Genomic DNA, 57,671 nt, shown 5'->3' with positions numbered 1-57,671 from the left:
GACGCAGCTACCAACGTCGTCACGGGAAATTCTATTTCCGCAGCTACGATGAAATGGACTCCACCGTAATACGCGATGATGCGTCCTTCACGCACCGTGGTGACTGGGATTGGGGACAAAGTGAACTGCGTGCCTATTGGGAGCGCAGCGAACCGACCAGCGGAGAGGACAAGCTGGTTCAGAACAATTATACCCTTGAAGGCAATATCTCGGCTCCCTGGGGGCGACACTTCTTTACACTGGGCGGTGAAGCACGCTGGGTTGATCTTGAAGCACCTGGCGAATTCGAGAGCGGTGGAGCCAGCACCCACCAGCAGGCCCTTTACCTGCAGGACGATATTCTGATCACCGAAGAGCTCTCTCTCCTGCTGGGCGCGCGCCTGGATAACAACAAGTACTTCGGCACACATCTGACACCCCGTGGATATCTGGTATACAGGCCCACGAGTGAGTTGACTCTGAAGGGCGGTGTAAGCACCGGTTTCAAAGCCCCCACGCTCCGGCAACTCAGCACGGACTCGGTGGTCACGAGCTGTCGAGGCGCCTGCACGATAGTAGGCAACCCGGACCTGGAACCCGAAACAAGCACGAACTACGAGCTGTCCATAGCCTATGACAAACGGGATTGGGGCACGTCACTGACAGTCTTTCAGAACGACGTCGATGACCTGATTGATATTCCGCGGCAAGGTGACGGCGGCACTTACGAGCCTATAAACATAGACAAGGCCCGCATCCGGGGCATCGAGATGACTGCCAACCACGTTGTCTCCGACTTCGGCCGCGTCACCGCCAACTATACCTTTCTTGATGCGCGCAACCGGGACACCGACAAGCTGTTGGCCAATCGTTCTCGGCACAGCATCAACGGGCGTTTCGACTGGTTCATCGATGATCGGACCACGGCCTTCCTGAGCGGCGAATACATCGGCGAGCAGCGGACCTATGGGCGAAGCGGCAAAGGCGATGACATCGAGGGTTATGCTCTCTTCGATATCGGCATAAATCACCGCTTTACCGACAGCTTCGAACTGCGGGGCGGCGTTACCAATATCTTCGACAAGCGAACCGACGACCCTGACGATGACTACAGCTTTGCAGAGCGCGGGCGCACGGTCTATCTGGGGGCCAACCTGAGCTTCTGAGCGCTTTCGTATCCCTGGGATCTGCCCCGCCTGTGCTCTGCTGCAGCGGGGCTTATCCTTTGGCAAGTCTTTTCCTTGTCTGCACGCTGGGCTAGCCTGCGCCCATGATGACTATGGAAGACTACCGACAGCGCCTGATCCAGGAGCGCGAGGCGCTGCGTCAGCAGGCCGAAAGCACCAGTGCTGACCGGCGCCCCGTGGAGCTGGACCAGCAATCCGTGGGCCGGCTGTCCCGAATGGACGCCATGCAGGTCCAAGCCATGGCCAAGGCCTCGGAACAGCGCCGCCAGACCCGCCTGCGCAAGATCGACGCCGCGCTCAAGCGCATCGAGGAAGACGAATTCGGCTATTGCGTCGCCTGCGGCGAGGAAATCGCCCCCAAACGACTGGAGCTGGATCCCACGGCACCGCGCTGTATCGACTGCGCGGAGGCGTGAAAGCGCCCAATTGGGTACAGCAACTCAGAGCCCCAGATAGGCCTTCTTGATCATGGGGTCACCCTCCAGATCCTTGGAGGGGCCATCCAGGACCTGCTTGCCGTTCTCCAGCACATAGGCGCGATCGCTGACGGTGAGCACCTGCTTCACGTTCTGCTCGACCAGCAGGATCGGCAGGCCCGTTTCGGACACGCGCCGGATCGAGGCCATCACCTCCTTCACCAGGATCGGCGAGAGGCCCAGACTTGGCTCGTCCATGATCAGCATCTTGGGGCGCAGCATCAGCGCACGGGCAATCGCCACCATCTGTTGCTGGCCGCCGGACAGTTCACCCGCCGGCGAACGGGCATACTTGACCAGATCCGGAAACAGCGCGTGCACTTCCGACAGACTCTCGTCACGCCGGGCGCGCGCCTCCGGCAGATAGGCGCCCAGCATCAGGTTTTCCTGCACCGACATGTTGGGAAAGAGCTGGCGTCCCATGGGCACGTGCGCCAAGCCACGCTCGGCCATCTGGTGCGGCTTGGCGCCAGAGACCTCTTCTCCGTCGAACAGGATCTGCCCGCTCCAGGGCCGGATCATGCCCGATATGGCGCGCAGGACCGTGGACTTTCCACTGCCATTGCCGCCCACGAGACCGACCAGCTCGCCCTCGGCAACCTGAAGGGAGAAATCGAAGACGACCTTCAGGCTGCCATAACCAAGATCCACATGCTCGACACTCAGGATGGGCTTCGACATCAATCCGTTCCCAGATAGGCTTCAATGACCTGAGGGTTGCTGGTGACCTCCTGCGGCGTGCCCTCGGCAATCTTCTGACCGCTGGCCAGCACGATGACATGGTCGGACAACTCGATAATGGCCTCCATGATGTGCTCCACCATCAGGATGCCCAGTCCCTCCTGGCTGAGGGTTCTGACAAGGCCGATCATCTCGCGCAGGGCGGGCGGGTTGAGGCCGGCCATGACCTCGTCCAGGAACAGAACCCTGGGCTGGATCGCCAGGGCCTTGGCCAGTTCCAGCCGGCGCCGGCGTGCCAGGTTCAGATCGCCGGCCGGCTGATCGTAGCGATCGTCCAGCTCGACACGTTGCAGCATCGCCATGGCCAGCTTCTCGGCATCCTTGCGCCGCGGCTTGTTCAGGAAGGCGGAAACCAGCACGTTCTCCAGGACGGTCAGCTCCTCGAAAGGACGCTCGGTCTGGAATGTCCGCCCCATCCCTGCCTGGGCCCGCTTGTAGGGCGGCTCTGAAGACACATCGCGATCGAAGAAGGTGACCGTACCGCTGTCCGCCGGAACAAAGCCGGTCACGGCATTGAACAGCGTGGTCTTGCCGGCCCCGTTCGGACCGATCAGGCCCAGGATTTCCTTCGGCTGCAGCGACAGGGAGACATTGTCCACCGCCACCACGCCGCCGAAACGGACCGTGATCCCCTCAGCCTTGAGCGCGTCTGGCATAGAGCCTCCTTGTCAGGCGCCGATTGAACTCGCCGATGATGCCGCTGGGCAGGAACAGGATGACCAGCAGGATCAGGACGCCATAGATCAGCAGGTTGGCCTCGGCAAAGCTGGTGCGGAAGATCTCGCCGGCCGAAACCAGAAGCACGGCGCCGACCAGCGGGCCCCAGATGGTCCCGCGCCCGCCGATGATCCCGGTCAGTGCGATCTGTACCGACAGCAGCAGATAGAACAGGATGTGCGGCTCCAGGAACGACAGCATCATGCCATAGATTCCGCCGCCCACAGCCGTAAGGGACGCGGAGAGCATGAAGGCCTTCAGCTTGGTGCGTGTCGGATCGATGCCGGCCGCCATGGCCGAATTCTCGTCCTCGCGCACCGCGCGCAACTGATAGCCGAAGCGGCTGCGCGATATGCCGATGATGGTGGCCATCACGCCGACGGCGAAGGCCAGTGCCAGGTAGTACTGGGTCTCCCGCGCGAAGAGATCGATCCCGAAGGGCGTAGGCAGCCAATCGATGAAGACGCCCGTGGCGCCCCCCGTCAGCCAATCCTCGTTGATGGCGACCAGACGCAGCATCTCGGCAATGGCAATCGTCGAAAGGGTGAAGTAAGGACCGTGCAGCTTGAAGGTCAGACTGCCCCAGGCCAGGGCCAGCACACTGGCAACGGCAATAGCCATCAGGATGGTCCACCAGGGCGCCATGGCATACTCCGTCGCGCCAATGGCGACGAAATAGGCGCCAATCCCGACAAAGCAGGCATGTCCCAGGCTGACCTGTCCGGCCCAGCCACCCAGGATATCCCAGGCCGTTGCCCAACCGGCAAACAGCAGGATCGTGACACCAACGGTCAGCGCGCTGGGCAGGATCCACGGATAGATGAGCCCGGCAATCAGCAGGACCAGCAAACCTATGAGATGACGTGTCATACGCGTTTCACCGAGCGTCCGAAAAGACCCTCCGGCTTGAACAGCAGGATGATCAGGAAAAAGAGCAGGCCATAGGCGTCACGATAGGCCGAGGCGATGTAGGCCGCACCCAGGACCTCGACCATGCCCAGGACCAGGCCACCAGCTACTGCCGCACCGACCCGGCCCAGTCCACCGAGGACGATCACGACAAAGGCCTTCAGGGTCAGGATGGGACCTGTGGCGGTGGGCGTGGCAAACAGCAAGGGGATCAGGGCCACGCCGGCCGTCATGGCCAGCATCATGCCCAGGCCGAAGACCGCCCCCTGGATGCGTCGCGTGTTGATGCCAACGAGTTCCGCGCCCAGGCGGTTCTCGGCCGTAGCCCGGATGGAACGGCCGAACTCCGTATGGTGAAGCAGGAGATAAAGCCCCCCGATCACCAGCGCGGTCACGGCACCGGCCAGCAGCAGGATGACCGATATCTTAACCTCGCCAAGGGACAGGGCCATGGAGGCATAGTCAACATGGACCGACTTGGATTCCCCGCCGAAGATCAGCAGCAGGCCGTTGCCGATGATCAAAGAGATTCCCAGTGTCGCCAACAGGGAGGTCTCGTGGGGCTTGTCCACGATCGGCGCCAGAACCACCCGTTCCAGCAGCACGCCCAGCAGGAAGCCGGCCGGCAGGGCCACCAGCAACGAGAAATAGGGGTCCCAGCCGAGGATCATGTTGAAGACGAAGGCCGTGTACATGCCCATCACGACGAAATCGCCATGGGCGAAGTTGATCGTGCGCATGACACCGAAGATCAGCGTCAGGCCCACGCCGATCATGGCATAGACACCGCCGATCAGCAGACCGTTGGATAGGTTCTGGAGCAGGGAAACCAGTTCAGCCATACGCTGTTATTCCAGGAAGGAAGGCGCGCGGCGGACAGGCGATGTTCATCGCACCGTCCGCCGGCAGACCTCAATAAGTCACGGTCACTCTTCCTGTGCGGAAGAGCGCACGATTAGCGATCTTCCCAGCTGGGATTGGGGTAGATCGGGTCTTCAGCGGCCAGATCCGCCGGGAAGACCGTGACGTGCTCGCCATCCTGGATCTGCAGCATCAGGCTGCGGATCGGGTTCTGGTTCTTGAAACCGTCGAAGTCCTCGAAGGTCACCGTGGTCACCGGCGTTTCCAGATCGGTTTCATCCAGGGCCTGGCGCACGGCATCACGTTCCATCGACTCCGCCCGGCGCAGGGCGTCCGCCGCAACCATCAGGGCCAGGTAGCCTTCCGCCTCATAGAAGGAGGGCTCCGAACCCGCGGCTTCACGAAGCCGATTGGTCAGGTCCTCGATGCCCGGATACTGGACGTCCTTGCTCCAGCTGACCACCGTGGCAACGTAGTCTGCGGAATCGCCGACCTGCTCCACGAAGTTCGGCAGGGCCGCCGCCGTATCGATAGCCAGAACCTTGCTATCAAGGCCGACCTCACGCATCTGGCGGGTGATGGCGACGCCATCCTCGGCATAGGCGACAACGTAGAGGATGTCGGGTTCTTCGGCGCGGAAGTTGTTCAGGATTGGACGGAAGTCGCTGGTGCCCTGGTCATAAGCTTCATCACCGATGATTTCGTATCCACGCTCTTCCGCAAGCTCCTTGCCTGTTTCCGCCAGGGAAACCGGCCAGGCGGCATTGCCGTAAAGCATGGCGACTGTCTGCAGCTCATCTTCGCCATGCTCTTCGCGCAAATAGTCGAAGTAGTCGAAATAGGTGCCGGCCACGATCGAGGAGTTGTGCTTGGCACGGAACACCCAGTCCGAACCTGGCTTGGTGATCGAATTGTCCGCACTGCCAAGGACGATCAGCGGCATTTCCTGACGTGTCATCAACTGGGCCATTGGGCCCGTGATCGAGGACGCATAGGACCCGATGATAAGGGGTAGTCCTTCGTTCTCGAGATCCTCAACGGCGGCCAGTGCACTCTGGGCTTCGGAGCGGTCGTCCTGGATCACCAGTTCGAGTTCCTCGCCATTGATGCCGCCATTGGCATTGATTTCCTCAAGCGCCACCTCCATTCCGGTCAGATAACGCTCGCCAAAAGTGGCGAAGTTACCGGACAGGCTGTTGACGACACCGACCTCGACCTGTGCCGCTGCGGGCAGCGTGAACCCCATGAGTGGCGCAGCAATCGCTGCGGTCAATATCCTTTTCATTGGACTGTCTCCCAGTTTGAATTTCTTGTTTCCGTGTAAGCGCCTTTGGACAGGCAGCGCTTCTTTATTCGTTAAACTAGACTGCGCTTGAAAAAAGACAATCAGAGGGGCATGAGACTGTCAAGCTTCTGCGCACTCTATGAAAGGTACCGTCATGACCAACTTGCCTGCCGACCCCATCGCGCCTATTGGCCTGGATGGCTTTGCGACAGCCTTCCGCAAGGGCGAGATGACTTCCGAGGCGGTGACTCGTGCCTATCTGGAACGCATCGCCAAGCTCGATCCGCAACTTGGATCCTATCAGTACATTGCCGCCGAACAGGCCCTGAAAACAGCCCAGGCCATGGACCAGCTGCGCGAAGCCGGTGTCGATCTGGGGCCGCTCATGGGTGTCCCGGTGGCAGTCAAGGACCTACTGGTGATCGACGGGATGCCAACAACAGGTGGATCGAAGCTGGAACTCCAGGACCTGATGGGCAACGAGGAAGGCCCGTTCGTGCGCGCCTTGAAGAAGGCGGGTTGCGTAATTCTGGGCAAGGTCAAGATGGTGGAATTCGCCCTGGGAATCACAGGTGTCTCGGAAAGTCGCGGCACTCCCTGGAACCCCTGGGACCTGGACAACCATCGCCTGCCGGGCGGCTCCAGCTCGGGTTCGGGCGTGGCAGCAGCCGCCGGGCTCTGCGCCTTTTCCATCGGTTCCGACACGGGGGGCTCCGTCCGGGTGCCGGCAGCACTGAACGGTCTGTTCGGGTTGAAAACCACCTTCGGCCTCTGGTCCAATGAAGGCAGCGTGGCCCTGGCCCCGCACCTGGACACGCTGGGCCTGCTGACCCGCACGGCTCGTGATTCGGCCATTGCCTTTGCCGCCCTCAACCAGGCCATGGGCATGGACGAAGCCGATCCGCGCTGTCACCTGGCCCAGCCGGCGCGCTTGCCCTCCCTGCTGTTCGGGCGGCCGGAAAACTATTTCTTCGACGATCTGGCCCCGGATGTGGCCGGCGCCATGGATACTGCCCTGGACCAGTTGTCCCGCGCCGGCGTGGCCTTGCAAGACATGACGCTGCCCGAGGCGCCGGAGCGCGAAGATTACTTCCCCGTCTCTCTGCCGGTCAGCCTGCTGGCCAGTCTGGGGCGCGAAAGATTCCAGGAGGGCAAGCACCTGATCGATCCCGTCATTGCCGGGCGGATCGAAAGCGCGCTCGAGGTCAAAGCCATCGATCATGTTGCCCTGGAGAATCGGCGCGAGGACAGCATTGTCAGTGCTCATGCCCGCTTCGACGGGCTGGACGGCTGGATCAGCCCCACAACAGCCTCGACGGCTCTGCCGGTTGAGGATCTGTCAGACCCCAAGACAGGACTGGCATTCGCACTTTCCATGACGCGCAACACCCAGCCGGGCAACTACCTGGAACTATGCGCCTCCACCATCCCGCTTCCGCGCCAGGACGGTGGCCTGCCCATCGGCTTCCAGGTCATGTGTCCTGCGGACAGCGAGGCGGATCTTCTGTCCATTTCCCTTGCACTTGAAGAGGCCTTTGGCCCAGCCACGCGGCCGGACATGGGGGAAGCGCAGGACTGAAGCGAAAAGCAGCGCCCTTGAAGGTCTTCAAGGGCGCTGCTCCTGAACGGCATGGGTTCAGGCCAGCTCGTTCTTGTAGAACTTGCCTTCCTTGATCACCGCCTTCAGGCGCTTGTCCGGATCGGTCAGGACATTGATGTCTTCAAGCGGGTTACCGTCGAGGACCAGAAGGTCGCCGCGGGCCCCTTCGCGCACGACCCCGAACTCGCCTTCGCGCTGCAACGCTTCGGCGGCCGTGCAGGTGGCCGAACGGATCAGGTCGGCGGCCGGCATGATGCCCTTGCGCAGGTCGAACTCGCCCAACTGGTAGCGATGCATCTGCCCGAGCAAGTCGGTACCAAAAACCGTCTTGACCCCGGCCTTGTAAGCCATTTCGAGAGCCGAAAGGCCGTACTCGACCACTTCGAAGACCTTGGCCTGGAGTTCCGCCGGCATCCCGGCTTCCTTGCCTTCCTTCGCAATGGCGTTATAGGTCGACAGAGTCGGTGTCAGATAACCGCCATGCTTCTTGAACAGCTCGCAGCTTTCCTCATCCATCAGGTTACCGTGTTCGATAGTGCGGACGCCGCGGCTCAATAGCCGGTTGATGGCGCGCGCCGTATAGGCATGGGCCATCACGTAGATGTTGGCGGCAGTTGCCTCTTCCACGATAGCATCGATTTCCTCGAGCGAGAACTGCGTGCTGTCGATCCGGTCCGTCGGCGAGGACACCCCGCCCGACGCCATGATCTTGATGTGCGTGGCACCCTTTCGGATCTCGTCACGCGCGGCGCGGCGCACTTCGGGCACGCCGTCGCAGATACGGCCCAGCCCGGCACAGCAGAAACACTCGTCCAGGGCATTCTCCCCGCGACCCCGCACATCCCCGTGACCGCCGGTCTGGGACAGAGCCTGGCCGCAGAAGAGAACACGCGGACCGATGATCGCATCGTCGTCCACTGCATCGGCCAGTCCATAATCCGCGCCACCGCCATCGCGTACGGTGGTGAAACCGCGCATCAGCATGCCGTGCAGAATATCGTTGGAGTGACCGGCCACATAGAAAGGCGAGAGTTTCTTCAGCAGCGCGAAGTCCGGCGTAATGGCCGTCACGTGAACATGGGCATCGCAAAGTCCCGGCATCAGGGTGCGCCCCTTCAGGTCCAACGTGTCGGCAGAGCTGTCCTTCAGGGGGCTTTCCGAAACCTCCGCAATATGGCCGTCCCGAAGCAGGACATGGCGCTCGCCAAGCAGCTTACCGGCCTCGGTATCCAGAACGTTGGCGTTCGCCAGAATCGTCGCTGTCATTGTCTAACTCTCTCCCAAATCAGCTTGCTTCGAATTTCAGTTTCAAATAACCGGGCAGCAGCAACGAGGTATATGGAGTAGCATCTTCCAGATCCGCCTCGCTGTAACGCCCTTCCCCTTCTTGCAACAGACTGAGAACACCCAGCACCTCCCCGTTCCAGACAAGAGGCCGGTTCAGGATGCAGCCGAGACCCAGGCTGGCAATGAGTTCATGGTCGGGAAAAGCCCAGCGAATATCCTCGACGCTCCGCCCAAGATAAGCTTCCCCCTTGTGCAGGACACGCGCCCCCCACTCTGTGGGGCCCATCATCTTGCGCCCCTGCAGGGGGAAGGCATCGGGGCGGCTACTGTAGAGACGTTCCACCTCGCCGCTTTCCGGATGAAAGGCCAGAAGGGTGAAAAGCTTGTGCCCGAAACGCTCCTGCAACACCCGGTCTGCTGTCTCGAAAAGTACCCCCGGTTGGCCCGGTTTCGATGCGGCAAGCGCAAGCTGGTTCAACAAATCACTCATCCAAACAATACCTCCGGCAGCCAGAGCGCAATTTCAGGGAAGATCGTGACAATGGCCACGGACAGGCACATCAGGAGGAAAAAGGGGAAAGCCGCCTTGGCCACCTTGCCGATGGATTCACCTGTCAGCCCCTGGATCACGAACAGATTGAACCCCACGGGCGGTGTAACCTGTGCCAGTTCTGTCATAAGCACCAGGTAGACACCGAACCAGACGGGATCGAAACCTGCCATTGTTGCCAGTGGCAGGGTGACCGGAAGGCTCATCACGATGATCGAAATCCCGTCCAGGAAGAGGCCCAGCATGATGTAGAAAAGGGAAAGGATCAGGATCAATGCGACCGGTGACAGGTTCATACCGGCAATAGCCTCAGCCAAATTCCGCGGGATCCCCAGATAGCCCATCGCGGTGGACAGGAAAGCAGCTGCTATCAGGATACTACAAACCATGCACGAGGTTCTGAGCGCGCCTTTCAGGGAGTCGATGAAGACATTCAAGGTCATCTGACGCATGACCAGAGTGACGAACACCGCCCCGGCCACACCAACGGCGGCAGCTTCCGAAGGCGTTGCGATCCCGGAATAGATCGAGCCAAGGACAATGACCACCAGGAAAAAAACGGGCAGGAGATTGACAATGCCCCACAACCTGTCGCCCAGACTGTACCGCTCGGCGCCGCGGGGCGCCTTTGCCGGATCAATTCCCGCACGGACCATGATGTACGATGAATAGATTGCAGCCACCAGGAGACCGGGCAGTATTCCCGCTGCAAAAAGTCTGGAAATCGAGACTTCGGCCAATATCCCGTAAATGATCATGACGATCGAAGGGGGGATCAGCAAACCCAGGCTGCCTGCCCCGGCAAGAGACCCGATCGTCAGGCTGGTATCATAGCCTCTTTGCTTCAGTTCGGTGGTGGTAATCTTGCCGACCGTGGCCGTGGTCGCCGAGCTGGAACCGCTGACAGCGGCAAACAGCGTGCACCCCATAATGTTGGTGTGCAACAGGCGTCCGGGAATGAAATCCACCAGGGGGGAGAGACCACGAAACAGGCGATCAGAAAGGTCGGTTCGGAAGATGATCTCTCCCATCCAGATGAACATCGGGATCGCCGCCAACTCCCAGGCCGAGGAGTAGCTGTATATGATATTGGTGGCAATGATGCCGATCCTGTCCAGGGGCATCCCCTGCAACAGGACCAGCCCACCGATGCTGACCATGAACAGGCCTGAGAAGACCCAGAATCCCAGCCCGAGAAAAACAAAAATCAGCAGCAGAATGACGAGGCCTGCGATCAGAGCTTCCATTCCAATTACTCCTTATCGCCCTTGCCGGAAACTGCCTCTACCGTCTGCTCATTCTGATAGGTTTGAGCCAAGGGAACGGCCTGCTCAGCAGGTCCCAAAATCATGCGCAGCAAGTAGGCCAGCATCTGGAGCCAGAACAGCAAGAGCCCCAACAAAACCATGCCTTCAGGGATCCAGATGGGCACTTCCGCAACCGAACTGCTGACGGTACCCCGCTCCCAGTTTCGCTCGAAACGGATCCAGAAGAACCAGGCAAAATAGGTTAGCAAGACGAGAGTTAGCGACGATGCCAGAATCTCGAGACTTCGGCGAACCCAGCCACTCACACGCCCCAGCAGAATATTCACGCGAATGAGGGCACCGTGTTCAAGCGCATAACCGAGCGAGAAGAAGGTTACGGCCGCAACGCCATAACCCACGAACTCGTCCAGAACATAGGTCGAGGTGGAGAAGAAGGCCCGCAGGAGAATCTCAAGCAGAATATGCAGCACCATGCCGACAAGTAGGAGTGCTGCAATTGCAGCAGCCCCGCGTGAAAGGCCGAAGATAGCGGTCTGCAGGAAGCGCATCACCGGGCTCCTCTTTCCTTAGGCAAAAAAGGGGCGGCCTTCGTTCACGAAAGGCCGCCCTCAAGACATGAAACGGCGTTATCCGTCGATACGTGCCTGGTACGCTTCGAGAATTTCTTCTCCGCGCTCACCCATCCCGGAACGCCACTCCTCGATGGCCGGCTGGGCCGCCTCGTTCAGACCATTCAGGTAGTCGTCGGAGACATTCTCGATTACCGTCATGCCGTTGTCGCGCATCTTGGCATAGTTCTCCTGCTGCCGGCGCGGCAACACCCACCAGCCATAGGCTTCACCAGCGGCCGCAGCTTTCTCTACCATTTCCTTCTGCTCGTCACTGAGAGAATCGTAGGTATCGCGATTCATGTGCAGCACCTGCAGCGGACTGGCATAGTTGACCTCGGTGAAATGCGACTGCTGCTCCCAGAGGCTGGCCGAGGCACCGCCGTCGGCTGATGTCAGGACGCCATCAATACCACCGGTGCTCAGCTGTGGGACCACATCAGCCCAGCTCAACTGAATGGGTTCCGCGCCAGCCTCACGAAGCGTAACCGTACCGCTGGAATCATAAGTGCGGATGCGGCTCCCCTCGAGAGCTTCCATGGAGTCCAGGGCCTTGTTGCCCCAAAGACCACTTGGTGGCCAGGGTGTGGCAAAGAGAAAGACCTGATTGTTCTCTTCGAGCACTTCCTCGTAATAAGGTTTCGCCGCCTGGTAGAGGTCCCAGACCTGTTCCGGAGTCGAAGCAAGGAAGGGCAGCGAGGACAGGAGGAACAGCTCATCGATACCGGCCCAGGGGCCCATGAAGCTGCTGGCAAGCGGAAGAGCACCATCGCCCACGGCATCGAACTGGTCCACGGACTTGTAGCCCAGGGACGCGCCATGATGCAGGTTGATCTCGATATCGCCGCCTGACAGTCGCCCAAGCGTATCGGCAAAGATTTCGGCAGACTGACCGTGCACCGAACTTGGCGGGTATTCGTTTGCCAGGTCCAAGGACATGCTCTGAGCGGCGGCCTGCTGGGCCCCCAGTGTCACGGCCCCTGCTGCCAGCATGGAGGTAAGTGTCTTGTTGATCATTCGATGAAGCTCCCTTTCGGATCTCAGCTTTGAGTTTTGCGTATTTTTTTGATTATTTTTCTCCTGACCTCGGTAAATTCGCAATCAAAAATCCGGATCAGGTTTCTGTCTTGCTCGCGTGGGCATAGTGTCGGCGGATATACTCCGCAGTGAACTTGCCACTGGTCAGGTCCGTGTGAACCTGCTCCGGCGCACGTTCCGACGGGTTTCCATAGCCACCGCTTCCAGGGGTTTCAACGACCAGGACGTCTGCTTGCGTGACCTTGATGCCCGAGGGTTTGACATCCAGTAGCCTGGTCTCTCCGGCGTCACTGACGTGCTCGAAGCGTCCGCTCATCCCTGGCTGTCCCCCAAAGACGCCCCAGGGCTGATGCGTGAAGCGCTCGCCGGCGCCGTTGAAAATACACTCATGGCCAACCGGCCGAATCACCCGGCGCAGCCCCAGTCCGCCGCGATAGCGGCCAGCGCCGCCGGAATCCTCGACGAAACCATAGCTTTCCACGCGCAGGGGATATTCCGTCTCGATGGCTTCGATCGGCAGATTAGAGGTGTTCGTTATGTGAACCTGAACGCCGTCCTTGCCATCGCGGTCAGCCCGACCACCAAAACCCCCGCCAAGAGTCTCAAAATAGAGGTAATGCTGGTTCGTGCGTGGATCGATCCCGGCGAAGACCGCCGTGGTGTTGGCACCGTTGGCCGCCCCGACGACCCGCTCTGGCAGAGCTTCGGCCAGGGCCCCGATGATGACATCGATCACCCGTTGCGAGGTATTGGCCCTGGCAGCCACCGGTGCCGGGAAGGTGCAATGCACCAGAGTCCCCTCCTTCGTCAGGATATCACAGCAGTCCAGGACGCCCTGATTGTTCGGGATTTCAGGGTCCAGCAACGCCTTCAGGGCATAGACCACGGCCGCCTGGCTGGCATTTCGCGGCAGGTTTATGTTTCCCGGCACCTGAGGCGCCGTCTCGCGGAAGTCAAAGCTCAACGCGCCATCCTTTGCCGTGATGGTCAGGCGAATGGGGATGTCCGTGGTCCCGACGCCATCGTCGTCCATGACATCCTCGAAGGAATAGACCCCATCGGGAATATCCTTGAGCGCCTCGCGCATGCGGAATTCCGTGCGACTGACGATCTCGTCGAAGGCCGCGTTGAGCGTTTCGCAAGTGTAGCGTCCCGCAATTTCCTTCATGCGCCGTACACCCAGACGACAGGCTGCGATCTGGGCATAGTAATCGCCGCGCCGTTCCTCGGGGATTCGCACATTCAGCAGCATCAGGTCGAAGAGGTCCCGCTGCAGCTCGCCCTTTCGGAACAACCGGATCAGGGGAATGCGCAGGCCTTCCTGGTATATCTCCGACATGCCGCCGGCCATCGAGCCCGGCGCCATGCCGCCGACGTCTGCGTGATGGGCGATGTTGCAGATGAAACCCAACAACTCACCCTCGACAAAAACCGGCTCAGCCAGGTTGATGTCAGGAAGGTGGGTGCCGCCGGCCACGTGAGGATCGTTGGCAACGAAGACGTCCCCCTCCTCTATCTCGGACAGGTCGTACTTGCGTAACAGCGTCTGCATGAGACCTGTCATGGAGGCAATGTGGATCGGAAGGGACTGATCCGCCTGGACGATCAGGCGCCCCGCCCGGTCACAGAAAGCCGTCGAGTGATCGTGCCGTTCCTTGATGTTTGTGGAATAGGCACTCCGCATCAGGGCCGCGAACATTTCATCGGCCACGGAACGCAGGGCATTGGAGATGATCTCGAGCGTGATCGGGTCCAATTCACGCCGAACGGCATCCGAAGCAAGGCTGAGTGTGGTCATTTGGCAAGCTCCAGAATCAAGCTGAGGCTGTCATCAACACGCGCCACGTCACCTGGATAGACAAGCGATGTGGCGTCGAACTGGTCGATCACGGCCGGTCCTTCGATACGGCAACCGGGTGCCAGGTCCGTACGTCGATAGACAGGCGTTTCCACGGGTTCTTCCGACTCGAACCAGACAGGTCGGCGCTCTACGGGTTCGGGTGAACTTGAAGCACCTTCCGGCACGGGCGGGACCGGCAGGGACGGCAACTCTCCGCGCGCAGTCATGCGCAGGTTCACGGCCTCCACGGGGTCATCAGGATTATAGAAGCCGTAATTTGCCTCGTGGGCACGGAAAAACGCAGAATGCAACTGCTCCGCATCCGGCAGCTTCGGATTGCTTTCGTCAATATCAACAGGGACGCGCAATTCGAAGTTCTGCCCGATATAGCGCATGTCCAGGCTAAGCTGTATGCGCCTTTGAGCCGGGGCAATCTGTTCATGCTCGAACCAGCCCTGCGCGTCCTTCACCAGATCATCAAGGATACCCTGAAGGGCGTTCAGGCTTTCCCGCGACAGCGGTGCACGATGGCTGCGCACAAAGTCCTCTTTCAGGTCGGCAACCACCAGCCCCTGTGCACAAAGGATCCCCGGGGAAAGCGGCACGATGACCTCGCTCACTCCCAACGCCTTAGCCACGGCATTGGCATGCAGAGGCCCAGCACCGCCGAATGGCATCAGGGTACAGTCGCGCGGGTCATGGCCACGCTCCACCGAGATAGCGCGGATCGCACGAACCATATTGGCCGTGACGATACCCAGGATACCCTGCGCGGTCTTCTCCACGCTGAAGCCCATCTGGTCCGCCAGTGGCTGGATGACCTTGCGTGACGACTCGACATCGAGAGTCATGGCACCATCCAGCAGCCCGCGTACGGACAGGCGTCCAAGGACGGCGTTCGCATCGGTGACGGTGGGCTCGGTGCCCCCTCGACTGTAACAGGCAGGCCCCGGAACTGCGCCGGCGCTAAGCGGTCCCACCTTGACCAGGCCGTCGCGGTCGAACCAGGCGATCGAGCCTCCTCCCGCACCGACTGTATTGATATCGACCATCGGAAGACGGACGGGAAAACCCGCCACATCACGTTCGAAGGAAAGTCCGGCTTCATAGTTGCGGATCAGGGCGACGTCCGCGCTCGTTCCACCCATGTCCAGGGTGATGATATCCGGGCGTTCGGCAAGCTCGGCTACATGAATGGCCCCCATGGCACCGGCTGCAGGGCCCGAAAGCGCGGTGCGGATGGGGAATGAGCGCGCCCGTTCGATGGACATGAGGCCGCCACTGGACTGGTTGATACCGACGTGCGCCTCGGGAGAGAGGCGTGCCAACTCATGCTCGAGATGGCTCATGTAGGCGTTGAGCACAGGCTGCAGGTAGGTGTTCAACAAAGTCGTTGAGAAACGCTCGAACTCCCGGAACTCTGGCTGCACCTCACTGGAAAGAGAAACGGCAACATCCGGCAGGCGTTCCCGGAGAATCTCCCCGATGCGCTGTTCGTGTTCGGCATTGGCGTAAGCAAACAGCAAGCAGACCGAACAGGCCTGGGCTCCGATTTCCCGAAGCTGCTCGACCAGTGCATCAATCTCGGATTCATCCAGCGGCGTGATGACCTCGCCGTCTGCACCAATACGCTCGGTTATCTCGAAGCGGTGTTCACGATTTGCCAGAGGCGGCGGATAATCAGCCTTCAGGTCATACATCTTCGGGCGCACCTGACGCCCGATTTCCAGGAGATCGCGAAAGCCCCGTGTCGTGACCACAGCCACGGTACCGCCCTTGCGCTGGATCAGCGCATTGGTCGCAACCGTCGTCCCATGGGCAAGCCGCGTGACAGCCTCCAGCGGAACAGCGCCGCTTTCGCCAAGATGTTCGAGCCCCGCAATTATTGCGTTGGCCGGATTATCCGGTGTCGAGGGCGTCTTGTGCACCCGGATTGTCTTGCTGGATCGCTCGAAGGCATAGAAATCCGTGAAGGTTCCACCAACATCAACACCGACCACCCAGTTCGAGGAAGAGTCGTCCATCTCCATGGGGGTTTCCCCTTGCATTGTTGCTTTCTCGTTGTGGCGATGGAGCATATACTTCAGGTATACATGACGTCAAGAAGGCCTGTCTCTGGACGGAATGGCCCGATTCCCGGATATTCGGGCGCTGTGAAGCTTGGGAGGTAAGATCATTGAGTACGAAGGAGAAGAACGCAGCAGCCGAAGAGAAGAATGGCGGAAATGCTTTGGGCGGCGCCGAAAGGGCCTATTCGGAAATTCGTCGGCGTATCCTGAGCCTGGAATTCCCGCCAAGCATGGAGCTGGAGGAAGGCCATCTGGTTGCGCTGCTGCATCTTTCCAGAACGCCTGTCCGCGAAGCCCTGATTCGCTTGGCTTCAGAGGGTCTGGTGACGATACAGCGTGGACGCGGTGCACGCGTGGCACCCCTGGACCTGGCCAATCTGCGCAGTTTTTTCGAGGCCCTGGATCTTGTTCAACGCGCCGTGACCAAACTGGCCGCGATTCGCCATCAACCCGAGGATCTGGAGTTGATCGAAGAGGAACTGAGGACCTTCGAAGTCCATGCAGCCGATGAGGCCAGTCTCGACCTGACAGAGGCCAATCACCGCTTTCACCTGGCAATTGCGGCGGCCGCCCGTAACCCCTTCCTAGAGCATGCCTATAATCGGGTAATGTGCGAAGGCTTGCGGATCATCCGAGTCTGTTTCAGCGAACATTACACCGAAATTCCACCTCTCAAACCTCATCTGGAACGGACAGTCGAGGATCACCGCCAGATTTTCGAGGCCATTCGCAACCGCGATTCTGAGGAAGCCGAAAAATTGGCCGGAGAACACAACACCTTGTTTCGCAATCGCGTCTCCCAGACTCTGGCCGCGCTTTCACCCTCGACACGCAACATCCAAGCCGTCGAGATACCTGACGGTTCGATCTAGGAACCGGTGTAGCCTGAACGGCAGGAGATGCGGAGAAACACAGGCTGAAGCAAAGGGGTTGCGTTTCAACCGACTGTCTTCAGCAAGCTGTTTTGCCAAGGCGGCCTATACTTGGCCGACATCACAGAAAGGGGCTTCCCAATGATCTCCAATTCCCTGATCGAACTCGACCGGGACCATCTGGTTCATCCCGTGATTTCCTGGCGCGGGCACGAAGAAACCGGAGCCACGGTTCTGCAGAAAGCCCAGGGCGTCTATGTCACCGACAGTGAAGGCCATGAATCTCTGGACGCCTTTGCCGGGCTCTGGTGCGTCAACGTCGGCTATGGCCATGAGAGCATTGTCGAGGTGGCCGCCGAACAGATGCGCCGGCTGCCCTACGCCACGGGCTATTTCCACTTTTCCAGCGAACCCGCAATCCGCCTGGCGACACGACTGGCTGAACTGGCACCGGGCGACCTGAATCATGCCTTCTTCACCCTGGGCGGGTCCGATGCCGTCGATTCTGCCGTCAAGCTTGTACGCGCCTACTACAATTTCACCGGCCAGCCGGAGAAGAAGCACTTCATCTCGCTCAAGCGCGGCTATCACGGCTCCTCCTCCGTGGGCTCTGGACTGACAGCCCTGCCCGTCTTCCATGAAGGCTTCGACCTGCCCCTGCCCTGGCAGCACTACATCTCTTCCCCCTATCCCTATCGGCATCCCGAAGGCAGTGACTCGGACACCGTCATCCGTGACAGTGTCGCCGAACTGGAGGCCAAGGTGGAAGAACTGGGCCCCGAGAGCGTTGCCGCCTTCATCGCCGAGCCGATCCAGGGCTCGGGCGGTGTCATCGTGCCGCCCCAGGGCTGGCTGAAGGCCATGCGCGAGGCCTGCCGGCGCCTTGATATCCTGTTCATCGCCGACGAGGTGATCACCGGTTTTGGGCGCACCGGCCCCATGTTCGCCTGCGAGGGCGAAGAGGTCACCCCGGACATCATGACGCTGGCCAAGGGCCTGACAGCGGGTTATTCGCCCATGGGCGCAGTCCTGCTTTCGGACCCCTTCTACCGTGCCATCGCGGACAACGCGAAAGCGGGTGCTCCGGTGGGTCACGGCTTCACCTATTCAGGTCATCCCGTCAGCGCGGCGGTGGGACTCGAAGTCCTGCGGCTCTACACTGAAGGCGGCATTCTCGCCAACGGACAAAAGAGCGCCGCACGCTTCGCCCAGAGGCTCGGGGAACTGGCGGACCATCCGCTGGTCGGCGATGTCCGCTCCCGCGGGCTGCTGGCCGGAATAGAACTGGTCACGAACAAGAGCGAGAAGACGAAACCCTCGCCGGAATTGGGCCTCAGCAAATTCCTGGCAAAACACGGCTACGCCAACGGCGTGATCTTCCGAGCCTTTGCCGACGACATCATCGGGCTGGCGCCGCCGCTATCGATCTCGCTTGACGAAGTGGACCTGATGGCCGACCGCCTGACCAAGACCCTCAACGACATCCTGGATATACCGGAGGTAAGAGATGCGATTGACTGATTTCAAAGTACTCACGTTCGACTGCTATGGCACCCTGATCGACTGGGAAAGCGCCATGATCACCGGCACCAAGCCCTTGATCGACAGGCTGGACAAGAAGCCAAGCCATAACGAAGTCCTCGAGGCCCACGCTTTTCACGAATCCCATGCGCAGAAGCAGACACCGGCGAAGAAGTATCCGGAACTGCTGGCCGTGGTCTACAAGCGCCTGGCCGAGGAATGGGGCCTGAAAGTTTCCTGGGACGAGTGCATGGCCTATGGGAATTCGTGTCCTGACTGGCCGGCTTTCGAGGACAGCGCCGGCGCCCTGCAGTACCTCAAGCGCCACTACAAGCTCGTCATCCTGTCCAACGTGGACAACACCTCCTTCGAAGGTGCGCGCCGCAAGCTGCAGGTTGATTTCGACGCCATCTTCACCGCCGAGGACATGGGCTCCTACAAGCCCAACCAGCGCAACTTCGACTACATGCTGGAACAGCTGGGCCGGCACGGCATCGAGAAGAAGGACATCCTGCATACGGCCGAAAGCATGTTCCACGACCATGTGCCCGCCGACAACAACGACCTGACCTCCTGCTGGATCTACCGCCGGCATGACAAGGAAGGATTCGGCGCGACCATGAACCCGGGAAAGATGCCCAGCTGCGCATTTACCTTCAACAGCATGGCTGACCTGGTAAAGGCTCACCAGGAAGAGCTTCGGGGCTGAAGTCTCGCACGCTCCAAAGCCATGAGCCGAACCGGAAAACTCGACCGCATCGACCTGAAGATCCTCGTACAGCTTCAGGAGAACGGGCGCATGACCAATGCCGCGCTCGCCGATGCGGTCGGGCTATCCCAGAGCCCCTGCCTGCAGCGCGTCAAACGGCTGGAGGCGGCCGGCTATATCTCCGGTTACGGTGCCCGCATCGCCCTGCAGCGCTTGGCCGACTGCATCACGGTCTTCACGGAGGTGACCCTGCGCGATCATCGGCGCGAGGACTTTGTGCGCTTCGAGGCCGGTATCCGGCAGACCCCCGAACTCATGGAATGCCATCTGGTCAGTGGCGGTTATGACTACCTTCTGAAGTTCGTATCCCGCAGTGTATCGGACTACCAGCAGCTGATGGAAAACCTGCTGGACCGCAGAATCGGGATCGAGAAGTACTTCAGCTACATCGTCATCAAGTCCCCGATCACCTGCCAAGCCTTGCCGCTCGAACATCTTATCGAGGAAGAAAACAGCTGACGCCTGGCCGGCTCATTGTACACGGCGGGAAACCAGGTCGGACAGATCCGGGCCCACATGAAGCTGCTCGGGCCAGCAGAACAGCATGACGGCCAGGACATTGCGGTGCTCGCCTGCGGCCAGATCCCCTGTTTCGCCCGTCTCGGACGGAATCATGGCGGCCTCGGGGTCATAGACTTCCCGGAGCGCCTGCCGGATACGCTCCACCGCCGCATGCTTCTCTTCTCCGGCCAACAGGAAACTCAAGGCAACTTCAGTATAGATGTCCTCCTTGGTCCTTCGCAGGATGACCTCCAGATTCTCTTCGAAATACGCGAGTATCCAGTCGAATTCCTGACGCTGGACAGGCTGCTGGTAGTAACGGCTGGCGGCGATGACGAAGTGTGTCATGCCATAGATCTTGTTGCGGTATTCGGCCCGTGAGAGAGCACCGTCGCGCGCGGGCGGATAAAGGTCCCGGAAGGCGGCGAGCACTGGCCCACGCAGATCCGATACGCCGAGTTCATGCAGGTAATAGAGCTGATTGGCCACCTGGGGGGCATATACGCGAAGCACTTCAGGGTCGCTCAGGAAGGCGCGGAAATCCACTGAAGCCAGATAGGACAGCGCACGCTGGTAATCGGGCAGGAAAGCCTCGTGCAGCAAACCATGGTACTTCGCCTGTACCAGCCGGAACGCCAGGTTCTTGGCATAGGCGATCTCACCCCATGTGCCCAGCATCTCCTTGCGGGCCCGCTGCTTCTCGGTGCGGGAAGCATAGTCCTCCACCACTTTCCGGCTTTGCATCAAGGCATAACCTGGCAGCTTCAACCCGGCGATATCGACACGCAGCCTGCCCAGTAGACGCCGGGCGTAACGCAGATTCCCGTGAAGATAGTCCTTGTTACCGGTTATCCGGTAGAGGCGCTGCGCGTAATGCCTCTGCTTGCTGATGGAGAAGCCCTCAAGATGGGCATCGTAGCGGGTGCGGATTTCCTGGCCCATTTTGTCGCAGTTGGCGGGCGACCCAGCACCTGCGTAGGAAGCGAAGAGCAACAGGGAAAATGCCAGAATCGCAGTCAGAATACGCAAAGCCTGACCAGACCCGCCACTCGGTCGAATCTGCATTGGCCACTCCCGGTGATGGAAACGACGTGCCTACAGCACTCAACTCCAGGATATCTCCGAGGAGCTTCCCTACGCTTGTGAGAAGGTTGAGGCACAGACGCGTCTGGAAGCGCCGTGCCAAGTGTATATCACGTGGCCTTGCGACGGCTCCAGTGGAGCACAAAGACGGTCAAAGCCGGCAGGAAGGTCAGGGCGACGACAGCTGCCCCCATGATGCCGAACAACACAATGGCCCCCACACCGCGATAGAGCTCACTTCCGGACCCAGGTGCAAAGACCAGGGGAGCAAGTCCAAAGATCGTGGTGATGCTGGACATGGCGATAGGCCGCAGGCGTGAAGCTACGGCCTCGGAGACGGCCTCCTGAGGGTCGCTTCCCGCCTTGCGCATGTTTACCATGGCGCGATGAACAAGCAGAATCGGATTGTTTACCACCGTACCCATCAGGATCAGGAAGCCCAGCATGGAGATCATGTCGAAGGGCTGGCTGATCTCCGGCAGCCCGATCCGAGGCAGCAGGCCGCCCACCAGATTCATCAGAGCCAATCCCACGATTCCGCCAGCAACCCCGAGCGGGATTGTCGTCATGATCAGCAGCGGATAGCCCCAGTGGGTAAAGATCGCCACCAGCAGAAGGTAGACGATAACGATGGCCACGGCATAATTCTCGAGCAGGGCATCCTGCGTTGCCTCAAGCTGATCTGCTGCACCGGATATATCCAGGGTGATGCTGCCCGGAATTTCTCCGGCCGCGCGTAACTGCCCCACAACCTCCTGCTCCACACGTGCGACACCTGCTTCCAGAGGAACGGAACGCGGCGGAATGATGTTCAGTGTAACTGTCCGGTTGCCATTGACCCGGCGTATTGAACTCGTATCCACCGTCTCTTCGATCCGGGCGATCGAGGACAGTGGCACCGTCGTGCCCTGCGGTGTAAAAAGCGGCAGCTGGCCAAGACGGTCGGGCGTCGCATCCTGCCCGACCTGACTGTAGAGATATATGTCAATCTTGTCGTCCTGGCTGAAGAACTCGCCGACAAAAGCCCCGTCGTTCAGAGCGGCTACGCTGAAGCCCAATTGCTCGGCATTAAACCCCAATTCGGAGGCACGATCCCAATCCGGATGGACCAGGATCAGGGGCTGAGAGAGCGAGAGGGTGGCGGGGGTGGTCTGAATGCGTGGGTTGTCGAAAACCTGTTCGGCCTGCCGATAGGCAGCTTCGGCAACCTGATAGATTTCCTGCAACTCCGGACCCGAGATGTCCAGGTTGACACTGCGCGTCCCACCCTCGTTGCTGGTGATGATGGAACCTCTGGAGACAAACGAGCGCATGCCGGGATACTCTCCGTAGATTCGGGAGAGCTCGTCCATGAGCGCTTCGATCTGACCGGGATCCTTCGTGGTGGCGATGATGCGAACAGATTGGGGTTGGGCAGAGATGCTGAACTGCCCCAGTGCCGGTATCGGCGCGCGGCCGGCCTCATAGTCTCCCGGCGAAGCCTCCTGATAGGGACGCAGCCTGTCTTCCAGTTCGCGTGCGATCTCTGTCATGGTCGAGAGATTATAGCCCGGCGGTGCGTTCATGCTCGCGAAGGTCTTGGCCTCCTCGCCCTCGGGCAGATATTCGGCCGGAGGCGTCAGTTCCAGGATGATAAAGCCACTCACCCCCAACGTCACAGCAATGCAGACGAGGCGTCGCAGGGGCCGGGCGATGATCCAATTGACGGCATGCAGCACGGTGCTCTGCCGTGTTCCGGCCGTTTCCTCCCTGCCAGCGTTGGCCCTCTGTCCCGCGGCACGGCCCTTCTGCCCCGCAGCACTGCCAACAGTCAGGATTCGTGCTCCCAGTGTCGGAATGACGGTGATCGCCACCAGCATGGAGGTCAGGATCGAGGCCGAGATGGCAATCGCCACATCGGAATAGAGCTGGCCCGCTTCCTCGGTGATGAAGACGATCGGCGTGAACACCAGAACCGTGGTCAGGGTCGAGGCCACGATGGCAGGCCAGACCTCCCGGACGCCTTGAACGGCAGCTTGGAAGCGATCCATGCCGCGCCGGCGCGCCATGTCGATGCTCTCCAGGACCACGATACTGTTGTCCAGGGTCATACCGATGGCGAAGGCCACACCGGCAAGAGAGATGACGTTGATGGTTCGACCGGCAAGCAGGAGCCCCAGGAAGGCGGCAATGGTACAGATGGGAATTCCGACCACACCCACGAATGTCGTGCGGAAGGACCGCAGGAAGGCATACATCACCAGCGTGGCTAGGCAGGCGCCGAGGATCAGGTTGAGCCATACATTTGTCACCGAGTCTTCGACATAGCGAACGTCGTCATTCGTCAGCGACAGCCGCATGCCGGCGGGTTCCAGAACACCCTCGTTGATCGCCTCGAGTTCCTCCATCACCGCGCGCTTGATCTCGATGACGTTGGACCCGGCTTCCCGCCGTATGGAGAGGCCCAGGACGGCCTCGCCGTCAACCAGATTGATTTCTCCCGGCTCGAAATGACCGAGACGGACTTGCGCCACATCGGAGAGGCGAAGGATGGAATCCCCACGCCGATCTAGAATCGTGGATTCCAGTGCCTCGATATCGGCATAACGACCTACCGTCCGCAGCAGATACCTGCGCTTTCCGCTTTCCAGCTCTCCACCAGAGACGTCTCGGTTTCGCTCGGTAATCGCATCGCGCAGGTCGACCAGGCTCAGATCCCGGCCGGCCAGGCGGTCGGGCTCGACCAGGATCTGGATCTGTCGTTCCCCGCCCCTGAATTCGGCTTGCGAAACACCCTGAACCCGCTCCAGGCGACTGCGCACATTATCGTCTATGAAATCGCCCATCATGTTCATATCGATGCCGCGTGGATTACCGGGTAGGGGCGCCACGCGGAAGTACATGAAGGCGTTGTCGGAGAAAGAAGTGGCAAAGACGCGGGGCTGGTCTACGTTCTGCGGATAAGAGGGCACCTGGCTCAGCGCATTGTTCACGCGAATCAATGTTTCCGTGATATCAACATCATAGGGGAATTCCAGCTCAACCTCGGCACGCCCGCTGGAAACTGTGGACACCATCCGCTCGAGGCCGGGTATCGAGCTCAGATACTCCTCCTGTTCAACCACGATGTCCTTTTCGACATCCTGCGGTGTCGCGCCCGGCCAGTTCGTACGGACGGTAATCGTGCGCACCTCCAGATCCGGGATCATCTGGACCGGGATACGCAAGGCCGCAACCACTCCGATCACGCAGAGGATCAACAGGATGACCGCCATCAGCGTCCCCCGCCGCACGATACCTTCGAGCATGCCTCAGACCTCCGAGGGCGCGCAGCCGGCTATCGTCTGCAAGGGGGTCTTCACGAAGCGTCCTCTTCCAGGCGCACGGCCTGTCCCGGACGCAGACCTTCATTGCCTTCGACGACGACTCGCTCTCCAGCCTCCAGGCCTTCGCGAATCTGCAGCTGTCCGTCAAAAGCCAGGCCTGTTTCCACCAAGCGTTCGGAAGCACGTAATGCGCCGTCCCGGTTTTCAACGGTCCAGACCACCGTGCGACCGTCTGGGTATCGTATCAGTGCATCTCTAGGTATGACCGGGTCCCGCTCGCCAGTTGCCAGGTGCAGCGTCACGCGGGCCGACATGCCCGGGGTCAGGTCTATCTGATCGTCCTCCAGAACCACGCGGGCTGTGAATGTCCGGGCACTGGGATCGCCAACCGGAACAACCCGATCCAGGCGTGCTTCAAAAACCTCGCCAGGAAAGGCCTCAAGCTCTACCGAGACACCCGTGTCCCCTTCAAGGCGTGGGAAATCATCCTGTGGTACAGGCACATCGATGCGCAGTTCATCCATGGCCACCAGTTCGACTACAGCAGACCCAGGAGCGACCCAGGCTCCGACTTCGGTCTTGCGCTGGGCAATAACGCCCGAAAAAGGGGCGGTGATCTCATGACGCTCAAGCCGTAATGCCTGTTCTTCCTGTTCGGCCTGCAGCCTTTCCAGAACGGCCCTATCGGTTTCGACCTCCGTCTCACGCGTACGCAGTTCCGTCTCGGAAACTGCCCGCTGTCCAACCAGACGCTGGGCAACGCTCAGGCGACGTTCAGCATCCTCCAGCCCGGCCTGTGCTTCCCGAGTTGCACCCTTGGCCTGACGCAAGGCCAGCTTGGCGAATTCGCTATCCAGTTCGATCAGTTTATCCCCCTTTGCAACATGATCACCGCTTTCGACCTGAGTACTGGACACCTTGCCTGCAATCTCGCTGGAGACGGGAGACACGCGTGCAGAGGTAACCGTGCCCGTCAGGGGAACCTGTTCAATAATGTCGGCCCGTTCCGAAGTCTCGACGACCACAACGGCTCGTTCTTCCTGAGCCAGGGCAGCAGTTCCGGCCGCCAGCACAAGACCAGCGGCGAGAAAATAACGAAGCCGTGAAAACATGCGTACTAAACCGCCCACTCGATTATCGTTCAGGACTACATCCGATCCAGGAACTGTCCGACCATTGGGCATTTCCCTTGAAATCCCATCTCCTGGCCGGCGCGGATTGCCTATGGGCACCCGCTTTTCTCTAAATAAACTAAACGTCGCGATATGACGTTCAAGTGGCAGGACCCAGGATATCGCCCGACAGAAGACCATTGAGAGGGCCTGTCACTTCGCAATGAAGTGACAGCTTTCGCGTATTACAGCCCCGGCACAGCTGTGCGCTTTTCCAGGTATTGCAGTACCTGGGCGACAGTCCCGGTCAGGACTATGTAGACGAGGGCCAGCAACAGGAAGACCTCGAAGAACATGAAGGTCTCGTATCCCACCTTCTCGGCCCGCGCCGTGATCTCGGACACGCCGATGGCATAGGCGATGGATGTGTATTTCAGTTCCAGAATGGCCTCGTTAGACCACTGGGGGATCACCCGGCGCAGGGCCTGGGGCAATACGATCCAGCGCAAGCCCTGCAGGGACGTCATGCCCATGGCGCGCGCGGCCTGCATCTGCCCTCTGGGAATGGAGCGGATGGCGCCGCGAAAATACTCTGCCTGATAGGCCGAGGTATTGAGTCCGATGGCAATCACGGCCGCCGTGAAGGGGTCGAACACAATCCCGATCTCGGGCAGGCCCAGATAGATGAACAGCATCTGCACCAGCATCGGTGTGCCGCGGAACAGCTCAACGTACACGGTGGCGGCCGCATAGACGAGGGTGTTTCCGTAGAGACGCGCCCAAGCCAGCACGAGCCCGAAAACCGCCCCCATCGATATGGCCAGGATCCAGAGCCCCAGGGTGATTGGCAGCCCTTCCAGTATGTAGGGCAAGTGCTCGACGGCGAAGGCATAGAACTCGCTCATGCGGCCTCCCCGCCCTCGCCGATCCGACTCAGGAACTGGCGCGTACGCTCGTGCTGGGGCGCATCAAACAGCTGTGCAGGCGGCCCCTGCTCCAGGATATGGCCGCCGTCCATGAAGATGATCTCGTCCGCCGCCTGGCGGGCAAAACCGACCTCGTGACTGACCAGCAGCATCGTCATACCCTCATTGGCCAGGTTCTTCATGACGGCCACCACCTCTCCGGTCAGCTCCGGATCCAGGGCGCTCGTCGGCTCGTCGAACAGGATGATCTTCGGCTCCATGGCCAGGGCGCGGGCGATGGAAACACGCTGCTGCTGCCCGCCCGAGAGTTCGGCCGGATAGGCATGGGCGCGCTCTGACAGGCCTACCCGTTCCAGCTCGCGCATGGCCAGCTCGTGGGCCGCCCCTTTGCTCATGCCCCGGATCTTGCGCGGGCCGATGGCCACATTGTCGACGGCACGCAAATGGGTGAAGAGATTGAAGTCCTGGAAGACGAAAGCCAGCTTCTCGCGCATCCTGTTGAGGTTGCGCGAGGTGATCTCCGTGCCCTCGACCAGGACCCGGCCTTCATCCGGGGGTGTCAGGTAGTTGATGCAGCGCAGCAGGGTGGACTTGCCCGTCCCCGAGGGCCCCATGATGACCTTCGACTGCCCTGTTTCCATCTCGAGCGACACGCCCTTCAGCACCTCGGCATCGTCGTAGCGCTTGTGAATGTTCTCGACCTTGAGAAGCATCTCAGGCGTCCCCTCTTTGCTCGAACCCCGGCACGGCCAGCCTCTTCTCCAGCTTGTAGAGGCCCCAGTTTCCCAGCCGGTTGAAAATGAAGTAGAGAGCCGCGACCACCGCAAAGACGATCAGGATATTCCCTTGGGTGCTGGAGATGATGTACTTCGCCTGGCGGGTCAGCTCGACCACGCCGATCACATAGGCCAGCGAGGTTGCTTTCATCTCGCTTGAGAACTCGTTGGTCCAGGGCCCGATGGACAGGCGCAGGGCCTGCGGCAGGACAATATCCCTGACCGCCTTCATCTTGGACATGCCCATGGCGCGCGCCGCCTGCATCTGGCCCGGCGGGACCGAGAGAATGCAGCCTCGGAAGATCTGGGACTGGTAGGCCGCTGAACGCAGGCCCAGTGCCAACACGGCCGCCGTGAAGGATCCTATCTCCACGAAGTCTGTGACCCCGTAATAGAACAGCAGCAACAGCACGATGGCGGGAATGCCGCGGAAAATTCTTTCGAACAGGATGCCCAGCCAGCGCAGCGTCCAGTGGCCATAGACCTCGAGTAATGCGAGGGACAGGCCCAGCACGAGACCCAATGCCAGCAGGCAGACCAACAGCTGCAGAGCCACCCAGAGACCGTGCAGCAGATAGGGCATCTGGCTTATGATGATTTCGACGATCATGCCCGGATCCGGATAAACTCACATATGGGAATGCGGCGGAGCCTAAGGCTCCGCCGCAAGGGTCTCAGTCGGAATAGCCGGGAATCGGCTCCTCGTAGGCATCCACGTAGTCCGGCATGCTCGTCGGAATGCTCCGGATGGTCGACTGCGGGGAGTACTCCTTCACGATCTCGGACCACTGACCGGATTCATAGATATTCATGATACCGGCGTTGAGCTTGCTCAGGATCTCGTTGGGATCCCCCTTCTCCACCGCCAAGGCCTGCGGCTGGTTCTGCTGGATGGTCCCGACGATCTTCACCGGCCGGTCCTTGGCAATGAAGTCCTCGGCCGTGTCGGTGGAGGTCACCACGGCGTCCAGACGTCCCGCGCCCATATCCTCGACGGCCGTCACGTAATCTTCGTAGCTGCGCAGGGTGATGCCCACGTCATCGTTGGCCGCCAGGTTGTCCTCGAGCCACTGAAATTGCGTGGCACCGCCCTGGGCTCCAACCGTAGCCCCACAGCAAAGCGCTGTGACCACGTTCAGCTCCGAGTCCTCGGCCACGAGCACTTCGTCATCGTTCTCCCACCAGGGAATCGAGAAATCGAGAACTTCGTTGCGCTCTTCCGTGATGTTGAGGCCCGTCACCAGCAGGTCAATTCGTCCCTTTGCCAGTGCTGGAATCAGCGAGGGCCATGGCAGGTCCTTGAACTCGACCTCCATGTCCTGGTCCTCGGCGATGGCACGCATGGCATCGATCGCGATGCCCTTGTACTCGCCATCTTCCACATAGGCCCAGGGCGGAAAGGATGCCTCGACCCCGGCCACAAGTGCTTCCGCGGCCGCTGTATTCAGCCCCAGTGCGCCAACCACGGCAAAGGCCGTTCCGCCAACCAGTCCATGCAATGTTTTTCTCATACAAGCCTCCTGTTGTTTTTATCAATTCGCCTCACCCTCGTGTTTGTTCTTTGATTGGGGCGCGATATGGCACGCCTAAAGCAGAGGGGAGAATCAGGAATGCTGTCAAATATTTCACAGCCGATGTGACCTGATCCTTGGGGAGCATAACAGGAATATTCTGTAATAGAAGCCAACGATGACAGAAACATCTTAACGGTTCCTGTCGTGCCCGATAGCTGTCCATGCCATTTGTTTTACTGTGCCAAACGGCTGACAAGTTCCAGGGAAACGAATAAGACTCAGTCTGCGGACATGTTGTATCTGCCGCAATATTACGCTGTTGAGAAACGAGGGTGGCCAGGATGACGGATGCAGACAATGGAGCCCCGGATCAGCGGCAGCTTGAAAATCTGATTGCCTCAATCGACGGGGCAGTCTGGGAAGCCGCCCCCGACAGCCTTCAGTACAGCTTCGTAAGTCCCAAGGTCGAGGACATACTGGGCTACCCCTGCGAACAGTGGACCCGAGAACCGGATTTCTGGGTGCGCCACCTGCATCCCGATGATGCCGAACAGGTGCCCGAATACTGCAAGGAGCAGGTTCGCAAGGGACAGAATCACCATCTGGAATATCGCATGATCGCCGCCGACGGGCGGACCGTGTGGCTCCACGACCTGGTTTCCTTCTATGAATCCCGGGACGGGACACGCCTTCATGGTCTGATGATCGACGTCACGGCCCAGCATGAAATGCGCGAACACCTGCAAGCCGAACGGCGCACGGGCGAATCCATACTCAACTCCATCGCCGATGCAGTTCTGGTCCTCGATGCGCGGGGCTGCATCCAGAGACAGAATCCGGCGGCCCAAACCCTGCTCGGCTGGCAGGACAGTGACGTTCTGGGCCAGAATTCTCACGATCTGTTCCACCACAGTTATGCCGATGGCTCGGTCTACCCAAAAGAGGAGTGCCCGATCCACCGAACCCTTCAGGATGGCGTGACACGACGCAGCGAGGGCGAGACCTTCTTTCGGAAAGGAGCCTCACATGTAACGGTCGATTTCACCGTCGCTCCACTCATCAACGAACGTGACAGCATTACGGGAGCGGTGGTCTCCTTCCGCGATGTCACCCGGAAGGACAGGTTTCGCAAGACGACCCAGCTCGAGAAAGATATCCTGCAGTTGGTCTCTGCGGGTACGGATCTGAATACGGTCATGGAGGTGATGCTCCTACGTGCCGAATCCCTCCTTCCCGGAACACTGGCTTCCATCGTCTTTCTCGACAGTGATGGACAGCATGTGCGGCCTGGAGCAGCTCCCAGCCTGCCCGACAGCTATATCCAGGCCCTGGACGGCGTGATGATCGGGCCTGCTGTCGGCTCCTGCGGCACAGCCATGTATCAGGGCGAGCGCGTGATCGTGACGGACATAGAGAACGATCCGCTGTGGCTCGACTTTCGCCCCCTGGCTCTAGCCAACGGGCTCAGAGCCTGCTGGTCGACACCAATCAAGAGTGCCAATGGAGAAATCCTGGCCTCCTTTTCCCTTTACTATCGTGAACCGCGTGCACCGAACACCGCCGACCTGGACCTGATCGACCGCCTGTCCAATCTGACCTCCATCATGATCGAACGGACGCGCGCCATGGAAGCGCTGCGCCGAAACGAGGAACGCTTCCGCGAGCTTGCAGAAAATATCAACGAGGTCTTCTGGATCCGCAGTCCCTCCGGGGATCAGATGCACTACGTCAGCCCGGCATTCGAGCGAATTTGGGGCCGCTCGCGTGAGGAAATCTATCACAACCCCTATGCCTGGTTGGAGGCGATTCACGAGGAGGACCGTGAACAGGTCGAGCACGCCCTGTCCGCCCAGCAAGCAACAGGTTTCAATGCCGAATACCGCATCCTGCGTCCGGATGGCAGCCAACGCTGGATATCCGACCAGGGAACGTCGATCCGTGACGAAGATGGGCAGATCCTCAAGTTTCTGGGAACGGCACAGGATATCACCCGGCGCAAGGAAGCGGAGTTGGCCCTTCGTGAGAGCGAGCAACGCTTCCAGGCCATTTCCTCCGCAACATCCGACGTCCTTTGGGACTGGGACCTGCGAACCGACAGGCTCTGGTGGAGCCCGGACGTGACGATGCTGCTTGGCTGCGCTCCTCAGGATGTCGAAACACCAGAACTTTGGAGACCATGGCTGCATCCTGACGACAGGGCCAGAGTCTGGCACGACCTGCAGCAGGCGATAAGCGACAGGCAGGAATTTTGGGAAAGTGAATACCGTGTGCTGCGACAGGACGGGAAGATCCTGCACATGGAAGACCACGCCTGCCTGATCCTGGACGCAGAGGGCATGCCTGTGCGTCTTGTGGGCGGCATGTCCGACGTCACGGAACGCAAGCACCATCAGGTGCAGCTGCGCGAACGCATCAAGGAATTACGCTGCCTTTACCGTGTGCTGGAGATCACGTCCAATCCACTTCATTCCATACAGGACGTTTGCGACCAGATCGTGCGCATGCTGCCGGAAAGTCTGTTCCATACCGACATCTGCATCGCCCGGATAGAACTGGAAGATGCGCAATACCTGTCCCCCGGCTGGGGCCAACCGACTCATTCGATACAGGGATCGATAGGATCCAGTGACCATGTGATGGGCTTCGTCGAAGTTGGGTACAGCGAGCATCGCGTAACCGGCATAAACCAGGATGAGGTCTTCTTCAGCGAAGAACGAGAGATGGTCCAGGCTGTGGCTTCTCACATCGGACGCATGCTTGAGAACAGACGCCTTACAGAGCGTCTGTCGCAATCCGAACGGCTGAAGGCCATCGGTGCGTTGACGGGAGGGATCGCCCATGACTTCAACAACCTCCTGACCGTGATTCTCGGAAACACGGAGACGATGACCGCATCCTTGCCGAAAGACCACGAACTGCATTCGCTTGCCGAAATGACACAGACGGCAGCAGAGCGCAGCGCCGATTTGACCCAACACCTCCTGGCCTTTGCCCGGCAACAGCCTCTGGCTCCGGAACCAACGGATGTGGCCAACCTGATCCATGATATGGGCAGCTTGCTGCGCCGCACACTGGGCGAGCATATACAGATTGATGTCCAGCTAAGCGATGGTGTCTGGAAAGCCCTTGTTGACCCGGTTCAGCTTGAAAGCGCTGTGCTCAACCTCTGCATCAACGCCCGTGATGCCATGCCAGAACGAGGAAATCTGACAATCGAGGTCCAGAACGTTCATCTGGACCAGGGTTATGGTGATGGAGACGAAAGGATTGCCCCTGGCCCCTACGTGATGCTGGCCATATCCGATACCGGAAGCGGCATGCCGCCGGACGTTGCTTCCCGTGCCTTCGACCCATTCTTTACGACCAAGGAAACCGGCAAGGGCAGCGGTCTTGGCCTCAGCATGGTCTATGGCTTTGCACGTCAATCGCAGGGACAGGTTGTCATCTATTCCGAAGAAGGTCAGGGCACCACTGTGAAGCTCTACCTGCCCCGTGGATTCGGAGGCCCCGAGGATGAAAAGGCTACAGCCGGTACCGAAGAGACAACCGGTGGCCCCGAACGCATACTGGTGGTCGAGGATGACGATCTCGTTCGCGGCCATGTCACCAGTCAACTGGAAAGCCTTGGCTATCGGGTGGTCAGTGCGGAAAATGGAGCAAAGGCACTGGAGGTTTTGGAGCGTGAGGTGGATCTGGACCTTCTGTTCACAGATGTGATTATGCCCGGGGGTATGAACGGAGGGGAGTTGGCAGAGAAGGCCCGGCAGCTCCACCCTAAGCTGCCCGTGCTCTTCACCTCCGGCTACACCGACAGCGCCATTGTCCATCATGGGCAGGTCGATCCGGGCATACACCTGCTGACCAAGCCATACCGCCGTCAGGCATTGGCCGAAAAGCTCCGCGAGGTCCTTGCTGAAAGCGCTTCTTCCGAGGCCTGACGACAAGTGTCGCTTACCCCTGCTTCTCACTCATCAAGTGGTGGGGCTTCAATCTCTATCCCAAAAGGTTTCACAGCACCCGGATGGATATAATATAGTGACCCGGAATTGGAATGCCGGTCCTCTCTCAAACCGGGAAGCAAGGGCACGGCAAATAAGGAGGCTTCCATGTACAAATCCGTCATTATCCCAGTCGATCTGTCCCACAGCGAAAGGATCCAGCCCATGGTCGCTGCAGCACGTGTGCTTGCGGCCGAAGATGCAGAGATCCTCCTGCTCAACGTAATCGAGGACATTCCGGCCTATGTCCGTTCCCAGGTGCCGCAAAGCATCCGTGACGAGCGCGATGACGAAGTCCGCAATCAGTTGAAGAAGATTGCCCGGGATAATGGCCTTTCCGAGAACATCATGGTCAGAACCGGGCACGCGCCCAGCGAAATTCTGGCCGCTGCAAAGCAAAAGAAAAGCGACCTGATCGTCATCGCCTCTCACAAGCCAGGCTTCGGCGATTTCCTCCTCGGCTCCACGGCCGCCCGCGTCGTCAGGCATTCCGCCTGCACCGTCCACGTCGTGCGCGAAACGGGGTGACTTCCTCGAAGTGCTCCCCCTAGGGCCGGTTATTCACTCGTTCCCGTAAATTCCTCCCACGCCCCGCAAAGGTCCTCCAGCGCGGCCTCGTAAAGCGTCTCGCCGGCCTCGGCATTCGCCAGAGTGGGATCCGAGCCGATGCGGCCGTCGGGAAAGCGCGAACGGAAGTCCCGGGCATCGCCGATGGGCCCCTTGGGCGCGATCTTCGGCGAGAGCGGACGCGATTTCATGTGGGGGCCATGGGCATAGTGCGTCAGCGAAACCTCGCTGCAGGTCACGTGCGAGCCCTCGGCCTCTCCGAACAGCTCGGCACTGCGCGCACGCACCGAAGGCAGCATCCACCAGCTGTGCAACTGGAATTGGAGGGAGGCGCGGTTGCTCTGAGCGCCATAGGAGACATCGGCATGAATCTCCGAGAAGGCGGCCTGCAGGGTGGCAATGTTGCCGCCATGGCCGTTCACGAAGAAGAAGCGCTCGAAGCCCTGGCTGGCCAGAGAGGTGACCACGTCACGAACCACGGCGATCAGTGTGCTTGGGCGCAGTGAAATGCTGCCCGGAAAGCCCAGATGGTGCTGCGCCATGCCAATGGACAGCGTCGGCGCGATCAGGGCACCGGTGCGTGCGGCGACACCGCGGGACAGCACTTCCGGACAGAGTGCGTCGGTGCCCAGCAGGCCTGTGGGCCCGTGCTGCTCGGTAGAGCCGATGGGGATCAGGATACTGCTCGAGGTCTGCAGGTACTCCTCGATATCCGGCCAGGTCAGCAACTGCAGGCGCCTGCGCTCGCCCGCTTCCCAGGTCTGCTCGTCCTGCGCCATGATTCTATCCTCCTCCAGACTGATGTACTGACCCGTATCCTACACGCTCAGGCCTCCTGGCACAGCCGCTCGACCAGCCGGCCAAGCAACTGCTCCATCTCTGCCAATTGCGTCAGCGCGGCAAACTCGTTTGCCTTGTGCGCCTGATCGATGTGGCCAGGTCCGCATATCACCGTGGGGATTCCGGCATGCTGCTGGAATTTGCCGCCTTCCGTGCCATAGGCCACGCGGCGCGTGCTGTTGGTCGCAGCCAGGCCTTTCATGAAGGTCACGGCTTCATCCTCCTCGTCCATGTCCAGGCCGGGAAAGGAAAACAGCTGGTTCCAGGTAATGGAGGCATCCGGCGCCTTCTTATGCATGACGGCTTCCAGCTCGCGGCCATAAGCCTTGAACTCTTCCAGCTTCGCGAAGGGATCGTCGATGGGCAGATGGCGGAACTCGAAGACGAAGGAGCAGTGGTCCGGAACGATATTCAACGCTTGCCCGCCCTGCAGCTGGCCGACATGGATCGTCGTGTGCTCCACGTCATAGCGAGCATCGAAGGGCCCGTCGCGCTCCACCGCATCGGCCATGTCGGCGATACGCGACACAAGGCGCGCGGCCGTCTGCACGGCATTGGCCGCACGTGGCGCCAGGCTGGAATGCGCGACACTGCCCTTCACCACGCATTCCACGGCCAGCTTGCCCTTGTGGCCGGTCACCACGTCCATGCCCGTGGGCTCGCCGACCAGGCAGAGGCCGGGCCTGTTCTCCAGCGTGGCGATGTATTCGATCAGCCCGTCGACGCCCCGGCAGCCCACTTCCTCGTCATAAGAGAAGCAGAGATCGATGGGTCGGGCGAGCTGCGCCTCCTGCATGCGTGGCACCAGCGCCAAACAGCAGGCAAGGAACCCCTTCATGTCGGCCGTGCCGCGCCCCACCAGGGTCCCGTCACTTTCTTCCATAACGAAGGGATCGCTGCCCCAGTCCTGGCCGTCGACCGGCACAACGTCGGTGTGTCCGCTGAGCGCCACACCACCCGGCCGGTCCGGGCCAATGCGCGCCCAGAGATTGGCCTTGTTGCCCTCCGCGTTCGGCAATACGCGGCAGGCGATGCCGTGAGCGGTGAGATGCTCCTTCACATGCTCGATCAGGGCCAGGTTGGAGTCCCGGCTGACGGTGGGAAAGCCGACCAGCCGGCGCAGCCATTCGACGACATCCGAGGAGGGGCGGTCCGCGCCCTGGTCCGGGACAGCGCCCGATAAACTCTGGTCGGATGGCGTTTGCATAGTGGGAATCATGACTGTTCTGGCCTTGATGAGGTGTTGAGGTGACAGGCGGAGAAATGTCCCGGCGCGATCTCCTCCAGGGCCGGCTGTTCCACACGGCAGCGGTCGAAGGCGTGGGGACAGCGCGGATGGAAATGACATCCCGGCGGCGGGTCCATGGGAGACGGGATCTCCCCCTTGATGGGGTGGAAGCGGCGCTTACCGGCTTCCAGTCGCGGCACGTCCTCCAGCAAGGCCTGGGTGTAGGGATGGTTGGGTCCGGAAAACAGCTCTGCAGTGGGAGCCTGCTCCACCACCCGGCCGAGGTACATGATGACCACCCGGTCCGAGAGATGCTCGACCACGCCCAGGTCGTGGCTGATGAACAGATAGGTCAGGCCGAAGTCCTGCTGCAGTTCCATGAAGAGGTTGAGCACCTGGGCCTGGATCGAAACGTCCAGGGCGGCCACGGACTCGTCGCAGACCAGCATTTCCGGCTTCACGGCAAGCGCGCGCGCGATCCCGATGCGCTGGCGCTGTCCGCCGGAGAACTGGTGTGGATAGCGGGCCCGATAGTCCGGATCCAGGCCCACGCGCTGCATCATCTGCGCGACGTAGTCCTTCTGTTCGGCGCGTGGCACCAGCTTGTGCGCACCCACCGCCTCGCCGATGATCTGCCCGGCCTTCAGGCGCGGATTGAGCGAGGCCATGGGGTCCTGGAAAATCATCTGGATGGTCAGCGCCAGGTGGGCCGCATCACGCCTCTGCAATTGCTCCACAGGAACGCCCTTGTAAAGGAAGCGGCCCTCCGACGGCTTGTGCAGACCCGCCACTATGCGGCCCAGCGTGGATTTTCCGCAGCCGCTCTCGCCGACCAGGCCGACGACCTCCCCTTTGTGGACAGTCAGGTTGACCCGGTCCACTGCATGTACGGTTTGCTCCTGAATCCTTGCCCCGAAACCGCGTGCCACGCGTTCCGCCACATCCAGCTTGCGCGTGAAGCGTTTCGAAACCGTCTCGAGCGTGATCAGGGGCTCGGCTGCAGTCATGACCAGATACTTTCATCCTTGCCAACGGGAAAATGACACCGCCAGGAACGGGGCCCCTCCCAGCTGTCCTCGGGTTCGCTGCGGCAGAGGTCCTGTGCCTTGGGGCAGCGCGGGTGAAACGGACAGCCTTCCGGCAGATGGGTCATGGAAGGCGTCATACCGGGTATCTGGCGCAGCCGCTGGTGGCGCTGATTGCGCGAGGGCACCGAGGCGATCAGCCCCGACGTATAGGGGTGCCGCGGCGCGCTGATTATCGCATCCGAGGGCCCCTGCTCCACGATCCGGCCGGCATACATCACGGCGATGCGATCGGCCAGGCCGGCGACCACGGACAGATCGTGCGTGATCAGGATCATGGCCACACCCTTCTGCTCCACCAGGCGCTGGACCTCCGCCAGGATCTGCGCCTGGATGGTCACGTCCAGCGCCGTAGTCGGCTCGTCTGCGATGATCAGCTCTGGATCGTTCAGCAGGGCAATGGCAATAGCCACGCGCTGGCGCATGCCGCCGGAAAGCTGGTGCGGATAGTTCCGCAGGCGGGCTTCCGGAGCCGAAATGCCGACCATCTTCAGGGACTCGCGGCAGCGCTGCAGCGCTGCTTCGCGCGAAATGTCCTGGTGGGCCTGCAGAGTTTCCACCATCTGGGTGTCGATGCGCAGGACCGGGTTCAGGGTCATCATGGGGTCCTGAAAGATCATCGATATGCGCCGGCCGCGATAGCGGCGCAGCTGCTCGCCCGCCAGGCCCACCAGCTCCTGCCCGTCGAAGCGGATGGAGCCGCCCACCACGCGTCCCGGATGATCGACCAGGCCCATGATCGAGAACCCGGTCACGGACTTGCCGGACCCGCTTTCACCGACCAGGCCCAGGATCTCACCGGCCTGGACAGAGAAATTGACCCCGTCCACGGCCTTCACCGGGTGGGAGTGGGTCTCGAAGTGTGTCTGGAGGTTCTCGACCTGGAGGATGGGTTCACTCATCGCGGCGCATCCTCGGGTTCAGGACCTCGCGCAGGCGGTCTCCTACCAGGTTGATGGCCACGATGGTGACCAGCAAGGCAATGCCCGGGAACACGCTGATCCAGTAACGCCCTGACAACAGATAATCGAAGCCGTTGGAGATCAGCAGTCCCAACGAGGGCTCGGTCTGCGGCATGCCCAGCCCCAGGAAGCTGAGCGTGGCCTCCAGCGCGATGGCATTGGCCACCTGTACCGTACCGACCACGATCATCGGTGGGATGCAGTTGGGCAGCATATGGCGCAGAACAATGCGCCAACGGCTGAGCGCCAGGCAGCGCGCCGCCTCTATGTACTCCTTGCTGCGCTCCACCAGGCCGGCCGAACGGGCTGTGCGCGCGTAGTAGGCCCACTGGGCGATGACCAGGGCCAGGATCACCTTGTCCGGTCCGCGGCCCAGTATCGCCAGCAGCAGCAGGGCCACCAGGATGGCCGGGAAGCTGAGCTGCAGGTCGACGATACGCATGATCAGGGCATCGATCCGTCCGCCGGCGTAGGCGGCCGTCAGCCCGACCACCAACCCGATCACAAGCGCCAGCGCACCGCTGAAGACACCCACGGAGATGCTTATGCGCAGGCCGTAGATGATGGCCGAGAACATGTCACGGCCCTGCCCGTCAGTGCCCAGCCAGTAGACCTGCTCGATCTCGCCCTCGGCCTGCTGGGCGCGAATCTCCAGCTCGAAATCACCTTCATATCCCTCCGGCAACTGCACTTCGAAGGCCGTGATCTCCTGCGGCGTCACCAGCCAGAAATTCCGGAAGTCATGCTTCTCGCCGACCGAGAGTTCGGCGCCGCGCGGCAGTCCTTCCACCCTCAGTTCTGGCTCCAGGGTCTCGAGGTTCTCCGGCGGCTGCAGATCCAGGGTGACGGCCACGCGCGCAGGCGTCACCCACTCCCAGGATGCCTCGGCGCTTTCGAAGGGCACAGAGCCGCTCAGGTCCAGGGTTTCCGTGCCGGACTCCGCTTCGCTGGAGATCGGCACCGGCAACGATTGTCGCTCCGGATCGGCGCGTCCGGCGGCACCGGGCGCCAGGCGGCTATGCTCCACCCGAATCTCATTCAGGTCATAGGGGTTCTGTGGCGCAATCCAGGGCGCGAAAAGCGCAGCGAAAATGATAAGCGCCAGGACAACCGCCCCGGCCACGGCCACGCGACTGGCCATGAATTCCCGCAACGTGCGCCGGAACGGCGTGTCTTTGGCGGGTGCCGATTCTTCCGCCGTACCGGCAGAACCGGCCTGTGTCTGGTTGTCCTGTATGGTCATGCGCCCAGGTCCTGCAGTCGGACCCGCGGGTCGAAAACGGAATAGAGAACATCGACAATCAAATTAATCGTGATGAAAGTCAGCACGATGACAATCAGGTAGGAGACGATAACTGGCCGATCGAGCACGAAGATGGAATCGATGATCAGCTTGCCGATTCCCGGCCAGGCGAAGACCGTCTCGGTGACCACTGCGAAGGCGATCAGCGTTCCAAACTCCAGTCCGATGATGGTGATGACCGGAATCATGATGACCTTCAGGATATGCACACCGACGATCCGCCCTTCACGCAGGCCCTTGGCGCGGGCGAACTTCACGAAATCCAACTGGATGGCCTCCAGTACGCTGGCCCGGGTCAGACGGATGATCAGCGCCGTCTTGAAAAGCGCCAGGTTGACCGAGGGCAGGATCAGGTGCGACCAGCCGTCCAGGGAAAACAGCGTGGACTGCATGCCCAGGAATTCGCCCGGCTCTCCGCGCCCGCCCGATGGCAACCAGCCCAGCAGGACGGCGAACAGCAGGATCAGCATCAGTCCCTGCCAGAAGTTGGGCAGGCTGAAGCCGAAGATCGAGCCCACCATGATCGAATGCCCGGCGATGCTTTGCGGCTTGAGACCGGCCCAGAGGCCCAGCGGAATGCCGATCAGGATGGACAGGGACAGCGCAAAGAGGGCGAGTTCAAGCGTCGCCGGCAGCCGGCTCAGTACCAACGAGAAGGCAGGCACGTTGAACACGAAAGAACGGCCCACGTCGCCCTGCAGCAGATTGCCGACGAAGGAAATGTATTGCTGGTAAAGTGGCTGATCGAGCCCGAGCCGCGCGATGGCCGCGGTGCGCTCGGCCTGGGTGGCGTCCGGGGCGATCAGTATATCCACCGGATTGCCGATGGCATAGACGGCCACGAACACGATCACCGTCATGGCCACCAGAACGAAGAAGCTCTGAAGCAGGCGACGGATTATGAAGACCGTCATGCCGGGGCTCTCCTCAGGACGGCCGCCCCGGCATCACCCTGCCCCGAAGGGCAAGGCAATTCCGGAACTGTCCGTTACAGGCTTCAGTCAGTGGAACGCACCGAAGTGGCGAGCGTGTACTCGTCGGTCCGCGGTACGTACTCCAGACCGTCGCGCGTGCCCCAGGTGTTGACCTGGAAGTGCACCGGGATCAGGCCGACGTCCTCCATGGCGATTTCCGTGGCCTCTGCCAGCAGGTCCTGGCGCTTGTCGTTATCCACCGTGACAAGAGCTTCCTTGAGCAGGCTGTCCATCTCTTCGTTGGAATAACGCCCGCGGTTGGTGGCCCCAAAGCCGGCCTCCGGCTCATAGGTTGCCAGAAGCGCGCGCAACGGCGAGGAGGCCTCGCCGGAACCGGCGCCCCAGCCGACAAGCATCACCGAGAATTCCAGGTCCGAGGCACGGCCGAAATAGACGGAAACCGGAATGGTCTCGACTTCGGTCTCGATGCCGATGCGGCTCCACATCTGAGCTGCGGCCTGCAGCACCTGCTCGTCGTTGATGTAGCGACCGGCCGGCCCGTGAACCGTCATCTTGAAGCCATCCTCATAGCCGGCCTCGGCCAGCAGTTCCTGGGCACGTTCGGGATCATACTCCGGAACATCGATGTTCTCGGAGACACCGAAGAAACCCTCGGGCAGCAACTGGCCGGCAGGAATGGCGATGCCTTCCATGACATCCTCGACGATCGACTCACGGTCGATGGCAATGGACAGGGCCTTGCGCACGCGCGCATCCCGCAGGGGATTCTCGATCTCGCTGCCATCCTTGGCCGTGATCTGTGGCGTGGCTTCGCGGTCGCTGTCCAGATGGATATAAATCACGCGGTTGGAAATGCCCTGCCAGATCGAGACGTCCTCATTCTCTTCCAATGAGGCCACATCGTTTGTGGGCACCCCTTCGATGACGTCGATGTCGCCTGACAGAAGGCCGGCCACACGCGCCGAGGCACTTGTGATGGGGCGGAAAGTGACGGAGTCCCACTCTGGTGCGTCACCCCAATAGTCTTCGTATGCCTCCATCTCGACCTCTTCACCGGGCGTATAGCTGGCGAACTTGAAGGGGCCCGTTCCGACGGCCGCCTCACCGCTGTTGAAATCCTCGGTGGCGGCGCCTTCCGCATGTTTCTTGCTGATAATGGCGACCGTGGAAAGGTTGTTGGCCATCAAGGGCACGGGGTTCTCGGTATGGAAACGCACCGTGTGATCGTCGACGATCTCGACCTCGGCAATGTCATCGATGTAGAGGCCGAAGCTCGAGGGGCTGTTGGGAACGTCCGGTGCCCGCTCGATGGTGAAGGCCACATCCTCCGCCGTGAAGGGAGAGCCATCGTGGAAAGTCACATCCTCGCGCAGTTTGAACTCCCAAACCAGCGGATCGTCCGTGACGCCCCACTCCGTCGCCAGTCCCGGTTCCAGGGACTGGTTTTCGTCCTGCTTGATCAGCGGCTCGAAGATATGCCGTGTCAGGGCGTTGTTCGGTGTCAGGTTATGGTAATGGGGGTCGATGGAAGTGGGTTCCGAGGCCAGGGCGATCGTCAGGTCCTCAGCCGCTGCCGGGGCAGCCGCAAAGGACACGACAAAGGCCGAAGCCATAAGCAGACGGGATCTCATGTCCTATCCTCCTGTTCAGATGAACCGATTTGTAATTCTTGTTCGTTTCTTATCTTATCGTTGTACGATAATTATTTATCACTTATAAGTATGAAACCGCTCTGAACAAGAATCAACCATGACGTTTCCGTAACGGAAGCGAAAACAACGGACCACAGGATCGGCAGCGCCCATGTCCACCGATACTGCTCAAGCAGACACCCAAAGCGCTTACACTCCAGCTGACCAGAGCGAGCCCGCGACGGCGCGCAACCCACTGTTTGTCACGGCTCTTTACCGCGGATTGAATGTGCTCGAGGCCTTTTCCAACGGATGGGAAGCCATGGGGCTCAGCGACATTGCCTCTGCCACGGGGTTGGCTGTGCCCACAGTCCAGCGCTCTGTCCATACGCTGACCGAAATGGGGTACCTGGCCAAGGATGCACAGACCCGACGTTACCGCCTGACACCCAAGGCCCTGGACGCCACCTATCGCTACCTTCAGTCCAGCCCGCTCTATGAGGCCGCGATACCCGTCGTGGTGGCCCTGCGCGATGAATGGCAGGAAACGGTCAACGTCTCCATACTCGACGGATCCGAGGCCATGCTGCTGATCCGCATGCCAGGAGCACGCCGGATCAATCCGACCTCCATGATTGGCCGCCGCATGCCGGCCCATGCCACCTCCACCGGCCTGGCCATGCTGGCCATGCTGCCGGCGGACGAGCAGTACCGTCGCCTCCACGACATGCCCCTGAAGGCCATGACCGCCCGGACCGTCACAGACCCCGCCGCCCTCGAGAAGCGTCTGCACGTCATCCGGCAGGACGGTTATGCGCTGGTCAACGAGGAAGCTGCTGACGGCGAGATCTCCGTCGCCGCACCGATCCTGGATCACGACGGCCACCTGGTTGCGGCCATTAGCATGACCACCGCGGTCAGTTACTGGTCGGAAGAAGAGGCGCGCAAACAGATCGGACCGGCCATCAAGCACGCCGCGCGTGCCATCACGGATACCTTGCGCGGCTGGCGCTCCAAATAACCACAGGCCTCGCCGTGCTTCAGGCGACGCCAGCCGCCTGTGATTCGCTTTCTTCGAAGACCGCCATGTGATCACTGAGCGCCCGGCGATAGGCCGGACGGGCCTCGCAGCGGGCCCGATAGGCCGCCAGCCGCGGCTGTTCCTCGACCAGCGCAGTGCCGCGCAGGATTTGCAGTACGCAGACCGTCATCAGGTCACCAAGCGTGAAGCGGTTTTCCAGGTAATCCTGTTCGCCCAACCAGGCGGCCAACTGGTCCAATCGCTTCCGAACGGCCTTTTCCGCTTCCGGCCGGCGCTGGCGCGCCCAATCCTCATCGGCATGGAACAGATCGAGCTCGGCCAACGGCTGGATTGCCGGCTCCAGGGTATTGATCGCGGCGAAGAGCCAAGTAATGGCGCGGGTACGTTCGGCCGGATCCGTTGGCAGCAGGGTCTCGCTGCGCGCCCCGATGTGCAGGACGATCGCGCCGGATTCGAACAGGTTGACGGACTCGTCCTCATAGGCAGGGACCTGAGCGAAGGGCTGGCGGACCAGGTGTTCGGGACTGTCCCGCTGCTCAAGATCGATCAAACGCGTGCGATAGGGCAGTCCGGCCTCCTCCAGCGCCCAGCGCACCCGCATGTCGCGCACCAGCCCCTGCGCAAAGGGGGGTACCCAGCTGTAAGTCGTAAGCGTGATCATGGCCGGTCTCCTGTATGAGCCTGTTCCAGGCCGGAAATGTCCAGTTTTTTCATCTGCAGCATCGCGCCGCTCACCTGCTCGACCTGCTCCGCATCCCCCTCCCGCATCAGACGCGGCAGCACCCTCGGCACCACCTGCCAGGAAACACCGAAGCGGTCCTTCAACCAGCCACAGCGCTGGGCGTCGGGATCTCCGCCTGCACCCAATTGTTCCCAGTAACGATCGACCTCCGGCTGGCTGTCGCAGAGAACCTGCAGAGAGAGGGCTTCGGTGAAGGTGAAGGCGTGATCCAACGCCGAGTCCATGACCCGGAATTCCTGCCCGGCCAGCGTGAAAACGGCCTGCTTCAGCGTACCTGCTGCGTCCGGCCCCTCCCCGTCTTCATAGCGCCAGATGTCGTCAATGCCGGAGTTTGGAAAGAGCGTGGTGTAGTGGTTCATGGCCTTCTCGGCCCGACCGCACTGCACGCCCGTGAACAGCAGGCTAAACGCGATCGTCTGCTCGCGCGGCGCACCGTTGACCTGCCAGGTCAGGCCGAAACGATCCGCCACCCAGCCATAGCCTTCGCTGAAGGGATAGGCCTGGAAGGGCATCAGGACCTCGCCGCCGTCCGCCAGCCGATCGAACAGGGCCCGAGCCTGTTCCACGTCCTCACAGCTGACGAACAACGAGAGGGCCGGTGTGAAGCGAAACATCGGCCCGCCGTTCAGCCCGGTGAAGCTCCGGCCGGCCAGCCGAAAGCCCACGGTCATGACCGAGCCTTCCGTACGCCCGGCGATCTCGGCCACCGTACGGTTATAGCGGGTCGTCTCCTCGATGGCGGAGTCAGGAAACAGCGAGGTATAGAACGCTGCCGCCGCTTCGGCCTGGTCGTCGAACCAGAGACAGGGCACGATCATCTGCTGTTGTGTCATGGGCTGCTCCTTTTCCTGTCCTCGTTCACAGCGGGCTCTGCGCCGGGTCCATCCAGAAGGCTTCCCAGATATGTCCGTCAGGATCCTCGAAGGTGCGGCCGTACATGAAGCCGTGCTCTTCGGGCGCGCGGGGCTCCGGCGCGCCGACCGCCAGCGCCTTGTCCATCAGGGCATCCACCGCCGCCCGGCTGTCCAGCTGCAGAGCCAGCAGGACCTCGGTCGAACTGCGCGCATCGGCGATGTCCTTCTTCGTGAAGCGCTTCAGGCTGGTCGGCAGGTGCAGCATGGCGCGGATCTGCTCCGAGAGGATCAGGCAGGCCACCTCGTCATTGCTGAAGGACTCGTTGAAGCGATAGCCCAGCGCCTCGAAGAAGCGGCGGCTGCGCCCCAGGTCGGCGACCGGCAGGTTGAGATAGACGGCGCCGGGAACGGCGCCTGCGCCCTCCTGGGAAAAGGCCTTTGTGTCGACGTCAGTCATGGCGTTTCCTCTCTTGCACATATGTGTCCCGGATCACAGGTCGACGATCGGGGTGAAGCCGCCGAAGATCATGCGCTTGCCATCGAAGGGCATGGGATTGGCGTCCATCTGCAGGCGCGAGTCCTCCATGACCTTGGGCATCGCCTCGTCGCGCACGGCCTGCGAGGGCCAGATAATCCAGCCAAAGACCACCGTCTCGTCTTCCTTGCGTTTCACGGCCATGGGGAACGAGGTGACTTCACCATCCGGAACGTCATCGCCCCAGCACTCCATGACCTTCAGCGCGCCATATTCCTTGAAGACATGCCCGGCGGTCTCGGCATGCTCGCGAAAGGTCTCGCGGTTGGCCGTGGGCACAGCCAGGACGAACCCGTCGATATAGCTCATTTGCTTTTCCTTTTCGTTTGGTTATGGCCGTGCCATTTGATGTGGACGTGCCGTGGAAGACAGAGGCGCCATGCCGCTGTCACTGCGCGACCTCCTGCGCATTCGCCCAGCTCAGGTCGGGTTTCTCGCCTTTCAGGAACGGCAGGACGGTCCTCACCATCGCGGGCGCGCCGAAGAGTTCGTACTGGGTCAAGTCGGGCAGGATGGCCAGGCGGTTTTCCGGCATGTGCTCACGCTCCCAGCCGGCATCGCGCTGGCCGCCGCCCAGACGCTTGTAGAATTCGACCATGTGCTCCAGGCGGATCATGTCGCCGTCGCCATAGACCAGCATCACCGGCGGCTCCAGCGCCTCGACATCCAGCGTGAAGGAATTCGGCTGGCTCAGCAGATCGCCCACTGCATTCAGCAGGTCGGGGAAGGCCGTCACGTCCGGCGCCACATTGGCATAGGCCTGGTACATGGGCGTGCCCTTCATGGCCTCGGCCTGTCCGGCGCCGATTTCCTCCATCTGCGCCTGGATGCCGTCGTGGAAGCCGGCGCGCTCGAAAGGTGCGGAAAGAATGACAAGCCGCCGCACGCGCTCGGGCTGCTGCACCGCCATCTGCCCGGCCACGCCGCCCCCCAGGGAATAACCCAGGACATCGACGCTCTCGTGGCCCAGTTCCTCGACAAGAACGGCCATGTCGCGGCCCATCTCCTCGAGGTCCATGGCCCGTCCTTCGACCAATTCGGTGCGGCCGTGCCCATAAAGGTCGACCCCGATCACCTGACGGCTTTCCGTCAGGGCCGGGAGGATCGGTGTGAACATCTCGAAGGTGCCCAGCCCGCCGTGCAGCAAAAGCAGGGGCTCGCCCTGGCCATGAATCTCGTAATAGTAGTCGACACCGTTGACGGCGAGGTCCCCGGAGCGCTCGGCCTCCGGCGAGTCGGCCAACACCGCTTCTGGACCTAAGGACAGCACAAGGACCACAGCCAGACCGGCAAGCAGCTTATGTCCCCACATACAAGCAGCCTCTCTGTTTTGTTTGATAAGAGTTGATATCAACCTATTTAAAGGCTGTCAAATGGCAATTAATGCCCCCATTGGTGGTAGGCCATTTGGTTGGAGGTAAAGTGGGGCGCCTGCTCTCGAAGCGTGGGCGAACAGTGCCCGCACGGAATGTCTACCGAGCCTTACTCGAAGACCCAGTTCTCATGCTCGATGCGGATGATGCGCGGTTCACCCGCCTCGTAGCGCAGGCGCACGACGGCCCTGCGCGGCTGGCCGAAGTTGTGGAAGTCCGCATTGACAGTGATGAGGCCGCGGAACATCGGGCGTTCCTCGTCGAGCGCGATGTGGAGGTTCGTGATGTCGCTATCCTGGGCGTCGAACAGCGGATCGGCTTGCAGGCCCTCGTTGGCGATCCGCTCCGCAAGCGGTGCCGTGAAGAACGCGTCGGCGCGCGCGGGATGCAGCGGGCTGGTCATGCTGCCCAACATGGACTGCAGGTGATCGCGATAGAGCCTGCGGACCAGACTTTCGGCCTCCTGCGCCGGATCAGAGCCCTGTTCTACTGCCTCTTCGTCGATGACGGCAGAATCCTCGGCAAGGTAGCGCTGGGCCACCCAGCCGCGAGTGCTGTAATCTTCAGTCTCCATCAGACACCAGCGCGGCGGCAGAGCGGCGCGCTCGGCCTCGCTCATTTCAAAGTACAGCGCCCGCGGCACCAGGGGCACGCAGGTCACCTGCTGCAGGCCACGCGCATCATGGGCGAACTCGCCGATCACGTCATAGTCCGTACCCGGCCCCATGCGCACATTGAGCGTATCGCCAGGCGCGACATCCACGACACGCCAGGCGTCCGGCCCGCTGGCCTCCGCCAGTGCCTCTTTTCCGGTGACCAGAAGCAGGCCACAGGCCAGAGCCAAGACAGCCAGAAAGCACCTTTGATCCTTTAGCCTTGCCGTCATGCTCGATCCCCTCAGCCGCTGAATTGATGGATGTTGCGAGGCTAGCATGAGGGAATCCAAAGCGTCCCCCTGCGAATGAAGAGTATGCCGACCCTGAAATTGCCCCGTGACGGATATCGCTGACCTTGTTCGTCCATTGACCTTTCCCGATACTCGGCAAGCCGGTCATTTTCGAGGAACGTCCCTTCCACGATGCGCCCAATCAGAACCGATTTCCTGCTGCTCTTCCTGCTGGCCGGCCTGGCGGCGCTGGTCTTCGTGCCCTTGAAGGCTGCGGTCTATCTGCCCGGCGGCCTGCCGGACATGGTCGGAAGCATCCTCCCGACGGCGCTCTACTGGCACGGGCACGAGATGCTGCTGGGCTATTCCCAGGCCATTCTGGGCGGATACCTGATGACCCGCGCGGGTCCCGCACGGATCCGGCTGTTTACCGGCCTCTGGCTGCTCGCCCGTCTCTCTGTCTTTACCCCGGACATGGCGGGTCTGCTGCTCTCGGCCACGGCCAACATCGCGCTCATGGTCCTGCTGTTCATCGAGGCCGGGATGCCTTTCCTGCGCGCGGTCAAGCGCGTGCGCTCCGCTGTTCCGGGTGTTGTCCTGGCTCTCCTGCTCGTGGCGGAAGCCGCCTTCCAGGCCGGGCGCCTGTTGTCCCTGCCCCAGCTCAGCGAAACGGCTCTGGGTGCCGTCGCCTGGCTGATCATCCTTATGCTGTTTCTGATGGGCGGGCGTATCACGGCGGCGGCCACATCCGGCCTTTTGCAGCAGAAACGGCTTCCGCGCCCCGCGGCCCAGGGACGGCTGGAATCCCTGGGCCTGGGCGCATTGGCCCTGGCTGCCCTTCTTGACCTGGCCCCGGCACCCTCCTGGCTGGCAGCACTGCCGGCATTTGCAGCGGCAGGCATCATCCTGCTGCGCCTGGTATACTGGCGTGTGTGGCAGGCCCGGGATCGCCTGGATGTTTCTGCGCTGCATCTCGGCTATGGACTGCTGGCCGCGGGGCTGGTTGCCAAGGCGCTGGATGGCCTGGTCACCGGTGGCGGAAATTTGACTGGCCTGCACGTTGCCATGATCGGTGGCCTGGGCGTCCTGTCCGTCACCATCATGACCCGCACAACGCTGCAGAGGCTGCGCCGGCCAATCGCCCTGCCCGCCATAACCAAGCTGGCCCTTTTGCTGCTTGCCGCAGCTGCCGTCACACGGGGGCTTGCCCTCTACACCCTGCCGACGGCGCTGATCTCCCTGTCCGCCCTCTTCTGGTGCGTGGCCTACGCCTTGTTCGTCTGGGCTGTGCTGAGTATTTGGCAACAGCATCGACGAGGGCATAAACCAGCCTGACCAGGTCAGGAACATAGAGTATTGCACAGCTAGATTGCACTCTGCCGCCCCGGTCATTCATGCTACCAACGCTTTCCAAACGAACCGAGAGACAACGCGAGCAAGTCTGTATGGAACCTGTCAGAATCGTGGTGGCCAGCAGCGGTTTCCGCTCCGCCCTGGACTATTTTCGAACGGTCCTTCCCAAGGTGGGCGTCGAGGCCGAGGTGGAGGCCGTGGATCCGGCCCTGCTACAGCAGGGGACAACCCGGGCCGATGTCATCATTCCGGCCATGGCGCATTTTGACGGCGCGCTCATGGATTGCATTTCCGGCCTGCGCCTGATCCATCAATGGGGCGCCGGGCTGGAGGGTGTGGACATTCCGGCGGCAAGTCAGCGCGGCATCGCCGTGGCCAATGTGCCCACCGCTGGCTCCGGCAATGCGGAGTCGGTGGCGGAGTGGTGCGTCATGGCCGCCATTGCCATCAGTCGCTGCCTGCCCCTCTTGCAGGAGGGCATTCGCGAATGCACCACCTGGGGCGGCCCCTCCGGCCATGCCCTTATGGGCAAGACGGCCGGCCTCGTGGGTCTGGGCGGCATCGGCCAGGCGCTGGCCGCCCGGCTGCAGCCCTTCGGTTTGCGGCGCATCGCCGTCAAGCGCCAGCCCGATCCGGCGCTGGCCGACCGCCTGGGGCTGGACTGGCTGGGAGGGCTGGAGGACCTGCCCTACTTGCTGGAACAGAGCGACTTCCTCTTCCTCTGCCTGCCGCTCAGCGAAGAGACACGCCACCTGATCAACGCCGAAGCTCTGGCGCGCCTGCCTGACGGCGCCTGTATCATCAACGCGGGCCGGGGCGGCCTGCTCGACCACGATGCCCTCTTGCGGGAACTGGACACCGGCCGCCTGGGCGGCGCCGGTCTGGATGTCTACGAACAGGAACCCCTGTCCCCGGACTCGCCGCTCCTGGGTCGCAGCGACATCCTCGCCACCCCTCACGTGGCCGGCGTCACCGACCTCTCCTACGAGGGAATCTCTCGCAACGTGGCCGAGAACATCCGCCGCCTGTTGGCGGGGGAGGCACTCAGGAACTGCGTGAATCAGAATGTCTGAAGTGAGAAAACTGGAACCCAGCTTGCTCCATCTTTGTTACAGAGCTCTCACGTGATCTGCCTGCCACCACTACATACCTCCTCTCCTGAGATGATCCATCAGGACAGAGAGGAGACACCCGATGCCAGCCAAATCGAAAGCTCAGCAACAGGCCGCCGGCGCGGCCCTTGCAGCTAAGCGTGGCGAGATCAGCAAGGACGAACTCGTTGGCGCTTCACGAGACATGTTCGAGAGCATGAGCGAAGAAGAGCTCGAGGAATTTGCCTCGACCAGCCGCAAGGGCAAGCCGGAGCACAAGGAATGAGTTTTGAAATCACAAGAGCCAAAAGGGACGTTTTCCCTATCGCGACAGGGCATCCATCATGATCTCATAATCCGTGTCGCTGACGAACAGCTGCTCCATACCCCGGGGACGCGGCCACATCAGGGGCAGGAGATAGGACAGATGCTCGCCATTGCCTTCCTTGAAGGACTTGTTCCAACCCGACAGTCCGTCTTCCGAGATGCGGAAACCTTCGATCGTGGCGTCACGCGATGAAGGCGGCCCGACGATCACATCGCTGTTGCCCGCCCGGTGGGTAAGCCCGAGATGATGTCCCAACTCGTGCACCAACGATGCAGCCATATGTGTAATTGGCACAAGCGAATGCTGAATAAGAGCCGAACCAAGTCCACTCTCCGGATCGCCATCCCTATAGGAACCAAGGTTATAGCCGGCATAGTCCACGAGCTCGGAATCATAGATGAGGGTCACGATATCCTGTGGGGCGATTCCTGAGGACGGACTGTTCCGTACTTCCTTGGAGGCACTCTTGAACATGTCCTTACCTTCGCCCTGCGGGGAGATGTCCAGATCGATCGGGCGGATGGAGATTTCGCGTAACGGCATCAGCTGAGTGGCAAAAATCTCCGCTTCCCTGGCGATCTGGGGCATCATTGCCCGCACTTCCTCCGGCACCCCCTCCGACCACGCGCCCGCCTTCAGAAAGGCATAGTGCATGACCAGCGGGTCGGGATCGACACTCCAGTTCTCCAGTTGTCGTTCTGCGAGAACCTCCGGAGCCGCGATCGATGCAGGCCAAGGGTCATGGGGCGTCAGCCGGACTTCTAGATCGGTCGTTGCCCCCTGCCGCTCAGGTCTCCAACCAAAGACATTGATCGTGTGGCGCGCCTGGCGCCGGATTTCGTCCTTCACGAGGTCCCGCTCAAGCGTATCCGAGCGCACGACACGCACGACACTGCCATCGACGGCGCCGCCCTGTTGCGGCTGGACCTCCCACTGGCCCTCGGAAAGCACATTGATATCCAGTTCCGCCGGATAGCTTTCGGGCTGCCAGCCGGCATCTATGTGGTCATGCGGCTGCCAGTCGACATAGATCCGCTGCACGGTGGGCTTGCCCATCACCAGGGGGGCATCGCGAATGGTCTGAAAGGCATGGACCCGCACGGGGTCGTCGACCGGCTCGCCATGATTCTCGAGGTCGACCAGGGTCGAGAACCGCCACCAATGCGTTTCCTCCTGCAAGGTCGTGCCGCTGGTGCTTTCCACCCCCTCTTCACCGCCCTGGATGCGCGCTTCGTAGATGACCCCGGACTCAAGATCGGCATCCGGTATGAAGCGGTACAGTCTTTCGCTGGCCTGGTTTATCTGGCCGTCCACCTCGAGCAGGTCGCCCTTGGCATCACGCGTTGCCAGAAGGAAATTCTCCTTCAGGCTGAAGGGATCCACCGGTTCGTTGAACTCCATTTCGATCCGCGGCGAACCCAGGTGGACATTCTCACGTCGATGCGAAGGACTGTTTTCCACGCGCTTGAGCGGCTCCGGCGCTTCGCATGCCTGCGGATCGTTTTCCCAGGAGTCACGGTCACAGACCCAGCCCCGCACCTCGCCGACACGGCCCGTCAGGTCCGTCGAACGATATCCCTTGTCCCGATGGCTTCGGGATTCCTCGACACGCGCGGCAAACTCGATTCTGTAGCTATCAAGCCCCTGCTGTTGAACATGCAGCTTTCTCAGGATGGGCAGTTCCGTCTCGTAGTACTCATCGGGATAGTCGATGCAACCGGTGCGCCCCGGCTCGAACATGTGGCACAGCCAGGTCACTTCGAACAAACCCTTAACCGCATCGAGCTCGGTGCCAAAGGCCAGTCCGTCGCTGTCGGACGGGAAGGCAGCACTCAGCGTGAAGACATGCGCGCCCTCCGTTTCAAGACGGGCGTTGTACATGCGAAAGCCTCTTGCGCCGCTGTACTTCTCCCGATCGATCTGCGGGGAGGCACCGCGGCCTTCGGTGAAATTGGTGACCTGCAGGGTCCCGGTGCCCGTCATGCTGTCGGTCCAATTCCCCGTGACCTCCATGCCCCAGACCACGTCAACGAAGGCGTAGGGCGTCTGGCCCAGCATCGATTCGAGAACGGCCTCGGGCAGTGTCCCGGTCAGGTCCATTTCCATCGTCTCGAACATCTGGTTGACCGGCCCACCCGAGGGATCGGGCACCGGAATCGGCTTGTAGTCCTCGACGGCCTCGAATTCCTCTTCGGGGATCTCAAGTGTCTGCTGTGCCTGCGCCATACCGCCGAACGCCAGCATCAGTATGGCCAGAACAACGGCTACAAAGGGGCGCACCCTCGTCACGCCCCGCGTCACCCGCCAGATCCTGAACCGGGATTGTCAGCCGTCTCCTCGCCAAGTTCGGTCTCGAAACGGCCCGCGACCAGGATACAGACGTCAGGATCGATGTCGCCCTGCATCAGGGCCGTAATCGGACACAAGCTGGCCTCGAAGGCACCTTCGGCTGCCCCGCCGCCGTCCTCGATCTCCAGACGGTCGAACTCGACGACAGCATCGGTTCCGACATCGTGCGAGGACGCATAGAACCCCGTCTGCTCTCCAAAATTCTTGTGATAGGAAATCTCGGCGCTGTTGGGCCCGGCCACGATCTGGTCAACATCCTCGGCAGAGAACGGGTCCAGCTCGATGGTCAGGCCGCCCTGTCGCAGGATGCTCTCCGCTTCCGGGTCAACGCCCATGATCCGCAGGGCGATCTTCTCTTCATCATCGCCGCCGAACATCTTCGCCATGGGATTGCTGTCGGCGTCGTCATCCAGCATCTCTTCCATCATCTCCATGCGCTTTTTCATCTGCGCACGCTGCTGCTCGCTCATCCCCTGAAGAGCATTTTCCATGACGTTCGCTGTCGAATAGGGCCGCCAGGCCGCCGATGACATGTCCTTGCCCTCGACCTCTCCGGAGATTGTCACCCAGCTGCGTTCGGCGCTCCCGACCGTGCCGTCTAACGAGCCAAGCACCGTCATTGTCCGGGAATCCTGGGCTACAGCGTCAGACCCGACGGGAATGGTGGCAAGGATACCTGAGAACAGGATCGTCGCCCCGAGGATCGATGCGGTGCGAATGGCATTCATGAAGGCTTTTCCTTTTGAAGTGCGCCTGATCATCCGGATCAGGGGCATGGGAGTTGCGTGGCCGCCGCAGAGTTGGCGTCAGGGAAGCATCCAGCCGTCATGCTGGATCCGCATGATCCGTATCGGCACGACTCATGAGATCTTCACCTCCGCATAATGATGATTGGGCTATTTTCTCGCCGGCTACACGCCGGCCTCATGTCTGTCGATCCGCCGGTGGAATAAACGCTATTTCACTCCTCCGGACAGAACAGGCGCACCTGCAGCCGTGAAGCCTCGGCATCGGGAAAGCGCTCGGGGTCCATGACATGGCTATCGTGCATCAGCATGACCTCGCCCTCGACGCCCTTCGCCAGATCGACCTCGACACCCCCCGTTTCACTGCCGTCCAGAGTACGGTTGGTTAAGCGCCCCTGTTGATCGTCGAATTGCAGTAGCGAGCGAAAGCCCGGCTCGCCTTCCATAGGGGTCACGATCAGCGTCCCGCCGTCGAAGTCGACATTGAGCCGCCCAAGGGCCGACAGGCATTTGACCGATTCCACCTGCAATGCGTCGCCCTCGAACGTCAGCTGCGGCTCTCGGTTTTCGCTTTCGGCCTGATCACAACCGGCCACCGCCAATCCGATCGAGACCATGAGCAACACCCGCTTGGGGACATGCATATCTATTACTTTCTTGTGGAGACGGTGCCGGCCAATTCGCGGGCTTGATGGTCAAGCTACAGGCACGTGGCGAGAAAAGCCCCCTTCGTTTGCAGGGGGAGGACATAGAAGCCCAGATCGCTGGAGCCAGCACCGCGCCAAGCTTCCCGAAGCAGTCCAGTCGGGTTACTTCCCTACCGCATATGAAGCGCCCCAAGTATGCTGATCAGCGTCAGCCGTATCAATTTGCGATCAAAGGGGAGCAGCTAACGCGCCTTACTGCCAGCGCTCGCCAAGGAATCGGCAAAAGAAGGAAGCATCATGCTGCGATAGAGAGTGCATGCGCTTCCTAGCTGCTACCGGCCATTACCTGATATTGCCTTCATGAGATTGACGCAAGATCGGGCGATAAGTGCCGCTTTGCCTTGCAGAACAGGTCTTAGTGCAGGGTTGGCGGGCTTCACGATACGTTGCCTTAAGATCACGCGATACGCGGCTTCACTGGGGCAAAACGGATGCAAAGAAGTACTCTCCAGGACGTCTACGCCGGATCGTCGGCCGTGATGACTGCCGGTTGGCGGCAATCGCAGTGCAACATGGACAGTAGGCGCACCAGCTCAGCCTGTCGGTTGACGCCGAGCTTGTGAAAGATGCGGGTCAGATGCATGCGGCCGGTGGAAACTGAGATACCGAGCCTTCCTGCGGCGGCGGCGCGACCACCTCCCTTGACGATTTCCAAAGCGAATGTGGCTTCGGCCGGCGTCAGCCCGAATCGCTCCTCCAAGTCCCGCTTTTGTGCATCGCGCTCCTGTTCGGGGTCTGTTATCACCAATAGCGCCGTGGGCTGAAAAAGCCCCAGGAAGCTGAAATGGCGGTACGTTGTCTGCGCCCCCAAGGGAACAACATCAACCGTCATGGGCGCGCTAGTATAGTCGCGGTAAAGCGCCATAGAGCCGCCCCGACTGTCTTTGGCAAGACCAGGATTGTCGCAGGACACCAAGAGCCGACGGAGCATAGCGGCAGAATTGGGATCACTTGGCGTGAGCAAGCCGGCTGCCACTTTGATACCGTTCCCGCTCGACAACAGTGTCTCCGCCGAGCTGTTAGCAAACAGCACGCGTCCGGAGGCATCGGCTAGAATGACCGCCTTCGTCCCGTTGGGATCCACCAAGGTCAGCTCTTCTTCAAGCGCTAAGAAAGTCAGCTTGTCTTGAATGGAGACGGCCCGAACCAAGTGGGGAGCAACAATCTGGAAAAGTGCGAGTTCCACGCTGTCGAACTCGTCATTACTCAACGGCTTGTGTATACCGTAGAAGCCCCAACTTCCATACCAGGTAGGAAATCGGACAATCGCGCAGGCCCAGCCGAGCTTCTGTCCCTGCCACCATGATCTGAAGAAATCGCTGCAGCCAATGGCATTGGGCTCGATCATCCGGCGTATATCGCCCGTGGCTGAGGCTGGCATGTCAAGGAGTGCGGTCCGCAATGCCTGCCAGCTGAGTTTGTCTTCCGCCCAGTAGTTGTAAAAATCGGCTGTAAAAGCTGGATCGCGACGCGGCGCTATCACGGAGCAGGCATCACGACCTGGCGTCTCAGCGTAGAGGCACTCCTGAACGCAACCTACCGCTTCGCTGATTTTGACGAGCATTGCCGACAATGCCACCGGGTCGAGCGCGGCATCATAAACCTGGTCCACCAACTTAAGCGCGGTATCACAATGCATCAGCTTTTCGTCCCCGATGCTGGCTGGCCCAACCAGATTCGGGTGAGTGCGTGAATTTCGATCACAGAAATCAAACTGCACAAGCAAGTCACTTTAGCAAAAGAGGCTGTGATTGGCTACCAAGGTAGAGGTGGTCTGAACCCGCCAAACCCCATGAGGGACAGCTCTCATTGTCCGACAGCACATACTGGCAAGACGCATCGTGGGTTTCATCATAGCCTTATGCGGCTGTAAGGGCCTTGATGATCAGCCGCAGGCGATTTCTGGAGCTATCGTTTTCCGAGCGGAGCACCATCTATCATTCGGTATAACGGCAAGTTCATTCTGGCATGGTCACAAATCGAGCACCTGTGTAGTCCTGTGCTGCAGATATGGACGGCGCCGATCTGATGGAGCACGTCCTTGACCATTCCGGTGCCCCAACCACCGATATTGCCGAACTGGGATTCCCGGTGCTGCAGTAATTCTGAAGAAGAGGTTGCTTCCCAAGGAAAGACGCACTCCGATGAAATGGGAAAGGTATTGGCAAGCGAATTTCAGGAGAGGCCAGAGCGGCTTGCGCATCCAAACCCCATAACGGTGTGGGTCAGCCCGAAACCTCGTAAAGAAGTTCAAGTTTGAAGCCTGCGGCCGTGCCAGCACAGACCTTGTTCTTTTTGTACGTATTGTAATCCCGGCCAAGCAACGCCAATCCGTGGTTCGGTGACCGGCCATCCAGCCAATCCTGAACAATGCCGGTGATCTCCACCTTTTTAAAAGGCGACCGATCGGTAACCGGCACACCTGCCGTCACAGGCATGTGACCTTCCTTCGAAACCGTATGCTTGCCGGCAGGCCATTCCTCGCTCGCTGGTCCCACGAGGCTTGTTACGTCGCCCGTTGCCCTGCGTTCCACGATTTCCCCGTCTTCGTTCTGTTGCATGCAAAATTCGGTATTATCCGCATGGCCCGCGGTGTTTACGTCAACTTCACTGAAGTGAAGGATGGCCTGCTCAAGCGGCCGGTCCGGCAGATCCGAGAGATCGAACTTCACCAATCCCAAGAAAGTATCGCTGAAGCCAGATTCGCAACGTCTGCGCGGACTGTTATCCCAGAAATGATCGTACCCCACCGGAATACCGAAATCCCGGTTCCAGTATACCGAGGCAAGCCCATATCTACGAACCGGACAAAATCTATTGGGCGCGTCAGAACCATGGCCTACACGGACTCTTTCCGCCCCCGTTTTCATGGGGGTGATCACTTGCTGAAGGTTGGACTGAAACGGCGCTTCAACAATAAGATCGGTTTCATTGGGGCGAGCGGAGTCACCACCAAAATCCAAACCGTAAGCCCGCAATCGCGTCGTAATCTCCTCCAGGTCTTCTGCACCTGAAGGTGAAGCTTGCAGATTACCGGTCAACACCAAAGCGGTGCGCGGATCTTCAGGCGTGCCCTGCACTTCCAGAACGCGCGTGGTGCCATCCACCTCGTTGGAGACCGATCCAGTGCCCTCGATGGATGAAATATCGACAACCTCGTTCTCCACTTCCAGTCGGGCTGAAGACACACCGCCTGTATCGGTGACGGTAAGCGTGAAATCGTAAGGCCAACCGATGACCATACGCCCCGGCGTCGTGTCGGTCTCCATGCGGGGATCCCCGATCCAAAGGAAGTCGGGTGGGTTGGACATGTGCCCGCCGCCAGGTCCGGTTAGCTGTAACTCCACCCTGGGCGGCGTAGAATCAATGGTAGGGATTGTCGTCTCGCAGGCCCCCAAGGCAAGCATGGTCGTCAGACCGGCGACGCCGACCGCCACTCGTGATCCCGCTCGAACAGCTACGCCCAAGGAGACGCCGCGTATGGCACCGTCGCAGCTGTGGCGAAAAGCGTGTGTCCTGGCTACGGATCTCGGCATTGACGCCCCCATTGTCTGTTCGCCAGTCCCGGCTTTGCGCCGGCATGGGAATTCCAAGCCTATTATCTGATTTGCCCTGGGTCCGCGACGGACGAATGTCCGTTATCGACCTTCATTAGCTATCCGCTGTTGCAGACATGCCATACCGCCTTCGCCCTAGCTGCAAACAGGTTTCATTGCGCCTGCGCGGGTTATTTGCGTGATCCCCCACAGTGTTGCGGTCCAAACGCAAGAAAGCCCCGCGGGCTATGCCTGCGGGGCTTTTGGTTTTTGTATTGCTGGTTGCGGGGGCAGGATTTGAACCTGCGACCTTCAGGTTATGAGCCTGACGAGCTACCGGGCTGCTCCACCCCGCGTTTGTGGGTGTGTTTTGGTATGTGTGCAGGTGTTGGAATTGCGGTGAGGGTTCTTTGATTGCCTTTGCGGTTTTGGAAGACCTGGCGGCGACCTACTCTCCCACGTCTTGAGACGCAGTACCATCGGCGCTGGGGGCTTTCACGGCCGAGTTCGGGATGGGATCGGGTGTTTGGACCCCCGCCCTAACCACCAGGTCGTCGAAAACCGCAAGCTGTTGTGCACGTTTCGTGTTGGATCTTTTCGTCACTCGCATTTGGAGCTTTTGTTGGGCCCTTGCGCGCCTGGCAGCTTTTGCCTTGCTGCTGTGCGCGGTGGGGCCGGTCGGTAGTCTTGGTTGATCAAGCCAATCGAGCGATTAGTAAAGCTCAGCTTCACGCGTTGCCGCGCTTCCACATGCTTCCTATCGACGTCGTGGTCTACGACGGCTCT

The 57,671-nt window shown here is 60.7% G+C and carries 50 protein-coding genes, 1 tRNA gene and 2 rRNA genes (1 of these 53 running past the window's edge); 13 read left to right on the top strand and 40 right to left on the bottom strand.

Features of this window, described 5'->3' with window-relative positions:
- Positions 1-1,145, top strand: partial view of a TonB-dependent receptor domain-containing protein gene (locus tag G502_RS0100280; RefSeq protein WP_162140922.1) — the 3' portion only. 814 nt of this gene lie to the left of the window's left edge; only the last 1,145 of its 1,959 coding nucleotides appear in the window; its start codon lies beyond the left edge, outside the window; its stop codon occupies positions 1,143-1,145.
- A 104-nt stretch (positions 1,146-1,249) separates the two neighbouring features.
- Positions 1,250-1,582 carry a TraR/DksA family transcriptional regulator gene (locus G502_RS0100275; protein ID WP_026988900.1) on the top strand — a complete coding sequence of 111 codons (333 nt, stop codon included), beginning with the start codon at positions 1,250-1,252 and terminating at the stop codon, positions 1,580-1,582.
- A gap of 24 nt (positions 1,583-1,606) precedes the next feature.
- On the opposite strand, the gene G502_RS0100270 is transcribed toward G502_RS0100275, so the two are convergent.
- The 5 genes from G502_RS0100270 to G502_RS0100250 all read right to left on the bottom strand — a co-directional run bounded on the left by G502_RS0100270 (position 1,607) and on the right by G502_RS0100250 (position 6,155).
- On the bottom strand, positions 1,607-2,323 hold the full coding sequence (locus tag G502_RS0100270; RefSeq protein ID WP_022726662.1) for an ABC transporter ATP-binding protein: 717 nt from the start codon (positions 2,321-2,323) through the stop codon (positions 1,607-1,609).
- Positions 2,323-3,039, bottom strand: coding sequence for an ABC transporter ATP-binding protein (locus G502_RS0100265; protein ID WP_026988898.1), 717 nt, complete (start codon positions 3,037-3,039; stop codon positions 2,323-2,325). Before G502_RS0100265 ends, G502_RS0100270 begins: the two co-directional genes overlap by 1 nt.
- Positions 3,017-3,970 carry a branched-chain amino acid ABC transporter permease gene (locus G502_RS0100260; protein WP_026988897.1) on the bottom strand — a complete coding sequence of 318 codons (954 nt, stop codon included), beginning with the start codon at positions 3,968-3,970 and terminating at the stop codon, positions 3,017-3,019. Before G502_RS0100260 ends, G502_RS0100265 begins: the two co-directional genes overlap by 23 nt.
- Positions 3,967-4,851, bottom strand: a complete 885-nt coding sequence (locus G502_RS0100255) for a branched-chain amino acid ABC transporter permease (RefSeq protein WP_022726661.1) — start codon at positions 4,849-4,851, stop codon at positions 3,967-3,969. Before G502_RS0100255 ends, G502_RS0100260 begins: the two co-directional genes overlap by 4 nt.
- Positions 4,852-4,964: 113 nt before the next feature.
- The gene (locus tag G502_RS0100250) at positions 4,965-6,155 is read right to left on the bottom strand and encodes an ABC transporter substrate-binding protein (protein WP_026988896.1); all 1,191 of its coding nucleotides are present in this window, start codon (positions 6,153-6,155) and stop codon (positions 4,965-4,967) included.
- 154 nt (positions 6,156-6,309) lie between these two features.
- Here G502_RS0100250 and G502_RS0100245 point away from each other — a divergent pair, with 154 nt between their 5' ends.
- Positions 6,310-7,734 (top strand): amidase, encoded by a 1,425-nt coding sequence (locus G502_RS0100245; RefSeq protein WP_026988895.1) that lies wholly within the window; start codon positions 6,310-6,312, stop codon positions 7,732-7,734.
- 57 nt (positions 7,735-7,791) lie between these two features.
- Here G502_RS0100245 and G502_RS0100240 read toward each other — a convergent pair whose 3' ends face one another.
- The 7 genes from G502_RS0100240 to G502_RS0100210 form a co-directional block, all read right to left on the bottom strand.
- Positions 7,792-9,021 (bottom strand): metal-dependent hydrolase family protein, encoded by a 1,230-nt coding sequence (locus G502_RS0100240; RefSeq protein ID WP_022726658.1) that lies wholly within the window; start codon positions 9,019-9,021, stop codon positions 7,792-7,794.
- Between the two features lie 19 nt (positions 9,022-9,040).
- Positions 9,041-9,532 carry a GAF domain-containing protein gene (locus tag G502_RS0100235; protein ID WP_022726657.1) on the bottom strand — a complete coding sequence of 164 codons (492 nt, stop codon included), beginning with the start codon at positions 9,530-9,532 and terminating at the stop codon, positions 9,041-9,043.
- A complete protein-coding gene (locus tag G502_RS0100230; RefSeq protein ID WP_022726656.1) occupies positions 9,529-10,839 on the bottom strand; it encodes a TRAP transporter large permease in 1,311 nt (436 codons plus the stop codon). The genes G502_RS0100235 and G502_RS0100230 overlap by 4 nt, the downstream gene beginning before the upstream one ends.
- Positions 10,840-10,844: 5 nt before the next feature.
- Entirely contained in the window at positions 10,845-11,408 is a 564-nt protein-coding gene (locus tag G502_RS17925; protein WP_081649609.1) for a TRAP transporter small permease subunit, read from the bottom strand.
- A gap of 78 nt (positions 11,409-11,486) precedes the next feature.
- A complete protein-coding gene (locus G502_RS0100220; protein WP_022726654.1) occupies positions 11,487-12,485 on the bottom strand; it encodes a TRAP transporter substrate-binding protein in 999 nt (332 codons plus the stop codon).
- Positions 12,486-12,582: 97 nt separating this feature from the next.
- Positions 12,583-14,304, bottom strand: coding sequence for a hydantoinase B/oxoprolinase family protein (locus G502_RS17920; protein ID WP_022726653.1), 1,722 nt, complete (start codon positions 14,302-14,304; stop codon positions 12,583-12,585).
- Positions 14,301-16,376, bottom strand: a complete 2,076-nt coding sequence (locus G502_RS0100210; protein ID WP_022726652.1) for a hydantoinase/oxoprolinase family protein — start codon at positions 16,374-16,376, stop codon at positions 14,301-14,303. The genes G502_RS17920 and G502_RS0100210 overlap by 4 nt, the downstream gene beginning before the upstream one ends.
- Before the next feature lie 146 nt (positions 16,377-16,522).
- On the opposite strand from G502_RS0100210, the gene G502_RS17915 reads away from it, so the two are divergent.
- From G502_RS17915 to G502_RS0100190, 4 genes are all read left to right on the top strand, one after another.
- The gene (locus tag G502_RS17915; RefSeq protein ID WP_022726651.1) at positions 16,523-17,287 is read left to right on the top strand and encodes a GntR family transcriptional regulator; all 765 of its coding nucleotides are present in this window, start codon (positions 16,523-16,525) and stop codon (positions 17,285-17,287) included.
- 141 nt (positions 17,288-17,428) lie between these two features.
- Entirely contained in the window at positions 17,429-18,808 is a 1,380-nt protein-coding gene (locus G502_RS0100200; protein WP_022726650.1) for an aminotransferase class III-fold pyridoxal phosphate-dependent enzyme, read from the top strand.
- Positions 18,801-19,517 (top strand): haloacid dehalogenase type II, encoded by a 717-nt coding sequence (locus G502_RS0100195; protein ID WP_437123804.1) that lies wholly within the window; start codon positions 18,801-18,803, stop codon positions 19,515-19,517. Before G502_RS0100200 ends, G502_RS0100195 begins: the two co-directional genes overlap by 8 nt.
- Before the next feature lie 21 nt (positions 19,518-19,538).
- Positions 19,539-20,036: an Lrp/AsnC family transcriptional regulator gene (locus tag G502_RS0100190; RefSeq protein WP_022726648.1), complete on the top strand. Its 498-nt coding sequence runs from the start codon at positions 19,539-19,541 to the stop codon at positions 20,034-20,036.
- A gap of 12 nt (positions 20,037-20,048) precedes the next feature.
- Here the strand turns inward: G502_RS0100190 and G502_RS0100185 are convergent, their stop codons facing one another.
- The 7 genes from G502_RS0100185 to G502_RS17905 all read right to left on the bottom strand — a co-directional run bounded on the left by G502_RS0100185 (position 20,049) and on the right by G502_RS17905 (position 28,791).
- On the bottom strand, positions 20,049-21,143 hold the full coding sequence (locus G502_RS0100185) for a DUF3541 domain-containing protein (RefSeq protein ID WP_081649607.1): 1,095 nt from the start codon (positions 21,141-21,143) through the stop codon (positions 20,049-20,051).
- Positions 21,144-21,271: 128 nt separating this feature from the next.
- Positions 21,272-24,448 (bottom strand): efflux RND transporter permease subunit, encoded by a 3,177-nt coding sequence (locus G502_RS0100180; RefSeq protein ID WP_022726646.1) that lies wholly within the window; start codon positions 24,446-24,448, stop codon positions 21,272-21,274.
- 50 nt (positions 24,449-24,498) lie between these two features.
- Entirely contained in the window at positions 24,499-25,578 is a 1,080-nt protein-coding gene (locus tag G502_RS17910; protein ID WP_022726645.1) for an efflux RND transporter periplasmic adaptor subunit, read from the bottom strand.
- Between the two features lie 245 nt (positions 25,579-25,823).
- On the bottom strand, positions 25,824-26,483 hold the full coding sequence (locus tag G502_RS0100170; RefSeq protein ID WP_026988894.1) for an amino acid ABC transporter permease: 660 nt from the start codon (positions 26,481-26,483) through the stop codon (positions 25,824-25,826).
- A complete protein-coding gene (locus G502_RS0100165; protein ID WP_022726644.1) occupies positions 26,480-27,217 on the bottom strand; it encodes an amino acid ABC transporter ATP-binding protein in 738 nt (245 codons plus the stop codon). Before G502_RS0100165 ends, G502_RS0100170 begins: the two co-directional genes overlap by 4 nt.
- A 1-nt stretch (position 27,218) precedes the next feature.
- Positions 27,219-27,890 (bottom strand): amino acid ABC transporter permease, encoded by a 672-nt coding sequence (locus G502_RS0100160; protein WP_022726643.1) that lies wholly within the window; start codon positions 27,888-27,890, stop codon positions 27,219-27,221.
- Positions 27,891-27,954: 64 nt separating this feature from the next.
- Positions 27,955-28,791, bottom strand: coding sequence for a transporter substrate-binding domain-containing protein (locus G502_RS17905; protein WP_022726642.1), 837 nt, complete (start codon positions 28,789-28,791; stop codon positions 27,955-27,957).
- Between the two features lie 344 nt (positions 28,792-29,135).
- On the opposite strand from G502_RS17905, the gene G502_RS21180 reads away from it, so the two are divergent.
- A complete protein-coding gene (locus G502_RS21180) occupies positions 29,136-32,732 on the top strand; it encodes a PAS domain-containing protein (protein WP_022726641.1) in 3,597 nt (1,198 codons plus the stop codon).
- Positions 32,733-32,900: 168 nt separating this feature from the next.
- Complete coding sequence (locus G502_RS0100145; RefSeq protein ID WP_022726640.1) at positions 32,901-33,320, top strand: universal stress protein; 420 nt, start codon at positions 32,901-32,903, stop codon at positions 33,318-33,320.
- A 29-nt stretch (positions 33,321-33,349) separates the two neighbouring features.
- On the opposite strand, the gene G502_RS0100140 is transcribed toward G502_RS0100145, so the two are convergent.
- From G502_RS0100140 to G502_RS0100110, 7 genes are all read right to left on the bottom strand, one after another.
- Entirely contained in the window at positions 33,350-34,138 is a 789-nt protein-coding gene (locus tag G502_RS0100140) for a creatininase family protein (protein WP_022726639.1), read from the bottom strand.
- 47 nt (positions 34,139-34,185) lie between these two features.
- The gene (gene argE / locus G502_RS17895; RefSeq protein WP_022726638.1) at positions 34,186-35,406 is read right to left on the bottom strand and encodes an acetylornithine deacetylase; all 1,221 of its coding nucleotides are present in this window, start codon (positions 35,404-35,406) and stop codon (positions 34,186-34,188) included.
- 8 nt (positions 35,407-35,414) lie between these two features.
- A complete protein-coding gene (locus tag G502_RS0100130; RefSeq protein ID WP_022726637.1) occupies positions 35,415-36,434 on the bottom strand; it encodes an ABC transporter ATP-binding protein in 1,020 nt (339 codons plus the stop codon).
- Positions 36,431-37,414, bottom strand: coding sequence for an ABC transporter ATP-binding protein (locus tag G502_RS0100125; RefSeq protein ID WP_022726636.1), 984 nt, complete (start codon positions 37,412-37,414; stop codon positions 36,431-36,433). The genes G502_RS0100130 and G502_RS0100125 overlap by 4 nt, the downstream gene beginning before the upstream one ends.
- On the bottom strand, positions 37,407-38,717 hold the full coding sequence (locus tag G502_RS22910) for an ABC transporter permease (protein ID WP_022726635.1): 1,311 nt from the start codon (positions 38,715-38,717) through the stop codon (positions 37,407-37,409). The genes G502_RS0100125 and G502_RS22910 overlap by 8 nt, the downstream gene beginning before the upstream one ends.
- The gene (locus tag G502_RS0100115) at positions 38,714-39,691 is read right to left on the bottom strand and encodes an ABC transporter permease (RefSeq protein ID WP_022726634.1); all 978 of its coding nucleotides are present in this window, start codon (positions 39,689-39,691) and stop codon (positions 38,714-38,716) included. The genes G502_RS22910 and G502_RS0100115 overlap by 4 nt, the downstream gene beginning before the upstream one ends.
- An 83-nt stretch (positions 39,692-39,774) precedes the next feature.
- Entirely contained in the window at positions 39,775-41,343 is a 1,569-nt protein-coding gene (locus tag G502_RS0100110) for an ABC transporter substrate-binding protein (RefSeq protein ID WP_026988892.1), read from the bottom strand.
- A gap of 172 nt (positions 41,344-41,515) precedes the next feature.
- On the opposite strand from G502_RS0100110, the gene G502_RS0100105 reads away from it, so the two are divergent.
- The gene (locus G502_RS0100105; protein WP_022726632.1) at positions 41,516-42,364 is read left to right on the top strand and encodes an IclR family transcriptional regulator; all 849 of its coding nucleotides are present in this window, start codon (positions 41,516-41,518) and stop codon (positions 42,362-42,364) included.
- 19 nt (positions 42,365-42,383) lie between these two features.
- On the opposite strand, the gene G502_RS0100100 is transcribed toward G502_RS0100105, so the two are convergent.
- The 6 genes from G502_RS0100100 to G502_RS0100075 all read right to left on the bottom strand — a co-directional run bounded on the left by G502_RS0100100 (position 42,384) and on the right by G502_RS0100075 (position 46,775).
- Positions 42,384-43,046, bottom strand: a complete 663-nt coding sequence (locus tag G502_RS0100100) for a glutathione S-transferase family protein (RefSeq protein WP_022726631.1) — start codon at positions 43,044-43,046, stop codon at positions 42,384-42,386.
- Positions 43,043-43,960, bottom strand: coding sequence for a VOC family protein (locus G502_RS0100095; protein ID WP_022726630.1), 918 nt, complete (start codon positions 43,958-43,960; stop codon positions 43,043-43,045). Before G502_RS0100095 ends, G502_RS0100100 begins: the two co-directional genes overlap by 4 nt.
- 25 nt (positions 43,961-43,985) lie before the next feature.
- Positions 43,986-44,438, bottom strand: coding sequence for a VOC family protein (locus G502_RS0100090; RefSeq protein ID WP_022726629.1), 453 nt, complete (start codon positions 44,436-44,438; stop codon positions 43,986-43,988).
- 33 nt (positions 44,439-44,471) lie between these two features.
- The gene (locus tag G502_RS0100085) at positions 44,472-44,825 is read right to left on the bottom strand and encodes a DUF1428 domain-containing protein (protein ID WP_022726628.1); all 354 of its coding nucleotides are present in this window, start codon (positions 44,823-44,825) and stop codon (positions 44,472-44,474) included.
- Positions 44,826-44,904: 79 nt separating this feature from the next.
- Positions 44,905-45,828: an alpha/beta fold hydrolase gene (locus G502_RS0100080; RefSeq protein WP_022726627.1), complete on the bottom strand. Its 924-nt coding sequence runs from the start codon at positions 45,826-45,828 to the stop codon at positions 44,905-44,907.
- A 170-nt stretch (positions 45,829-45,998) separates the two neighbouring features.
- Positions 45,999-46,775, bottom strand: coding sequence for an SH3 domain-containing protein (locus tag G502_RS0100075; protein ID WP_155957749.1), 777 nt, complete (start codon positions 46,773-46,775; stop codon positions 45,999-46,001).
- Between the two features lie 192 nt (positions 46,776-46,967).
- Between G502_RS0100075 and G502_RS0100070 the strand changes: the two genes are divergently transcribed.
- The 3 genes from G502_RS0100070 (at position 46,968) to G502_RS0100060 (ending at position 49,505) form a co-directional block, all read left to right on the top strand.
- Positions 46,968-48,110 carry an NnrS family protein gene (locus tag G502_RS0100070; RefSeq protein WP_022726625.1) on the top strand — a complete coding sequence of 381 codons (1,143 nt, stop codon included), beginning with the start codon at positions 46,968-46,970 and terminating at the stop codon, positions 48,108-48,110.
- Positions 48,111-48,220: 110 nt separating this feature from the next.
- A complete protein-coding gene (locus G502_RS17885; RefSeq protein WP_022726624.1) occupies positions 48,221-49,201 on the top strand; it encodes a 2-hydroxyacid dehydrogenase in 981 nt (326 codons plus the stop codon).
- Between the two features lie 121 nt (positions 49,202-49,322).
- Positions 49,323-49,505 (top strand): DUF3008 family protein, encoded by a 183-nt coding sequence (locus tag G502_RS0100060; RefSeq protein WP_022726623.1) that lies wholly within the window; start codon positions 49,323-49,325, stop codon positions 49,503-49,505.
- Positions 49,506-49,541: 36 nt separating this feature from the next.
- On the opposite strand, the gene G502_RS0100055 is transcribed toward G502_RS0100060, so the two are convergent.
- The 8 genes from G502_RS0100055 to G502_RS0100005 all read right to left on the bottom strand — a co-directional run.
- Positions 49,542-51,836 (bottom strand): Ig-like domain-containing domain, encoded by a 2,295-nt coding sequence (locus tag G502_RS0100055; protein WP_155957748.1) that lies wholly within the window; start codon positions 51,834-51,836, stop codon positions 49,542-49,544.
- 8 nt (positions 51,837-51,844) lie between these two features.
- Positions 51,845-52,624: a hypothetical protein gene (locus tag G502_RS0100050; protein ID WP_022726621.1), complete on the bottom strand. Its 780-nt coding sequence runs from the start codon at positions 52,622-52,624 to the stop codon at positions 51,845-51,847.
- Positions 52,625-52,857: 233 nt separating this feature from the next.
- Positions 52,858-53,286, bottom strand: coding sequence for a hypothetical protein (locus tag G502_RS0100040; protein ID WP_022726619.1), 429 nt, complete (start codon positions 53,284-53,286; stop codon positions 52,858-52,860).
- 520 nt (positions 53,287-53,806) lie between these two features.
- Positions 53,807-54,988 (bottom strand): helix-turn-helix transcriptional regulator, encoded by a 1,182-nt coding sequence (locus G502_RS0100030; protein WP_022726617.1) that lies wholly within the window; start codon positions 54,986-54,988, stop codon positions 53,807-53,809.
- A gap of 586 nt (positions 54,989-55,574) precedes the next feature.
- Positions 55,575-56,618 (bottom strand): hypothetical protein, encoded by a 1,044-nt coding sequence (locus G502_RS0100020; RefSeq protein ID WP_155957747.1) that lies wholly within the window; start codon positions 56,616-56,618, stop codon positions 55,575-55,577.
- Between the two features lie 546 nt (positions 56,619-57,164).
- Positions 57,165-57,241 (bottom strand) — tRNA-Met (locus G502_RS0100015).
- Between the two features lie 79 nt (positions 57,242-57,320).
- Positions 57,321-57,436 (bottom strand): 5S ribosomal RNA (rrf, locus tag G502_RS0100010).
- Between the two features lie 140 nt (positions 57,437-57,576).
- Positions 57,577-57,671: ribosomal RNA gene (locus tag G502_RS0100005) — 23S ribosomal RNA — on the bottom strand; the annotation flags it as partial.

The organism is Fodinicurvata sediminis DSM 21159 (assembly GCF_000420625.1).
Classification (GTDB): Bacteria; Pseudomonadota; Alphaproteobacteria; order Kiloniellales; family DSM-21159; genus Fodinicurvata; species Fodinicurvata sediminis.
Note: the sequence above shows the minus strand (reverse complement) of the source record. Positions and strands in the feature narration are given on the sequence as shown.

Bases quoted from the DNA above. Each gene is read 5' to 3' on its own strand.
- G502_RS0100060 (WP_022726623.1), top strand. From the start codon at position 49,323: ATGCCAGCCAAATCGAAAGCTCAGCAACAGGCCGCCGGCGCGGCCCTT.
- G502_RS17925 (WP_081649609.1), bottom strand. From the start codon at position 11,408: ATGCGCTTCCTGCAGACCGCTATCTTCGGCCTTTCACGCGGGGCTGCT.
- G502_RS0100270 (WP_022726662.1), bottom strand. From the start codon at position 2,323: ATGTCGAAGCCCATCCTGAGTGTCGAGCATGTGGATCTTGGTTATGGC.
- G502_RS0100100 (WP_022726631.1), bottom strand. From the start codon at position 43,046: ATGATCACGCTTACGACTTACAGCTGGGTACCCCCCTTTGCGCAGGGG.
- G502_RS0100050 (WP_022726621.1), bottom strand. From the start codon at position 52,624: ATGAATGCCATTCGCACCGCATCGATCCTCGGGGCGACGATCCTGTTC.
- G502_RS0100170 (WP_026988894.1), bottom strand. From the start codon at position 26,483: ATGAGCGAGTTCTATGCCTTCGCCGTCGAGCACTTGCCCTACATACTG.
- G502_RS0100115 (WP_022726634.1), bottom strand. From the start codon at position 39,691: ATGACGGTCTTCATAATCCGTCGCCTGCTTCAGAGCTTCTTCGTTCTG.
- G502_RS17910 (WP_022726645.1), bottom strand. From the start codon at position 25,578: ATGTTTTCACGGCTTCGTTATTTTCTCGCCGCTGGTCTTGTGCTGGCG.
- G502_RS21180 (WP_022726641.1), top strand. From the start codon at position 29,136: ATGACGGATGCAGACAATGGAGCCCCGGATCAGCGGCAGCTTGAAAAT.
- G502_RS0100160 (WP_022726643.1), bottom strand. From the start codon at position 27,890: ATGATCGTCGAAATCATCATAAGCCAGATGCCCTATCTGCTGCACGGT.
- G502_RS17885 (WP_022726624.1), top strand. From the start codon at position 48,221: ATGGAACCTGTCAGAATCGTGGTGGCCAGCAGCGGTTTCCGCTCCGCC.
- G502_RS0100240 (WP_022726658.1), bottom strand. From the start codon at position 9,021: ATGACAGCGACGATTCTGGCGAACGCCAACGTTCTGGATACCGAGGCC.
- G502_RS0100080 (WP_022726627.1), bottom strand. From the start codon at position 45,828: ATGTGGGGACATAAGCTGCTTGCCGGTCTGGCTGTGGTCCTTGTGCTG.
- G502_RS0100070 (WP_022726625.1), top strand. From the start codon at position 46,968: ATGCGCCCAATCAGAACCGATTTCCTGCTGCTCTTCCTGCTGGCCGGC.
- G502_RS0100190 (WP_022726648.1), top strand. From the start codon at position 19,539: ATGAGCCGAACCGGAAAACTCGACCGCATCGACCTGAAGATCCTCGTA.
- G502_RS0100075 (WP_155957749.1), bottom strand. From the start codon at position 46,775: ATGACGGCAAGGCTAAAGGATCAAAGGTGCTTTCTGGCTGTCTTGGCT.
- G502_RS17905 (WP_022726642.1), bottom strand. From the start codon at position 28,791: ATGAGAAAAACATTGCATGGACTGGTTGGCGGAACGGCCTTTGCCGTG.
- G502_RS0100265 (WP_026988898.1), bottom strand. From the start codon at position 3,039: ATGCCAGACGCGCTCAAGGCTGAGGGGATCACGGTCCGTTTCGGCGGC.
- G502_RS0100020 (WP_155957747.1), bottom strand. From the start codon at position 56,618: ATGGAGACCGACACGACGCCGGGGCGTATGGTCATCGGTTGGCCTTAC.
- G502_RS0100085 (WP_022726628.1), bottom strand. From the start codon at position 44,825: ATGAGCTATATCGACGGGTTCGTCCTGGCTGTGCCCACGGCCAACCGC.
- G502_RS0100130 (WP_022726637.1), bottom strand. From the start codon at position 36,434: ATGACTGCAGCCGAGCCCCTGATCACGCTCGAGACGGTTTCGAAACGC.
- G502_RS0100250 (WP_026988896.1), bottom strand. From the start codon at position 6,155: ATGAAAAGGATATTGACCGCAGCGATTGCTGCGCCACTCATGGGGTTC.
- G502_RS0100090 (WP_022726629.1), bottom strand. From the start codon at position 44,438: ATGACTGACGTCGACACAAAGGCCTTTTCCCAGGAGGGCGCAGGCGCC.
- G502_RS0100180 (WP_022726646.1), bottom strand. From the start codon at position 24,448: ATGCTCGAAGGTATCGTGCGGCGGGGGACGCTGATGGCGGTCATCCTG.
- G502_RS0100255 (WP_022726661.1), bottom strand. From the start codon at position 4,851: ATGGCTGAACTGGTTTCCCTGCTCCAGAACCTATCCAACGGTCTGCTG.
- G502_RS0100275 (WP_026988900.1), top strand. From the start codon at position 1,250: ATGATGACTATGGAAGACTACCGACAGCGCCTGATCCAGGAGCGCGAG.
- G502_RS0100030 (WP_022726617.1), bottom strand. From the start codon at position 54,988: ATGCATTGTGATACCGCGCTTAAGTTGGTGGACCAGGTTTATGATGCC.
- G502_RS0100140 (WP_022726639.1), bottom strand. From the start codon at position 34,138: ATGGCGCAGGACGAGCAGACCTGGGAAGCGGGCGAGCGCAGGCGCCTG.
- G502_RS0100245 (WP_026988895.1), top strand. From the start codon at position 6,310: ATGACCAACTTGCCTGCCGACCCCATCGCGCCTATTGGCCTGGATGGC.
- G502_RS0100125 (WP_022726636.1), bottom strand. From the start codon at position 37,414: ATGAGTGAACCCATCCTCCAGGTCGAGAACCTCCAGACACACTTCGAG.
- G502_RS0100185 (WP_081649607.1), bottom strand. From the start codon at position 21,143: ATGCAGATTCGACCGAGTGGCGGGTCTGGTCAGGCTTTGCGTATTCTG.
- G502_RS0100165 (WP_022726644.1), bottom strand. From the start codon at position 27,217: ATGCTTCTCAAGGTCGAGAACATTCACAAGCGCTACGACGATGCCGAG.
- G502_RS0100095 (WP_022726630.1), bottom strand. From the start codon at position 43,960: ATGACACAACAGCAGATGATCGTGCCCTGTCTCTGGTTCGACGACCAG.
- G502_RS22910 (WP_022726635.1), bottom strand. From the start codon at position 38,717: ATGACCATACAGGACAACCAGACACAGGCCGGTTCTGCCGGTACGGCG.
- G502_RS0100235 (WP_022726657.1), bottom strand. From the start codon at position 9,532: ATGAGTGATTTGTTGAACCAGCTTGCGCTTGCCGCATCGAAACCGGGC.
- argE (WP_022726638.1), bottom strand. From the start codon at position 35,406: ATGCAAACGCCATCCGACCAGAGTTTATCGGGCGCTGTCCCGGACCAG.
- G502_RS0100105 (WP_022726632.1), top strand. From the start codon at position 41,516: ATGTCCACCGATACTGCTCAAGCAGACACCCAAAGCGCTTACACTCCA.
- G502_RS0100110 (WP_026988892.1), bottom strand. From the start codon at position 41,343: ATGAGATCCCGTCTGCTTATGGCTTCGGCCTTTGTCGTGTCCTTTGCG.
- G502_RS0100040 (WP_022726619.1), bottom strand. From the start codon at position 53,286: ATGCATGTCCCCAAGCGGGTGTTGCTCATGGTCTCGATCGGATTGGCG.
- G502_RS0100200 (WP_022726650.1), top strand. From the start codon at position 17,429: ATGATCTCCAATTCCCTGATCGAACTCGACCGGGACCATCTGGTTCAT.
- G502_RS17920 (WP_022726653.1), bottom strand. From the start codon at position 14,304: ATGACCACACTCAGCCTTGCTTCGGATGCCGTTCGGCGTGAATTGGAC.
- G502_RS0100210 (WP_022726652.1), bottom strand. From the start codon at position 16,376: ATGGAGATGGACGACTCTTCCTCGAACTGGGTGGTCGGTGTTGATGTT.
- G502_RS0100230 (WP_022726656.1), bottom strand. From the start codon at position 10,839: ATGGAAGCTCTGATCGCAGGCCTCGTCATTCTGCTGCTGATTTTTGTT.
- G502_RS0100145 (WP_022726640.1), top strand. From the start codon at position 32,901: ATGTACAAATCCGTCATTATCCCAGTCGATCTGTCCCACAGCGAAAGG.
- G502_RS0100220 (WP_022726654.1), bottom strand. From the start codon at position 12,485: ATGATCAACAAGACACTTACCTCCATGCTGGCAGCAGGGGCCGTGACA.
- G502_RS0100260 (WP_026988897.1), bottom strand. From the start codon at position 3,970: ATGACACGTCATCTCATAGGTTTGCTGGTCCTGCTGATTGCCGGGCTC.